At 73.7% G+C, this 56130-nt stretch carries 50 protein-coding genes and 1 pseudogene (1 of these 51 cut by a window edge); 30 read left to right on the top strand and 21 right to left on the bottom strand.

What is annotated here, in order from left to right:
- Window positions 1–95, bottom strand: partial view of a hypothetical protein gene (locus tag ACIQKA_RS02900; RefSeq protein WP_383155455.1) — the beginning only. The gene continues 547 nt to the left of window position 1, outside the view; the window shows 95 of its 642 coding nt (coding positions 1–95); it begins with the start codon at window positions 93–95; the stop codon falls past the left edge of the window.
- 709 nt (window positions 96–804) lie between these two features.
- Here ACIQKA_RS02900 and ACIQKA_RS02905 point away from each other — a divergent pair.
- The 13 genes and pseudogenes from ACIQKA_RS02905 (at window position 805) to ACIQKA_RS02965 (ending at window position 13242) form a co-directional block, all read left to right on the top strand.
- Window positions 805–1818 (top strand): ABC transporter ATP-binding protein, encoded by a 1014-nt coding sequence (locus tag ACIQKA_RS02905; RefSeq protein ID WP_383155453.1) that lies wholly within the window; start codon window positions 805–807, stop codon window positions 1816–1818.
- 11 nt (window positions 1819–1829) lie between these two features.
- Window positions 1830–2579 (top strand): annotated as a pseudogene (locus ACIQKA_RS02910) (MlaE family ABC transporter permease); the annotation flags it as partial.
- A gap of 5 nt (window positions 2580–2584) precedes the next feature.
- Window positions 2585–3391, top strand: a complete 807-nt coding sequence (locus ACIQKA_RS02915; protein ID WP_053645523.1) for an ABC transporter permease — start codon at window positions 2585–2587, stop codon at window positions 3389–3391.
- Between the two features lies 1 nt (window position 3392).
- A complete protein-coding gene (locus ACIQKA_RS02920) occupies window positions 3393–4646 on the top strand; it encodes an MCE family protein (RefSeq protein WP_383442822.1) in 1254 nt (417 codons plus the stop codon).
- Entirely contained in the window at window positions 4643–5698 is a 1056-nt protein-coding gene (locus ACIQKA_RS02925; RefSeq protein WP_402539763.1) for an MCE family protein, read from the top strand. The genes ACIQKA_RS02920 and ACIQKA_RS02925 overlap by 4 nt, the downstream gene beginning before the upstream one ends.
- Window positions 5695–6741, top strand: coding sequence for an MCE family protein (locus tag ACIQKA_RS02930; RefSeq protein ID WP_402539764.1), 1047 nt, complete (start codon window positions 5695–5697; stop codon window positions 6739–6741). Before ACIQKA_RS02925 ends, ACIQKA_RS02930 begins: the two co-directional genes overlap by 4 nt.
- Entirely contained in the window at window positions 6741–7766 is a 1026-nt protein-coding gene (locus ACIQKA_RS02935; protein ID WP_402539766.1) for an MCE family protein, read from the top strand. Before ACIQKA_RS02930 ends, ACIQKA_RS02935 begins: the two co-directional genes overlap by 1 nt.
- A complete protein-coding gene (locus ACIQKA_RS02940; RefSeq protein WP_391093883.1) occupies window positions 7763–9037 on the top strand; it encodes an MlaD family protein in 1275 nt (424 codons plus the stop codon). The genes ACIQKA_RS02935 and ACIQKA_RS02940 overlap by 4 nt, the downstream gene beginning before the upstream one ends.
- Entirely contained in the window at window positions 9034–10311 is a 1278-nt protein-coding gene (locus ACIQKA_RS02945; protein ID WP_383435666.1) for an MCE family protein, read from the top strand. The genes ACIQKA_RS02940 and ACIQKA_RS02945 overlap by 4 nt, the downstream gene beginning before the upstream one ends.
- Complete coding sequence (locus tag ACIQKA_RS02950; protein WP_391093882.1) at window positions 10308–10838, top strand: hypothetical protein; 531 nt, start codon at window positions 10308–10310, stop codon at window positions 10836–10838. The genes ACIQKA_RS02945 and ACIQKA_RS02950 overlap by 4 nt, the downstream gene beginning before the upstream one ends.
- Window positions 10839–11110: 272 nt before the next feature.
- Window positions 11111–11770 (top strand): hypothetical protein, encoded by a 660-nt coding sequence (locus ACIQKA_RS02955; RefSeq protein WP_402540240.1) that lies wholly within the window; start codon window positions 11111–11113, stop codon window positions 11768–11770.
- Window positions 11771–11814: 44 nt separating this feature from the next.
- On the top strand, window positions 11815–12357 hold the full coding sequence (locus ACIQKA_RS02960; protein ID WP_391093880.1) for a nuclear transport factor 2 family protein: 543 nt from the start codon (window positions 11815–11817) through the stop codon (window positions 12355–12357).
- A gap of 48 nt (window positions 12358–12405) precedes the next feature.
- A complete protein-coding gene (locus ACIQKA_RS02965) occupies window positions 12406–13242 on the top strand; it encodes a hypothetical protein (protein WP_383442840.1) in 837 nt (278 codons plus the stop codon).
- Between the two features lie 25 nt (window positions 13243–13267).
- Here ACIQKA_RS02965 and ACIQKA_RS02970 read toward each other — a convergent pair whose 3' ends face one another.
- Together ACIQKA_RS02970 and ACIQKA_RS02975 are read right to left on the bottom strand one after the other, a co-directional pair.
- Window positions 13268–14050, bottom strand: coding sequence for a putative protein N(5)-glutamine methyltransferase (locus ACIQKA_RS02970; protein ID WP_402539769.1), 783 nt, complete (start codon window positions 14048–14050; stop codon window positions 13268–13270).
- Window positions 14043–14525, bottom strand: a complete 483-nt coding sequence (locus ACIQKA_RS02975; RefSeq protein ID WP_383155429.1) for a glutathione peroxidase — start codon at window positions 14523–14525, stop codon at window positions 14043–14045. Before ACIQKA_RS02975 ends, ACIQKA_RS02970 begins: the two co-directional genes overlap by 8 nt.
- A 42-nt stretch (window positions 14526–14567) precedes the next feature.
- On the opposite strand from ACIQKA_RS02975, the gene ACIQKA_RS02980 reads away from it, so the two are divergent.
- Together ACIQKA_RS02980 and ACIQKA_RS02985 are read left to right on the top strand one after the other, a co-directional pair.
- Window positions 14568–14828, top strand: coding sequence for a DUF6011 domain-containing protein (locus ACIQKA_RS02980; RefSeq protein ID WP_383155427.1), 261 nt, complete (start codon window positions 14568–14570; stop codon window positions 14826–14828).
- A 101-nt stretch (window positions 14829–14929) separates the two neighbouring features.
- Window positions 14930–16000: an RNA ligase (ATP) gene (locus tag ACIQKA_RS02985; RefSeq protein WP_402539770.1), complete on the top strand. Its 1071-nt coding sequence runs from the start codon at window positions 14930–14932 to the stop codon at window positions 15998–16000.
- Window positions 16001–16021: 21 nt separating this feature from the next.
- On the opposite strand, the gene ACIQKA_RS02990 is transcribed toward ACIQKA_RS02985, so the two are convergent.
- Both ACIQKA_RS02990 and ACIQKA_RS02995 read right to left on the bottom strand, forming a co-directional pair.
- Entirely contained in the window at window positions 16022–16885 is an 864-nt protein-coding gene (locus ACIQKA_RS02990; protein ID WP_383155422.1) for an acyl-CoA thioesterase, read from the bottom strand.
- A gap of 13 nt (window positions 16886–16898) precedes the next feature.
- Entirely contained in the window at window positions 16899–19412 is a 2514-nt protein-coding gene (locus ACIQKA_RS02995; protein WP_383442849.1) for a DEAD/DEAH box helicase, read from the bottom strand.
- Window positions 19413–19543: 131 nt separating this feature from the next.
- On the opposite strand from ACIQKA_RS02995, the gene ACIQKA_RS03000 reads away from it, so the two are divergent.
- A complete protein-coding gene (locus ACIQKA_RS03000) occupies window positions 19544–20335 on the top strand; it encodes a metal-dependent hydrolase (protein WP_383155418.1) in 792 nt (263 codons plus the stop codon).
- Between the two features lie 69 nt (window positions 20336–20404).
- On the opposite strand, the gene ACIQKA_RS03005 is transcribed toward ACIQKA_RS03000, so the two are convergent.
- Both ACIQKA_RS03005 and ACIQKA_RS03010 read right to left on the bottom strand, forming a co-directional pair.
- Window positions 20405–22186, bottom strand: coding sequence for an ABC transporter transmembrane domain-containing protein (locus tag ACIQKA_RS03005; protein ID WP_391093877.1), 1782 nt, complete (start codon window positions 22184–22186; stop codon window positions 20405–20407).
- The gene (locus ACIQKA_RS03010) at window positions 22183–24009 is read right to left on the bottom strand and encodes an ABC transporter transmembrane domain-containing protein (protein ID WP_402539773.1); all 1827 of its coding nucleotides are present in this window, start codon (window positions 24007–24009) and stop codon (window positions 22183–22185) included. The genes ACIQKA_RS03005 and ACIQKA_RS03010 overlap by 4 nt, the downstream gene beginning before the upstream one ends.
- A 370-nt stretch (window positions 24010–24379) precedes the next feature.
- Between ACIQKA_RS03010 and ACIQKA_RS03015 the strand changes: the two genes are divergently transcribed.
- The 3 genes from ACIQKA_RS03015 (at window position 24380) to ACIQKA_RS03025 (ending at window position 27216) form a co-directional block, all read left to right on the top strand.
- Window positions 24380–25033 carry a DUF6928 family protein gene (locus ACIQKA_RS03015; RefSeq protein ID WP_391093875.1) on the top strand — a complete coding sequence of 218 codons (654 nt, stop codon included), beginning with the start codon at window positions 24380–24382 and terminating at the stop codon, window positions 25031–25033.
- A 240-nt stretch (window positions 25034–25273) separates the two neighbouring features.
- Window positions 25274–26749: a restriction endonuclease fold toxin-2 domain-containing protein gene (locus tag ACIQKA_RS03020; protein ID WP_402539774.1), complete on the top strand. Its 1476-nt coding sequence runs from the start codon at window positions 25274–25276 to the stop codon at window positions 26747–26749.
- Between the two features lie 14 nt (window positions 26750–26763).
- Window positions 26764–27216 carry a hypothetical protein gene (locus ACIQKA_RS03025; protein WP_383442863.1) on the top strand — a complete coding sequence of 151 codons (453 nt, stop codon included), beginning with the start codon at window positions 26764–26766 and terminating at the stop codon, window positions 27214–27216.
- Between the two features lie 173 nt (window positions 27217–27389).
- Here ACIQKA_RS03025 and ACIQKA_RS03030 read toward each other — a convergent pair whose 3' ends face one another.
- The 3 genes from ACIQKA_RS03030 to ACIQKA_RS03040 form a co-directional block, all read right to left on the bottom strand.
- Window positions 27390–28775, bottom strand: coding sequence for a Gfo/Idh/MocA family protein (locus ACIQKA_RS03030; RefSeq protein ID WP_402539777.1), 1386 nt, complete (start codon window positions 28773–28775; stop codon window positions 27390–27392).
- Window positions 28776–28911: 136 nt separating this feature from the next.
- Window positions 28912–31836, bottom strand: coding sequence for an FAD-binding and (Fe-S)-binding domain-containing protein (locus ACIQKA_RS03035; RefSeq protein ID WP_390106953.1), 2925 nt, complete (start codon window positions 31834–31836; stop codon window positions 28912–28914).
- Window positions 31837–31875: 39 nt separating this feature from the next.
- Window positions 31876–32400 (bottom strand): MarR family winged helix-turn-helix transcriptional regulator, encoded by a 525-nt coding sequence (locus ACIQKA_RS03040; protein ID WP_402539778.1) that lies wholly within the window; start codon window positions 32398–32400, stop codon window positions 31876–31878.
- Between the two features lie 89 nt (window positions 32401–32489).
- Here ACIQKA_RS03040 and ACIQKA_RS03045 point away from each other — a divergent pair, with 89 nt between their 5' ends.
- Window positions 32490–34325, top strand: coding sequence for an ABC transporter ATP-binding protein (locus ACIQKA_RS03045; protein WP_383442914.1), 1836 nt, complete (start codon window positions 32490–32492; stop codon window positions 34323–34325).
- A 92-nt stretch (window positions 34326–34417) separates the two neighbouring features.
- On the top strand, window positions 34418–35278 hold the full coding sequence (mltG, locus tag ACIQKA_RS03050; RefSeq protein WP_386365850.1) for an endolytic transglycosylase MltG: 861 nt from the start codon (window positions 34418–34420) through the stop codon (window positions 35276–35278).
- Window positions 35279–35367: 89 nt separating this feature from the next.
- Here mltG and ACIQKA_RS03055 read toward each other — a convergent pair whose 3' ends face one another.
- From ACIQKA_RS03055 to ACIQKA_RS03080, 6 genes are all read right to left on the bottom strand, one after another.
- Complete coding sequence (locus ACIQKA_RS03055) at window positions 35368–36534, bottom strand: NAD(P)-binding domain-containing protein (RefSeq protein WP_390106950.1); 1167 nt, start codon at window positions 36532–36534, stop codon at window positions 35368–35370.
- Between the two features lie 84 nt (window positions 36535–36618).
- Window positions 36619–37830, bottom strand: a complete 1212-nt coding sequence (locus ACIQKA_RS03060; RefSeq protein ID WP_383157230.1) for an LLM class flavin-dependent oxidoreductase — start codon at window positions 37828–37830, stop codon at window positions 36619–36621.
- On the bottom strand, window positions 37830–38861 hold the full coding sequence (locus tag ACIQKA_RS03065) for an ABC transporter substrate-binding protein (protein WP_383438431.1): 1032 nt from the start codon (window positions 38859–38861) through the stop codon (window positions 37830–37832). Before ACIQKA_RS03065 ends, ACIQKA_RS03060 begins: the two co-directional genes overlap by 1 nt.
- Window positions 38862–38907: 46 nt before the next feature.
- Complete coding sequence (locus ACIQKA_RS03070; RefSeq protein WP_383157225.1) at window positions 38908–39639, bottom strand: ABC transporter ATP-binding protein; 732 nt, start codon at window positions 39637–39639, stop codon at window positions 38908–38910.
- Window positions 39612–40487, bottom strand: a complete 876-nt coding sequence (locus ACIQKA_RS03075; RefSeq protein ID WP_391093868.1) for an ABC transporter permease subunit — start codon at window positions 40485–40487, stop codon at window positions 39612–39614. The genes ACIQKA_RS03070 and ACIQKA_RS03075 overlap by 28 nt, the downstream gene beginning before the upstream one ends.
- Window positions 40488–40606: 119 nt before the next feature.
- A complete protein-coding gene (locus ACIQKA_RS03080) occupies window positions 40607–40690 on the bottom strand; it encodes a putative leader peptide (protein WP_352027631.1) in 84 nt (27 codons plus the stop codon).
- A 267-nt stretch (window positions 40691–40957) separates the two neighbouring features.
- Here ACIQKA_RS03080 and ACIQKA_RS03085 point away from each other — a divergent pair, with 267 nt between their 5' ends.
- From ACIQKA_RS03085 to ACIQKA_RS03095, 3 genes are all read left to right on the top strand, one after another.
- The gene (locus ACIQKA_RS03085) at window positions 40958–42097 is read left to right on the top strand and encodes a hypothetical protein (protein WP_402539783.1); all 1140 of its coding nucleotides are present in this window, start codon (window positions 40958–40960) and stop codon (window positions 42095–42097) included.
- Window positions 42098–42305: 208 nt separating this feature from the next.
- Window positions 42306–42848 carry an FABP family protein gene (locus tag ACIQKA_RS03090; RefSeq protein ID WP_402539785.1) on the top strand — a complete coding sequence of 181 codons (543 nt, stop codon included), beginning with the start codon at window positions 42306–42308 and terminating at the stop codon, window positions 42846–42848.
- 49 nt (window positions 42849–42897) lie between these two features.
- Window positions 42898–44979, top strand: a complete 2082-nt coding sequence (locus tag ACIQKA_RS03095; RefSeq protein WP_391093866.1) for a prolyl oligopeptidase family serine peptidase — start codon at window positions 42898–42900, stop codon at window positions 44977–44979.
- On the opposite strand, the gene ACIQKA_RS03100 is transcribed toward ACIQKA_RS03095, so the two are convergent.
- Entirely contained in the window at window positions 44927–45913 is a 987-nt protein-coding gene (locus tag ACIQKA_RS03100; protein WP_390106941.1) for a LuxR family transcriptional regulator, read from the bottom strand. The two genes, ACIQKA_RS03095 and ACIQKA_RS03100, sit on opposite strands and share 53 nt — an antisense overlap.
- 162 nt (window positions 45914–46075) lie before the next feature.
- Between ACIQKA_RS03100 and ACIQKA_RS03105 the strand changes: the two genes are divergently transcribed.
- From ACIQKA_RS03105 to ACIQKA_RS03125, 5 genes are all read left to right on the top strand, one after another.
- Window positions 46076–47488 carry an aminopeptidase P family protein gene (locus tag ACIQKA_RS03105; protein ID WP_383438447.1) on the top strand — a complete coding sequence of 471 codons (1413 nt, stop codon included), beginning with the start codon at window positions 46076–46078 and terminating at the stop codon, window positions 47486–47488.
- A gap of 137 nt (window positions 47489–47625) precedes the next feature.
- A complete protein-coding gene (locus tag ACIQKA_RS03110) occupies window positions 47626–48036 on the top strand; it encodes a nuclear transport factor 2 family protein (RefSeq protein WP_383438391.1) in 411 nt (136 codons plus the stop codon).
- Between the two features lie 204 nt (window positions 48037–48240).
- On the top strand, window positions 48241–48621 hold the full coding sequence (locus ACIQKA_RS03115) for an STAS domain-containing protein (RefSeq protein ID WP_383157206.1): 381 nt from the start codon (window positions 48241–48243) through the stop codon (window positions 48619–48621).
- Window positions 48622–48641: 20 nt separating this feature from the next.
- Window positions 48642–49157 (top strand): PadR family transcriptional regulator, encoded by a 516-nt coding sequence (locus ACIQKA_RS03120; RefSeq protein WP_402539788.1) that lies wholly within the window; start codon window positions 48642–48644, stop codon window positions 49155–49157.
- Between the two features lie 194 nt (window positions 49158–49351).
- The gene (locus ACIQKA_RS03125; RefSeq protein WP_402539789.1) at window positions 49352–49996 is read left to right on the top strand and encodes a cysteine hydrolase family protein; all 645 of its coding nucleotides are present in this window, start codon (window positions 49352–49354) and stop codon (window positions 49994–49996) included.
- Window positions 49997–50138: 142 nt separating this feature from the next.
- Here ACIQKA_RS03125 and ACIQKA_RS03130 read toward each other — a convergent pair whose 3' ends face one another.
- Window positions 50139–51878, bottom strand: coding sequence for a serine/threonine-protein kinase (locus ACIQKA_RS03130; protein WP_402540241.1), 1740 nt, complete (start codon window positions 51876–51878; stop codon window positions 50139–50141).
- 426 nt (window positions 51879–52304) lie between these two features.
- Between ACIQKA_RS03130 and ACIQKA_RS03135 the strand changes: the two genes are divergently transcribed.
- On the top strand, window positions 52305–54392 hold the full coding sequence (locus tag ACIQKA_RS03135) for a SpoIIE family protein phosphatase (RefSeq protein ID WP_402539791.1): 2088 nt from the start codon (window positions 52305–52307) through the stop codon (window positions 54390–54392).
- 74 nt (window positions 54393–54466) lie between these two features.
- Here ACIQKA_RS03135 and ACIQKA_RS03140 read toward each other — a convergent pair whose 3' ends face one another.
- The 3 genes from ACIQKA_RS03140 to ACIQKA_RS03150 form a co-directional block, all read right to left on the bottom strand.
- Window positions 54467–54853, bottom strand: a complete 387-nt coding sequence (locus tag ACIQKA_RS03140; protein ID WP_383157196.1) for a molybdopterin-binding protein — start codon at window positions 54851–54853, stop codon at window positions 54467–54469.
- Window positions 54854–54938: 85 nt separating this feature from the next.
- A complete protein-coding gene (locus tag ACIQKA_RS03145; RefSeq protein WP_391093864.1) occupies window positions 54939–55418 on the bottom strand; it encodes an Lrp/AsnC ligand binding domain-containing protein in 480 nt (159 codons plus the stop codon).
- A gap of 68 nt (window positions 55419–55486) precedes the next feature.
- The gene (locus tag ACIQKA_RS03150) at window positions 55487–55858 is read right to left on the bottom strand and encodes a hypothetical protein (protein WP_383157191.1); all 372 of its coding nucleotides are present in this window, start codon (window positions 55856–55858) and stop codon (window positions 55487–55489) included.
- Between the last annotated feature and the right edge of the window lie 272 nt (window positions 55859–56130).

Below are 56130 nucleotides of genomic sequence, written 5' to 3' on the forward strand. Positions count from 1 at the left end.
GTCGAGGGCACCGCGGTGGCCGGGGAGATCGCGAGGGCGAGGGCGGCGGAGGCGCCACCGGCGACGACGGCGAGCTTTCTGATGGGCTTCTTCATGGCTCTGGGACTCTCCTTGGGGATTGACCAGCAGAAGGGTGGCCGCATGGAGGGGGACGAGCGGCCGGCGGCCTGCTGTTCCCTGGCCGCGAAACCTGACGTTACTTGCGGGAAACTTAGCTGAACAATGGCGAAGTCCATGATTCTTTTAAGTCGCCCCATTGCCTGTCAAGTGGGTGAGCGATAACGGGAATCGGCTTGGTCCCTGGGTGCGCAATGTCGACAATTATGATCGATCGTCCGGAGGGGCGGAACGAGCCGCGACGGCAAGGGTCCGAGTGGCCCCGGGAGGCCTGAATTCGCTCTTCCCGATGACAAGTCGGAGAGCGCGACTGTTTCCGCGATGACAAATATCCGGCCGTTCTTGCCCGTCTTCCGAAAACTCGGAACCCGGTATTGCCCCGGGAGGTTACTCGGCCGTAACGTTCCCCGGGCGGCGCTCAGTCGCAGGTCGGCGCAGCCCCGTGGGCCGACCGGATCACCGCACCGGAGCCGAACTCCACCGCCGGAGACCCGCCCTCCGGGCCCTGGGGAGAAGCGACGCCCGCTGTATCTCGGCGGAGACAAAGACCGCTCCGGGGTTTGTCTCCGCGGTGACAAGAACGGCAATGGATCAAGGATCGCGGCGACGCGCCTATTGTCCCGGTGATCCGCGCCGACTTAACGTGCGCCCGCAGCGCACGCCCGACTCGCGCCTGCTGGAGGTGGTATGGGAATCGAAGTAGCCGTTGAGGGTCTGACCATGTCCTTCGGCAAGCAGAACATCTGGCAGGACGTGACGCTGACATTGCCGGCCGGAGAGGTGAGCGTGATGCTCGGCCCTTCCGGAACCGGCAAGACGGTCTTCCTGAAATCGCTCATCGGACTGCTGAAACCCCAGCGGGGCCGTGTCCTCATCAACGGGGTCGACATGGTCAGCAGCCCCGAACGCGACATCTACGAGACCCGCAAGCTCTTCGGCCTCATGTTCCAGGACGGGGCCCTCTTCGGCTCCATGACCCTCTTCGACAACATCGCCTTCCCGCTGCGCGAGCACACCCGCAAGCGGGAGTCGGAGATCCGCCGCATCGTCATGGAGCGGATCGAACTCGTCGGCCTCCTCGGCGCCGAGGGGAAGCTGCCGGGCGAGATCAGCGGCGGCATGCGCAAGCGCGCCGGCCTCGCCCGCGCCCTCGTCCTCGACCCGCAGATCGTGCTGTGCGACGAACCGGACTCCGGGCTCGACCCCGTCCGCACCGCCTACCTCTCCCAGCTCCTCATCGACCTCAACGCGCGGATCGACGCGACGATGCTCATCGTCACCCACAACCTGGACATCGCCGCCACCGTCCCCGACAACATGGGGATGTTCTTCCGCGGCAACCTCGTCACCTTCGGCCCCCGCGAAGTCCTCCTCACCAGCGACGAACCGGTCGTCACCCAGTTCCTCGCCGGCCGCCGCGAAGGCCCCATCGGCATGTCCGAGGAGAAGGACGCCGCCACCCTCGCCGCCGAGGCGGACGGTGCCGGAGGCGTACGGGCGGACGCGCCCCGCGTCATCGTCCCGCAGCTCGAACCCTCGCCCGGCCTGCCGCCCCGCGCGGCCGTCGCACGCCGCCGCGAACGGGTCCTCGGCATGCTCGACCGGCTGCCGCCCGCCGCCCGCACCGCCATCCAGGACACCTACGCGCGGACCGCCGGGGCGCCCACCCCGCGCGTGCCGGCCGCCGGGAGCGGCGCGTGATCACCGGCGCGCTGCGGCAGACCGGCCGCCTCTTCGCCCTCGCCGCCGAGGTGAGCCGGGCCGTCTTCCGGCGCCCCTTCCAGTTCCGGGAGTTCATCGAGCAGTTCTGGTTCGTCGCGAGCGTCACCATCCTGCCGGCCGCGCTCGTCTCGATCCCGTTCGGCGCCGTGATCGCCCTCCAGGTCGGCTCGCTCACCCAGCAGCTCGGCGCCCAGTCCTTCACCGGCGGCGCCAGCGTCCTCGCCGTCATCCAGCAGGCCAGCCCGCTCATCGTCGCCCTCCTGATCGCCGGCGCCGGCGGCTCCGCCATCTGCGCCGACCTCGGCTCCCGCAAGATCCGGGAGGAACTCGACGCCATGGAGGTCATGGGCGTCTCGCCCGTGCAGCGCCTGGTCGTCCCGCGCGTCCTCGCCACCATGGCGGTCGCCGTGCTCCTCAACGGCATGGTCTCCGTCGTCGGCACCCTGGGCGGTTACTTCTTCAACATCATCCTCCAGGGCGGCACCCCCGGCGCCTATCTCTCCAGCTTCTCCGCCCTCGCCCAGCTGCCCGACCTCTACATCAGCGAACTCAAGGCCCTGATCTTCGGGTTCATCGCGGGCATCGTCGCCTCCTACCGGGGACTCAACCCCCGCGGCGGCCCCAAGGGCGTGGGCGACGCCGTCAACCAGTCCGTCGTCATCACCTTCCTGCTGCTGTTCTTCGTGAACATGGTGCTGACGGGCATCTACCTGCAGATCGTCCCGCCGAAGGGAGGCTGAGGCCGATGGCCTCCCCGTTCGTCTGGCTCGACCGCTCCGGCGACCAGCTCCTGTTCTACGTCAGGGCGCTGCTCTGGATCCCGCGGACCCTGCGCCGCTACCTCAAGGAGGTGCAACGGCTGCTGGCCGAGGTCGCCTTCGGCTCCGGCGGCCTCGGCGTCATCGGCGGCACCATCGGCGTGATGGTCGCGATGACCCTCTTCACCGGCACCGTCGTCGGCCTCCAGGGCCACGCGGCCCTCGAACAGATCGGCACCGCCGCCTTCACCGGCTTCGTCTCCGCCTACTTCAACACCCGGGAGATCGCCCCGCTCGTCGCCGGCCTCGCCCTCTCCGCGACCGTCGGCGCCGGCTTCACCGCCCAGCTGGGCGCCATGCGCATCAACGAGGAGGTCGACGCTCTCGAAGGCATGGGCATCCGCTCCATGCCGTACCTGGTCACCACCCGGATCATCGCCGGCGTCGTCGCCATCGTCCCGCTCTACGCGATCGGCCTGCTCTCCTCCTACCTGGCCTCCCGCTACGTCACGGTCCTCTTCAACGGCCAGTCGGCGGGGACCTACGACCACTACTTCAACCTCTTCCTGTCACCGACGGACGTCCTCCTGTCGGTGCTCAAAGTGCTGATCTTCAGCGTGATGGTGATCATCGCCCACTGCTACTACGGCTTCCGCGCCTCCGGCGGCCCCGCCGGCGTCGGCATCGCCGTCGGCCGCTCCGTGCGCAACGCCATCGTGCTGATCAGCGTCACCGACTTCTTCCTGTCGCTGGCCCTCTGGGGCGCGACCACGACCGTGAAGGTGGCGGGGTGAGATGAGCGATCCACGAGGCGAGACCCTGCGCCGCCGGTCCGCCGGCGTCGTCTTCCTGCTGGTGCCCGCCCTGCTCGCCTGGCTGGCGGTCGCCGTCTACGAGAAGCGCTTCACCGACTCCGACCCGGTCGTCGTCGAGACCGGCAGCATCGGCAACGAGATGCACCTCGGCGCCGAGGTCAAGCTGCGCGGCGTCGTCGTCGGCGAGGTCCGCGCCATCGACACCACCGGCACCGGAGCCCGGCTCACCCTCGCCATGCGGCCCGGGACCCTGGACCACGTCCCCTCCGACGTACGCGCCCAGATGCTGCCCACCACGCTGTTCGGCGAGCGGTTCGTCGCCCTCGTACCGCCCGGGAACCCCTCGGCGAAGCCGCTCGGCCCCGGAGCCGTCATCCCCGAGGACCGCTCGGACAACGCCGTCGAACTCCAGCAGGTCCTCGACAACGTCCTGCCGCTGCTGACCGCCGTCCAGCCGCAGAAGCTCTCGGCGACCCTCTCGGCCGTCTCCCAGGCCCTGGAGGGGCGCGGCGACCAGCTCGGCGACACCCTCGGCCGGCTCGACGCCCACCTGCGCGAGTTCAACCCCCACCTGCCCGCCCTCAACCGCGACCTGAAAGAACTCGTGAAGGTCAGCCACCTCTACGCGGACGCCGCCCCGGACATCGTCACCGCGCTCACCGACTTCACCACCACCAGCGGCACCCTCGCCGAGAAGGAGGCCGAACTGGCCGGCACCTCCGGCGCCACCACCCGGACGGCCCAGGACCTGACCGCCTTCCTGCGCCAGAACAAGGACAACATCATCCGGCTCAGCGCCACGAGCAGGCCCACCCTGGAGCTGCTCGCCGAGTACTCCCCGTCCTTCCCCTGCACCCTGCGCACCCTCGCCCAGTTCGTGCCCGCCATGGACAAGGCGCTCGGCAAGGGCACCAACCGGCCGGGACTCCACGTGAACGTCACCAACGTGCCCGCGCGCGGCGCCTACGTCCCCGGCCGCGACGCCCCCTCCTACGGCTCCGGCGGCGGCCCGCGCTGCCACCCCGTGCCCTACCTCGGCGTCCCGGCCGCGCCCGCCGCCCGGGCCTCCGCCGCCGCCGACCAGGACCTCGGCCCCGCCAACTCCCCGCAGGAGAACGACCTCGTCAACGAACTCCTCGCCCCCGCCGCGAAGAAGCGGCCCGGCGACCTGCCGGACTGGAGCAGCCTCCTCGCCGGACCGGCCTTCCGCGGAGCGGAGGTGACCCTCCGATGACGAAGCCCCCCGCCCACACGCGACGGCGCGGTCTGACCGGGACGGTCCTGAAGTCCCTGGTGTTCGTCCTCGTCACGGCCCTCGCCACCACCATCCTCGGCCTCAGCATCGCCAACACCGGCGTCGGCTCCGCCACCCGCTCGTACAAGGCGCTTTTCACCGACGTCACCGGCCTCTCCGAGGGCGACTCCGTCCGCATCGCCGGGGTGAAGGTGGGCGAGGTGACCGGCGTGCGCGTCGTCGAACGCCGCACCGCCCAGGTCACCTTCACGGTCCGCGAGGACCGCTCCCTGCCCCGCTCCGCGACCGCCGCCGTGAAGTACCTCAACATGGTCGGACAGCGGTACGTCTCCCTCGACCGCGGCAGCGGGGACCTCGCCGGCACCCTCCAGGACGGCGACACCATCCCCCTGGAGCGCACCACGCCCGCGCTCGACCTCACCCTGCTGTTCAACGGCTTCAAGCCGCTGTTCGAGGGCCTCTCGCCCGCCGACGTCAACGACCTCGCCGGCTCCCTCGTCCAGGTCCTCCAGGGCGAGAGCGGAACCGTCGACAGCCTCCTGCGCCACATCGGCTCCCTCACGAAGACCGTCGCCGCCAAGGACAAGGTCATCGGCCAGGTCGTCACCCACCTCAACACCGTCCTGACCACCCTCAACACCCGCGAGGCCGGCTTCAACGAGCTCGTCGTCACCCTCCAGAAGCTCGTCACCGGCTTCAACGCCGACCGCAAGCCCCTCGGCCAGGCCGTCCAGGCCATCGGCGACCTCACCACCACGACCGCCGGACTGTTCCAGGAGGGCCGCGCGCCCCTCAAGCAGGACATCCGCGAACTGGGCCGGCTCTCCGGGAACCTCGGCGAGAACACGCCCCGCATCGAGTCCTTCCTCGCCAACACCCCCGCCAAGCTGACCGCCCTGGCCCGCCTCTCCTCGTACGGGTCGTGGTTCAACCTCTACCTCTGCGAGGCGCGCGTGAGCGGCGTGGGAACCTCCGACGGCTCCAAGCCCCCGACCGGCGTCGCCGTCACCGAATCGAGGTGCCGCGGATGAGCCCCCGCCCCCGGTTCAAGCCGGTCAAGGAACGCAGCCCCGTGGCCGTCGCGGTCGTCGGGCTCCTGCTCCTCGCCCTCCTCGCCGCCCTGGCCTACAACGTGGAACGGCTCCCCCTCGTCGGCGGCGACACCGCCTACAGCGCCGACTTCACCGAGGCCGCCGGACTCGACGAGGGCGACGAGGTGCGCATCGCCGGCGTCAAGGTCGGCAAGGTCACCGCAGTCGCCCTCGACGGACCCAAGGTAAAGGTGACGTTCGAGGTCGGCGACGCCTGGGTCGGCGACCGGTCGACCGCCGCCATCGCCATCAAGACCCTCCTCGGGGAGAAGTACCTGGCGCTCGACCCGCTGGGCTCCGCCCCGCAGGACCCCGGCACCCGCATCCCGCAGTCCCGCACCACCTCCCCGTACGACGTGACACAGGCCTTCCAGGACCTCAGCGGCACCGTCGACGCCCTCGACACCGAGAAGCTCGCGGAGAGCTTCGAGACCATCTCCGACACCTTCGAGAACTCCCCGCCGCACGTCCGCAACGCCGCCACCGGCCTGTCCGAGCTGTCCCGGTCGGTCTCCAAGCGCGACACCGAACTCGCCCGGCTCCTGGAGAACAGCAAGAAGTTCACCAAGACCCTGGAGGACAAGAAGTCCAGCTTCGAGACGCTCATCGAGGACGGCGGCTCCCTGCTCGGGGAGCTCAAGAAGCGCCGCGACGCCATCCGCGCCCTGCTCAGGGGCAGCAGGGAACTGGGCACCCAGCTCGGCGGCCTCGTCGGCGACAACGACCGGCAGCTCGGCCCGACCCTCAAGGCCCTCGGCCGCGTCACCGCCGTCCTGGAGAAGAACAGCGGCCAGCTCGACAAGACCCTCGCGCTCGTCGGCCCGTACTACCGGCTCGTCGGCAACACCCTCGGCAACGGGCGCTGGTTCGACAGCTACCTGTGCGGCGTGGTCCCCCGGAGCTACCTGCCCGAAGCCTCGCAGCCCACGACCGGATGCCTGCCGCCGAAACAGACGGCGACGGCCAAGGGGAGCGGTGAATGATGACCAGGCCCAGAACGCCCCTCGCCGCCGGAGTCGCCCTCGTGGTGCTCGCCGCCTGCGGATTCGTCGCCGTACGCGTCCTCGAACCCGACGGCACCCGCATCATCGCCTACTTCGACCGGGCCGTCGGCGTCTACGCCGGATCCGACCTGCGCGTCCTCGGCGTGCGGGTCGGGGAGGTCGAGTCCGTCGAACCGCAGGGCACCCGCGTCCGCGTCCGGCTCCGCCTCGACGAGGGCGTCCGCGTCCCCGCCGACGTCCGGGCCGCCGTCGTCGCCCCGAGCATCGTCGCCGACCGCTACGTCCAGCTCGCCCCCGCCTACAGCACCGGCCCCGCCCTTGCCGACGGCGCCGAACTGCCGGCCTCCCGCAACCGCGTCCCCGTCGAGATCGACCAGCTCTACGCGTCGATCACCGACCTGAGCGAGGCGCTCGGCCCGAACGGTGCCAACTCCTCCGGCGCCCTGTCCGAGCTCCTGAACACCGGCGCGAAGAACCTCAAGGGCAACGGCGCCTCCATCGGCACCTCCATCGAGGAGTTCGGCAAGGCCGCCAAGACCCTCGACGGCAGCAGCGAGCAGCTGTTCACCAGCCTCGCCCAGCTCCAGACCTTCACCACCATGCTCAAGGACAAGGACGGCGACGTCCGCACCGCGCAGGAGCGCCTGGACGAGGTCGTCGGCCACTTCGCCGACAACAAGGACGACCTCACCGGCGCCCTCAAGGAGCTCGGCAAGGCCCTCGCCCAGGTCAAGACCTTCATCAAGGACAACCGCGGCGAGCTGAAGAAGAACGTCGACCGGCTCGTGCCCCTCACCCAGACCCTCGTCGACCAGCGCGCCTCCCTCGCCGAGGCCCTCGACGTCGGCCCGCTCGCCGCCGGCAACCTCGTCAACACCTACAACCCGGCCACCCGCACCCTCGACGGCCGCGCCAACCTCAACGAGATCAGCCTGGGCGGACCGCTGCTCCCGCTGCCGGTGGCCGGCGGCTCCGCGACGGGCACCGGGAAGGGGGAGCGATGAGCCGCGGCACCTCGCCCTCGGGGAAGCTCCTCGGCGCCGGAGCCGTCGCCACCGTCGCCCTCGGCCTGGGCATCGCCGTCGTCCTCGGCGCGGTCCCCGCGAACCCGCTCCGGTTCGACGGCATCGAGGACCTCCCGCTGCCCGGCGGCGCCGACCTCGGCCCCCGCCCCTACACGGTCACCGCCGAACTCCAGGACGTACTGAGCCTCGTGCCGCAGTCCGCGGTCAAGGTCGACGACGTGGCCGTCGGCCGCGTCACCGCCATCGAGCTGGTGCCCGGCAGCTGGACCGCCCGGGTCACCCTGAAGATCAACGGCGACGTCCGGCTGCCCGCCGACGCCGGCGCCCGCCTGGAGCAGTCCAGCCTCCTGGGCGAGAAGTACGTCCAGCTCGTCGCGCCGGACCGGAGCGGCGCGGAGCGGGGCGGCGCGCGGCAGGCGGCCGCACGGCAGGACGACGGCGGGCGGCTCGTCGACGGCAGCGTCATCCCGCTGGCGCGCACCAGCCGGAACACGGAGGTCGAGGAGGTCTTCGGCGCCCTGTCCCTGCTGCTCAACGGCGGCGGCGTCAACCAGCTCAAGACCATCACCCGGGAGCTCAACGCGGCGCTCGGCGGACGCGAGCCCGAGGTCCGCTCGATGCTGAGGCGGGTGAACACCCTGGTCACCGACCTGGACGCGCACCGCGGCGACATCACCCGCGCCCTCGACGGGATCAACCGGCTCTCCGCCACCCTCGCCGGCCGCAAGAAGGACGTCGACACCGTCCTCACCGGTCTCTCGCCCGGCCTCAAGACGCTGGAGAACCAGCGGGGCTCCCTGCTCACCATGCTGCGCGCCCTGGACACCCTGTCCGGCGTCGCCGTCTCCACCGTCAACGCCAGCAAGAAGGACATGGTCGCCGACCTGAGGGCTCTCGCGCCGACCCTGAAGGCGCTCGCGGACGCCGGTGCCGACCTGCCCGAATCGCTCCAGGTCCTGCTGACGTACCCCTTCACCGACGAGGTGATGCGGGGCATCAAGGGCGACTACCTCAACGCCTATCTGCACCTCGCCGCCGCCCCCGGCACCGAGGTGATCCCGCCCCTGATCCCCAAGACGGAGCCCACCCCCACCCCGTCGTCCCCGGAGACGACCGACCCGGAACCCGAACCCGAGCCCGAACCGGAGCCCGAGCCGGGTGCCCGCCAGGGGCAGGGCGCCGGACCGACCCTGCCGCTGCCCCCGGTCCGCACGGGCGGCACCCCGACGCACGGAGGCGAGAACCGGTGATCACCCGCACCGTACGGCTGAAGAACCTCGCGTTCCTCGTCATCGCCGTCCTCGTCCTCGGTTTCGTCGGCGTCCGCTACGCGGACCTCGGCCGCCACGTCGGCGTCGCCGACCACTACACCGTCAAGGTCCACCTCGCCCGTACGGGAGGCCTGTTCACCCACTCCGACGTCACCTACCGGGGCGTCTCCGTCGGCCGCGTCGGCGACATCGGCCTCACCGCCGAAGGGGTCGTCGCCGACCTGCGCATCAAGAAGTCGGCCCCCCGGATCCCCGCCGACGCGCGGGCCGTGGTCGCCGGACTCTCCGCCGTCGGCGAGCAGTACATCGACCTGCGTCCCGAGAGCGACGGCGGCCCCTACCTCGCCGACGGCGCCCGCATCGAACAGGACGACACCCAGGTGCCGGCCCCGGTCACCGACGTGCTCGCGAGCATGAACGACCTCACCTCCTCCGTGCCCCTGGAGTCCCTGCGCACGGTCGTCGACGAGTTCGGCAAGGCCTTCGAGGGACACGGCGACGACCTCCAGGCCCTCCTCGACAACGGCAGCGCGTTCGTCCAGGCCGCCGACCGGGCCCTGCCGTCCACCACCCGACTCATCGAGGACGGCGAGGTCGTCCTGCGCACCCAGGCCGACGAGAGCCGCGCCATCCGGGGCTTCGCCACCGGCGCGCGCGACCTCGCCGCCGCCCTCAAGGGCTCCGACGCCGACCTGCGGCGCGTCCTGACCGTCACCCCCGACGCGGCCGGCCAGGTCAGCGGCCTCCTGCGGGACCTCGACCCGAGCCTGGGCGTCGTCCTCGCCAACCTCCTGACCACCTCGGAGGTCGCCGTCACCCGGCAGCGCGGCATCGAGGAACTCCTCGTGAAGTACCCGGCGGCCGTCTCGGCCGGAGCCACCGTCGTCGACGGCGGAAAGGTCAACTTCGGCATGGCCGTCACCTTCTTCAAACCGCTGCCCTGCACCTCCGGGTACGGCGGCACTCGCTACCGCAACGGCCTCGACCTGGGCACCGCGCCCGCCCTCAACACCGGCGCGGCCTGCACGGGTTCCGCGGCGGCCGGGGTCAACGTGCGCGGCTCGGCGAACGCCCCGAAGGGCGGCCCCGTGCCCGCCCCCGCCAAGCCGGGCTCCCTGCCCTCGGGCAGCGCGGCCGGTACGGCGGACCCGCGGAAGCAGGCCCTGCCGGGCGCGCTCGCGCTGCCCGGCCAGGGCGCCGGGCCGACGGACATGGCCGGGCTCCTCGGCCTGGGCACCGGGAGCGCGCGATGAGGCGGGCGAGGATCCTCGGCACCGGCGCCCTCGTCGTCGCCCTCGGCTTCTGCGGGACCGGCGCGTGGACCTACGCGCAGGCCCGCTCCGACGAGGGCCTCTCCTTCGGCCGCGAGCGGGACGCGGCGCTCACCGAGGGCCGGCAGCGCCTCACGGTCCTGAACACGCTGGACGCCTCGACCCGCGAGCGCGCCGAAGCGGGCGTACGGGCCTGGCGCGAGGCCTCCACCGGCCCGCTCCGCACCGAACTGGGCCGCACCGCGCCCGCGGTGGGCGCCTCGGCGCGGGCCGAGGTCACCGAGGCCGCGCTCACCGCGCTCGACACGCGCGCCGGTACGGCGAAGCTCATCGCGACCGTGCGCGTCGACGTCACCCCGCGCGGGGGCACCGCCCCGACCGCCGACCGCAAGCGCCTGGAAGCCGTCCTGAACCGCACCGGCGAGAACACGTGGAAGGTCGCGGCCCTGAGCGCGGTCCCCGTCGCCGGCGCGGAGGAGAACGAGAAGAAGGAGGGCGGGGACGAGTGACGCGACTGCTGCGCGGAACGGTCCGGGGCACCCCGGAGGGCACGGGGGAAGCGCCCCGGGACGCCTCGCCGGGCCCGGAGCCGGAGGGGACGACGACCGGGCCGGCCGGGGACACGGACGGGAGGGCTCAAGACCCCGGCGCGACGGCGGCCGGGGCGCCCCCGGACGCCGCCGCCCCGACGGACGCACCCGCCGAAGAGGGCCCGGACGCCCGGGACTCAGGGACGGGCGCCCAGGACTCGGAGGACTCAGGGACGGACACCCAGGACACCCTGGACTCAGGGACGGACGCCCAGGACGCGGAGGACTCGAGGTCGGGCGTTCACGACGCCCGGGACTCAGGGACGGACGCCCAGGACGACGGCGGCAGCGGCCCGGGCGCCGCCACCGGGGACGCCCGCGACGAGGGCGGCACCGCCACCGGCCGGTTCACCCCCCGGCTGCGGCGGATCGCCCTCCTCGCGACCGTCCTCGCCCTCCTCCTCGGCGGGAGCGCGTTCTTCTACGGGGCCCACCAGCTCCGGTCGACCCCGTCGGCCCGCAACCACGCGCTCACCGACACCGCCGCCACCACCCGCGTCGGCGGCGACGTCGGCGAAGGCCTCGCCCGGGTCTTCTCCTACGCGCCCGCCCGGCCGGACGCCGCCGAACGCTCGGCCGGAACCGTCCTCGGCGGACGCGCCGCCCGCCAGTACGCCGACCTGTTCGCACAGGTCCGCGCGGGCCTGGTCGAGCAGCGCGTCACCCTCACCACCCAGGCCGTCCGCACCGGGGTGATCGAGCTCAAGGGGAACACCGCGCGCCTCCTCGTGTTCCTCGACCAGACCTCGCGGCGGGGCGAGGCGCCCGCCACGTCCGCGGCAGCCCAGCTCACCGTCACCGCGGAGTTCCGGGACGACCGGTGGCTGATCGTCAACATCAAGGCCCGCTGAGCGTGAGCACGCGCCCACGCACGAGCGGGAGACGGGAGAACCCCATGACACGCGCGGTCCGCACCCCGGCGGGCACCCGCCCGGCCCTGGCCGTGGCCCTCGTCCTCACCCTGGTCGCGGGCGCCTTCGCGGCCTGGGCGGGCCGGGACTGGTACGCCGCGGCCCACGACGACTCCGCCGCGTACGCCGTGCAGCGCGACCGGGCGCTCGCGGCGGGGGAGCAGGCCGTGCAGAACCTCAACACGCTCGACCACCGGCGCGTGGACCAGGGCCTCGACCTCTGGGAGTCCTCCACGACCGGCGAGCTGCACAAGCAACTCGTCGACGGCCGGGCCGAGTTCGCCGGGCAGGTGAAGGCCGCGAAGACGGTGACCACGGCCCGGGTGCTGTCCGGCGCCGTCACGGAACTCGACGACCGCGCGGGACGGGCCCGGCTGCTCGTCGCCCTCCGCATCACCGTCACGACGCCCGACAGCAAGAGCACGGACAAGGACAGCCGCATGCTGGGCGAACTCACCAGGACCGACGGCCGGTGGAAGCTCAGTGCTCTGGGGCAGGCCCCCGTGGGCGGCACGGCGGCCGGCTGACCGGACCGCCCCCGCGAGAGCCGCCCGCACCCGAAAGGACGACGCACGATGCCCACGCCCCGCCACCACCTCAACCGCCAGCGCCGCCGCCAGGCGCTCGCCGCCGCGCCCGAGGGCACGGCCCCCCGCCCCCGCGCCTCCGTGGGCCTCCTGACCGGGCCCGCCACCGAGCCCCGGCGGCGGACGGCGGCGCAGCCCGTACCGGAGAAGGACGGAACACGGGAGGAGGACGGAACACCGGAGAAGTCCGTACGGGAGAAGTCCGCGGGAGGGCGGACCGGGGCATCGGAGGGGGCCGGGGAGCCGGGGCGGAAGGCAGCCGGGGACAGGACCCGGTCACGCCGGCTCGTCCCCCTCGTGGTCCTCTGCGCGCTGACCCTCCTCCTCGGCGGCTTCGCCGGATGGGCGCACAGCCGGGCGGGAGAGCTCCGCGACGACCCCGCGCGCGGCAACACCGCCCTCACCGACCTCGCCCGCACCAGCGAGATCAAGGGACAGACCGCCGCGGCCGTCGCCGCGCTCTTCTCCTACGACCACGCCGACACGGCCCCCTTCGAGAAGGCCGGGAAGACCCTCCTGACCGGGAAGGCCGTCGAACAGCACCGGACGCTGCTCGGCGGGGTCCTCGCCCGGGCGGCCGAGCAGAAGACGGTGATCACCACGGCGGTCACCGACAGCGCGGTCGAGCGGATCGACGGCGAACGCGCCCGGGTCCTGGTCTACGCCGACCAGAGCAGCGTGAGCACGGCCGGGACCGCCAAGACGGGCGGCAAGCAGCCGAAGGCACAGGACCAGGGGGTCTACGCGGGCGCCATGTTCGCCGTGGACGTCGTCCACCGGGACGGCCGCTGGCTCGTCGAGAACATCGACACCTTCGGCCGCTGAGCGGCCACTGCGCCGCTCGTGGTCGTCACCCCGCCCGCGCGGCGACGAGCACCGTCGCGTGCAGCTCCTCGCACGTGGCGAGCCGCGCCTCCAGGCCGTGCGCGGAGACTGCCTCCACCGCCCGGCCGGCCTGCCGCTCGCTCGTCTCCACCAGCAGGTGCCCGCCCGGCGCCAGCCACTCCGGCGCCCCGGCGGCGACCCGCCGCAGCACGTCGAGGCCGTCCGGGCCGCCGTCCAGCGCGACGAGCGGCTCGTGCTCGCGGGCCTCGGGCGGCAGCAGGCCGATGTCCCCGCTGGGCACGTACGGCACGTTGGCGACCAGGACCTCGACCCGGCCCCGCAGCTCCGGCGGCAGCGGTGCGAACAGGTCCCCCTCGTACACCCGGCCGCCGCGGGGCCCGACGTTCCGCCGGGCGCAGTCCACCGCCGCCGGCTCGACGTCCGAGGCGTGCACCTCCGCGCCCTCGACCCGGTCGAGCAGCACCGCGGCGGCCGCGCCCGAGCCGCAGCACAGGTCGACGCAGAGCGCGCCGGGCGCGGCGAGGGCCACGGCCCGCTCGACCAGGAAACCGGTCCGCCGCCGGGGTACGAACACCCCGGGCCCGACGGCGATCCGCAGCCCGGCGAACTCCGCCCAGCCCACGACGTGCTCCAGCGGGAGGCCGGAGGCCCGCCGCTCGACCATCAGATCGAGCTCGGCGGGCCCGGGAGCCGCCGCGAGCAGCATCGCGGCCTCCTCCTCGGCGAAGACGCACCCGGCGGCCCGCAGCCGCTCGACCACCCCCGCGCCGCGCGCCGGGTCAGACAAGCTGCGCCTCGATGGCCGCCACGACCTCGGGGGCGTCCGGCTCGGTGCGCGGACGGAAGCGGGTGACCCGCCCGTCCCGGCCGATCAGGAACTTCTCGAAGTTCCACTGCACGTCACCGGCCTCGCCCCCGGCGTCCGCGACCTTCACCAGCTCCGCGTAGAGCGGGTGGCGGTCCGGGCCGTTGACGTCCGTCTTCTCCAGGAGCGGGAAGGACACCCCGTACGTCGTCGAGCAGAACGTCCGAATCTCCTCCGCGCTGCCCGGCTCCTGGCCCGCGAACTGGTTGCAGGGCACGCCGAGCACGGTGAGGCCGCGCTCCCCGTACTCCTTCTGGAGCCGCTCCAGGCCCGCGTACTGCGGGGTCAGACCGCACTTGGAGGCGACGTTCACCACCAGGACCGCGCGGTCCCGGTAGTCGGCCAGCGAGACCGGCTCGCCGGTCAGGGTCTTCAGCGGGATGTCGTACAGGCTCATGGCCGCTCCTCGTGCGCACGGGGGATGGGGTTTGATCTGACCATGGGTGAAGAACCACTGGCAATCGCGATCGATTCCACCACGGAGGGGGCGCCCCGCCGGATCCGGTGCCGGCTCTGCGGCCGTCCCCTGAAGGGCGCGGACTCGCGCCGCACCGGCCTCGGCCCGACCTGCGACGCCAAACTCCACCCGCCGGGCCCGGAGATCCGCACCCGCCGCCACGAGGTGGAGCAGGACGCCCTGCCGGGCCTGGACCCGCCGGGAGACGGAGACGGAGGCGGGGGCGGAGACGGGGGCGCGTGACGCTACCAGCCGTGAAAACCGGTGGGCCAGCGGTTTCCCGGCCCGGCAGGGTGGCCGCGATGAGAACGGCACCCGAGCCACCGGAACCGGAGTCCTGAACCGTGTCGACCCTGCGCGTCACCGCCGAAGTCCTGACCGTCCACCCGCATCCCGACGCCGACGCCCTGGAACTGGCCCAGGTGGGCCTCTACCGGGCCGTCGTCGCCAAGGGCGCCTACACGACCGGCGACGCCGCCGTCTACATCCCCGAGCAGGCGGTGCTGCCCGCCGCGCTCATCGAGGAACTGGGACTGACCGGGCGCCTCGCCGGGGGCGACGCGAACCGGGTCAAGGCGGTGCGGCTGCGCGGGGAGCTGTCCCAGGGGCTCGTCTGCCGGCCCGCCGCCCTCGCCGGCACCGACCTCGTACGGGCCGCCGCCGAGGGCACCGACTTCGCGGAGCGGCTCGACATCGTCAAGTGGGTGCCGCCGATACCGACGCACATGAGCGGGGACGTGGAGAGCGCCCCCGGCCTGCTGCCCTGGGTCGACGTCGAGAACCTCCAGCGCCACCCGGACGTCTTCGAACCCGGCGAGCCCGTCGTCCTCACGGAGAAGCTCCACGGCACGGCCTGCCTGCTGACGTACGGGGCGGAGGACGGGCGCGTCCAGGTCTCCTCCAAGGGCTTCGGCGCCAAGGGCCTCGCGCTCAGGGAGGACCCGCGCAACCTGTACTGGCGCGCCGTCCACGGCCACGGCCTGGCCGCCGTCGCCGAGCGCCTGGCGAAACGCCTCGGCGCCCGCCGCGTCGGCCTCTTCGGCGAGGTGTACGGCTCCGGGGTCCAGGACCTGGCGTACGGCACCGACGCCCGGAGCGGGGCCGTCGGGTACGCGCTGTTCGACGTGTCCGCCGAGATCGACGGACAGGTCCGCTGGCTGGACCCGGCCGAGGTCCTGGAGCCCGGCGAGGTCCCGCTCGTCCCGCGCCTGTACTCCGGCCCGTACGACCTGGACACCGTCCTCGCCCACGCGAGCGGCCGGGAGACCGTCTCCGGCCGGGAGGCGCACCTGCGGGAGGGCGTCGTCGTGCGGCCCGCGACCGAGCGGTACAGCCCGGTCCTGGGCGGCCGGGCCATCGCCAAGGCGGTCAGCCCGGCCTACCTCACCCGCAAGGGCGGCACCGAGTTCGAGTGAGCCCCCGGCCCCCCGGGGCCGTCACAGCTTGCGGAACAGGCCCTCCTGGACCACCGACACCAGGAGCCTGCCCTCGCGGTCGTAGATCCGGCCCCGCGCGAGCCCCCGGCCGCCCGTGGCGATCGGGGACTCCTGGTCGTACAGGAACCACTCGTCGGCCCGGAACGGCCGGTGGAACCACATCGCGTGGTCGAGCGACGCCATGTCGAAGCCGCGCGGGCCCCAGAGGGGCTCGATCGGGATCCGGACCGCGTCGAGGAGGGTCATGTCCGAGGCGTACGTCAGGGCGCAGGTGTGGACCAGCGGGTCGTCGCCCAGCGGCCCCACGGCCCGCATCCACACCGCGCTGCGCGGATCGGCCCCCTCGACCTCCTCCCTCGTCCACCGCAGCCGGTCCACGTACCGGATGTCGAAGGGCTGCCGGCGGGCCATCCGCTCCAGGGCCTCCGGCAGCTCACCGAGGTGGTCGCGGATCTCGTCCACCAGCCTCGGCAGGCCCTCCGGGTCCGTCAGGTGCCGGGGCGGCAGCTGGTGCTCGAACCCGGCCTCCTCCGGCCGGTGGAAGGAGGCCGTCAGATTGAAGATCGTCCGCCCCTCCTGCACCGCCGTCACCCGGCGGGTCGTGAACGAGCGCCCGTCGCGCACCCGCTCCACCTGGTACACGATCGGCACCCCGGGACGGCCCGGCCGCAGGAAGTAGGCGTGCAGCGAGTGCACCGGCCGGTCGTCCTCCACGGTCCGGCCGGCCGCCACCAGGGCCTGCCCTGCCACCTGCCCGCCGAAGACCCGCTGGAGCGACTCCTGCGGGCTGCGGCCCCGGAAGATGTCGACCTCGATCCGCTCCAGGTCGAGCAGGTCCACCAGTCTCTCGGCGGGATTGGTCACCACGGAACTCCTCCTACAGCTGTCCGACGGACGTCACGCGGACGACCGCGCGCCCCTCCTCGTCGGAGGCCGCGAGATCCACCTCCGCACTGATGCCCCAGTCATGGTCGCCGTTGGGGTCGGCGAAGGTCTGGCGGACCCGCCACAGCCCGTGGGCGGCGTCCTCCTCGATGTTCAGCAGCTTCGGGCCGCGCGCGTCCGGGCCCGTGCCGAGATCGTCGTACTCGTCCCAGTACGCGTCCATCGCCCCGCCCCACGCGTCCGCGTCCCAGCCGGACTCCGCGTCCAGCTCGCCGAGCGCGTCCACGTTGTCCAGGGCGGCCAGCTCCACCCGGCGGAACAGGGCGTTGCGCACCAGGACCCGGAAGGCGCGGGCGTTGGCCGTGACCGGCTTGACCTGGTCGGCCTTCTCCTGGGCCTCCTCGGCCGTCTGGACCTCCGGGTTCGCCAGCTGCTCCCACTCGTCGAGGAGCGAGGAGTCCACCTGGCGCACCATCTCGCCCAGCCAGGCGATCAGGTCCTCCAGGTCCTCGGTCTTCAGGTCGTCCGGGATGGTGTGGTCCAGCGCCTTGTACGCGCTCGCCAGGTAGCGCAGGACGATGCCCTCGGTCCGCGCCAGCTCGTACCAGGAGGTGAACTCGGTGAAGGTCAGGGCCCGTTCGTACATGTCGCGGACGACCGACTTCGGCGACACCGGGTGGTCGCCCACCCACGGGTGCGAGGTCCGGTAGACGCCGTACGCGTGCCAGAGCAGCTCCTCCAGCGGCTTCGGGTACGAGATCTCCTGGAGCCGCTCCATCCGCTCCTCGTACTCGACGCCGTCCGCCTTCATCCTCCCGACCGCCTCGCCGCGCGCCTTGTTCTGCATGGCGGCGAGGATCTGGCGCGGGTCGTCGAGCGTCGACTCCACGACGGACACCATGTCCAGCGCGTACGAGGGGGATTCGGGGTCGAGCAGGTCGAACGCGGCGAGCGCGAACGTCGACAGCGGCTGGTTGAGCGCGAAGTCCTGCTGGAGGTCGACCGTCAGACGGATCGTCCGCCCCTCGGCGTCCGGCTCGTCGAGCTGCTCCACCACGCCGCCGTCGAGCAGCGAGCGGTAGATCGCGATGGCCCGGCGGATGTGCCGCAGCTGCGCCTTGCGCGGCTCGTGGTTGTCCTCCAAGAGCTTGCGCATCGCCTCGAAGGCGTTGCCCGGCCGGGCGATCACCGAGAGCAGCATGATGTTGGTGACCTTGAAGCGCGAGGTCAGCGGCTCCGGCTCGGCCGCGATCAGCTTCTCAAAGGTCGTGTCGCTCCAGGCGACGAAGCCCTCCGGGGCCTTCTTGCGGACCACCTTGCGGCGCTTCTTCGGGTCGTCGCCCGCCTTCGCGAGCGCCTTCTCGTTCTCGATGACGTGCTCGGGGGCCTGTGCCACGACCAGACCGGCCGTGTCGAAGCCCGCCCGGCCCGCCCGGCCCGCGATCTGGTGGAACTCACGGGCGCGCAGCGTCCGCACCCGGTTGCCGTCGTACTTGGTGAGGGCCGTGAAGAGCACCGTGCGGATCGGCACGTTCACGCCCACGCCGAGCGTGTCCGTCCCGCAGATCACCTTCAGCAGACCGGCCTGCGCCAGCTTCTCCACCAGGCGCCGGTACTTCGGCAGCATGCCGGCGTGGTGCACGCCGATGCCGTGGCGCACGAACCGCGAGAGGTTCTGGCCGAACTTGGTGGTGAAGCGGAAGTTGCCGATCAACTCGGCGATCCTGTCCTTCTCCTCGCGCGTGCACATGTTGATGCTCATCAGCGACTGCGCGCGCTCGACCGCCTGCGCCTGCGTGAAGTGCACGATGTAGACGGGCGCCTGCCTGGTCTCCAGGAGCTCCGTCAGGGTGTCCGTGATGGGGGTGAGCCGGTACTCGTACGAGAGCGGCACCGGCCGGGTCGCCGAGCGGACCACCGAGGTCGGCCGGCCCGTGCGCCGGGTCAGGTCCTTCTCGAACATCGACACGTCGCCGAGCGTCGCCGACATCAGCACGAACTGCGCCTGGGGGAGTTCGAGCAGCGGGATCTGCCAGGCCCAGCCGCGGTCCTGCTCGGCGTAGAAGTGGAACTCGTCCATGACGACCTGGCCGATGTCGGCGTACGTGCCGTCCCGCAGCGCGATCGAGGCCAGGACCTCCGCGGTGCAGCAGATCACCGGCGCGTCCGCGTTCACGGAGGCGTCGCCGGTCAGCATGCCGACGTTCTCGGTGCCGAAGAGCTTGCACAGGTCGAAGAACTTCTCCGACACCAGCGCCTTGATCGGCGCGGTGTAGAAGGTCACCTGGTCGTTCGCGAGCGCGGTGAAGTGCGCCCCCGCCGCGACCAGCGACTTTCCCGATCCGGTCGGGGTGGACAGAATGACGTTCGCCCCGGAGACGACCTCGATCAGCGCCTCTTCCTGGGCCGGGTAGAGCGTGATGCCCCGATCCTCGGCCCAGGAGGAGAAGGCCTCGAAGAGGGCGTCGGGGTCGGCGGTCGGCGGGAGCTGGTCGATAAGGGTCACGCCCCCATCTTGCCTGGATTCCGTCCGGAGGAGGGAACCGGCCACCGGCGGTGTTGATCACGAGCGGTAGGCTCGTCCGTCGACCGGACGCCAACCGAGCGCCGGCAGGGGAGAAACGGGGCGGGCCAACCATGATGGGACCGGCGCACTCGCTGTCCGGAGCGGCGGCCTGGCTGGGGGTCGGGGCCCTCGCGGCGGCCTACGACCGCCCGATGCCCTGGCCGGTGCTCGTCGTCGGCGCGCTCATCTGCGCGGGCGCTGCCCTCGCGCCCGACCTCGACCACAAGTCCGCGACCATATCGCGCTCCTTCGGACCCCTCTCCAAGATCCTCTGCGGGATCATCGACAAGCTGTCGTACGCCGTCTACCAGGCCACCCGCTCCAAGGCCGACCCCCGGCGGACCGGAGGGCACCGGACCCTCACCCACACCTGGCTCTGGGCCGCCCTGATGGGCGTCGGGGCCTCCGCGGCGGCGGTCGGCGGCGGCCGGTGGGCGGTCCTCGCCCTCCTCTTCGTCCACGTCGTCCTGGCCGTGGAAGGCCTCCTGTGGAAGGCCGCCCGCGCCTCCAGCGACGTCCTGGTCTGGCTGCTCGGCGCGGCCGGCGCCTGGATCATGGCGGACATCCTCGAAGACCCCGGCAACGGCGCCGACTGGTTCTTCACCGGCCCCGGCCAGGAGTACCTGTGGCTCGGCCTGCCGATCGTCCTCGGCGCCCTCGTCCACGACATCGGCGACGCCCTGACGGTCTCGGGCTGCCCGGTCCTCTGGCCCATACCCGTCGGCCGCAAGTTCTGGTACCCGGTCGGCCCGCCCAAGTTCATGCGGTTCCGGGCCGGCAGCTGGGTCGAGCTGAAGGTCCTCACCCCCGCCTTCATGCTCCTGGGCGGCGTCGGCGCGGTCTTCGCGCTCGGCCTGCTGTAGCCCGTGGCGCACGCGCGAGGGCCCGCACCGGATCCCCGGTGCGGGCCCTCTCCCGTGCGTACGGCCCGGTCACCCGTGCCAGGACCGCCACAGCGCCGCGTACGCCCCGTCCGCCGCGACCAGCTCCTCGTGGCTGCCCAGCTCGCTGATCCGGCCGGACTCGACCACCGCGATCAGGTCGGCGTCGTGCGCGGTGTGCAGCCGGTGCGCGATCGCCACGACCGTGCGCCCGTCGAGGACCCGGCCGAGGGACCGCTCCAGGTGGCGGGCGGCCCGGGGGTCGAGCAGGGAGGTCGCCTCGTCCAGGACGAGGGTGTGCGGGTCCGCCAGGACGAGCCGGGCCAGGGCGATCTGCTGGGCCTGCGCCGGGGTCGGTGCCCGGCCGCCCGAGCCGACCTCGGTGTCCAGGCCCTCGTCGAGGCCGCGGGCCCAGTCCTCCGCGTCCACGGCCGCGAGCGCCGCCCACAGCTCGGCGTCGTCGGCCCCGGCCCGGGCGAGCAGCAGGTTGTCCCGGAGGGAGCCCACGAAGACGTGGTGCTCCTGGTTGACCAGGGCCACGTGCTCGCGGACCCGCTCGGCGGGCATCCGCGCCAGCTCGGCCGCGCCGAGGGTGACCGACCCGGTCCGCGGGGCGTAGACGCCCGCGAGCAGCCGCCCGAGGGTGGACTTGCCCGCGCCGGACGGGCCGACCAGGGCGATCCGGGTGCCCGGCGCCACCTTCAGGGACACCTCGTGCAGCACGTCGACGCCCTCCCGGTAGCCGAACCGCACCCCGTCCGCCCGCACCGTCCGGCCCTCGGGCCGCACCTTCTCGTCGCCCGCCTCCGGCTCGATGTCCCGGACGCCGACGAGCCGGGCCAGGGAGACCTGCGCGACCTGGAGCTCGTCGTACCAGCGCAGGACGATCCCGATCGGTTCCACCAGCATCTGCGCGAGCAGCGCGCCCGTGGTCAGCTGCCCCACGTCCATCCAGCCCCGCAGCACGAACGTCCCGCCGAGCAGCAGCACGACGCCCAGCACCAGCACGTGGGTGAGGCCGACGACGGGGAAGAGCACCGAGCGCAGGAAGAGCGTGTACCTCTCCCATCCGACCCACTCCGAGATCCGGCGGTCCGACAGGGCGATCCGGCGCCCGCCGAGGCGGTGCGCCTCGACCGTGCGGCCCGCGTCGACGGTCTCCGCGAGCGCGGCGGCCACCGCCGCGTACCCCGCGGCCTCCGAGCGGTACGCCGAGGGCGCCCGCCGGAAGTACCAGCGGCAGCCCACGACGAGGAGCGGCGCCGCCAGGAGCGGGGCGAGCGCGAGCGGCGGGGCCGTCACCACCAGGCCGCCGAGCAGCAGCCCCGCCCACACCACGCCGATGGCGAGCTGGGGCACGGCCTCGCGCATGGCGTTGGCGAGCCGGTCGACGTCCGTGGTGATCCGCGAGAGCAGGTCCCCGGTCCCGGCCCGTTCGAGCACGCCCGGCGGCAGGCCCACCGACCGGACCAGGAAGTCCTCGCGCAGGTCCGCGAGCATCTCCTCGCCCAGCATCGCCCCGCGCAGCCGGACGAGCCGCACGAACACGGCCTGGACGAGCAGCGCGCCCGCGAACAGCGCGACCGTCCGCTCCAGGTGCAGGTCGCGGGCCCCGGCCGCCAGGCCGTCCACCACCGAGCCCAGCAGGTACGGGCCGACCATCGAGGCGATGACGGCGACCGCGTTCACCCCGACGAGCAGGGCGAACGCCCGGCGGTGACGGCGGAGCAGCGCGCGCACGTAGGTGCGGACGGTCGCCGCCGCGGCGACGGGCAGCGTCGTCGCCGTCGTCGGGGCCCCCGGGTCGTACTCCGGCGGAGCCAGGCCGATCATGCCGATTCCCCTTCCAGTGCTTCGAGTGCGACCGTCCCCGGTTCGCGCACGGCGCCCACCGCGAGCTCGCCGTCCGTCTCGCGGGTGACGACCGCGCGGTAGCGGGGCTCCCGGGCGAGCAGTTCGCGGTGGGTGCCGACGGCGACCGCCTGGCCCCCGTGGACCAGGACCACCCGGTCGGCGCGGTCCAGGAGCAGCGGCGAGGAGGCGAGGACGACGGTGGTCGCGCCCGCGCGCAGCCCGGCGATCCCGGCGGCCACCCGCGCCTCGGTGTGCGCGTCGACCGCCGAGGTCGGCTCGTCCAGGACGAGCACCTCCGGGTCGGCCACCAGGGACCGGGCGAGCGCGAGGCGCTGGCGCTGGCCGCCGGAGAGCGACCGGCCGCGCTCGGTGATCCGGGTGCGCATCGGGTCGCCGCCGGTGTACACGGAGGCCTGGGCCAGCGCGTCGAGGACGTCCTCGCAGCGGGCGGCGGCCAGCGCGTCCTCGGCCCGCACCGCGCCCGAGGCGGGCACGTCGAGCAGTTCGCGCAGGGTGCCGGAGAGCAGCACCGGGTCCTTGTCCTGCACGAGGACGGCGGTACGGGCGGTCTCCAGCGGCAGTTCGTCGAGCGGGACCCCGCCGAGCAGCACCGAGGCGTGGGCCAGCCCCCCGGCCGGCTGTTCGGCCGGGTGGCCGCCGAGCCGGTCCGCGAGCCGTCCGGCCGCGTCCGGGTCGCCGCAGACGACGGCGGTGAACAGCCCGGCCGGGGCGCGCACCCCGGTCAGCGGGTCGTACAGGTCGCCGGTCGCCCGGCGCTCCCCGTCCCCGGCCGCCGTGGTGGTCGACGTGCGGGTCAGCGCGAGGACCCTGGCGGCCCGCTTCGCGGAGGGCCGGGAGAAGGAGTAGGCCATCGCGATCTCCTCGAAGGTGCGCAGCGGATGGTGGGCGAGTGCCACGGCGCCGTAGACGGTGACCAGTTCGCCGACCGTGATCCGTCCGTCGAGCGCGAGCCGGGCGCCGTGCACCACCACCGCGATGAGCAGCAGACCGGGCAGCACGACCTGGACCGCGGAGATCAGGGCCCACATGCGCGCGCTGTGCACGGCCGCCCGGCGGACCTCCTGGGAGGCGGCGCGGTAGCGGCCCAGGAACAGCTCCTCGCCGCCGATGCCGCGCAGGACGCGCAGCCCGGCGACGGTGTCGGAGGCCAGCTCCGTGGCCCGGCCCGCCTTCTCGCGCTGGGCGTCCGCCCGGCGGGTCGCGCGGGGGAGCAGCGGCAGCACGGCCAGGGCGAGGACGGGGACGCCGACGGCCACCACGACGCCCAGGGCGGGCTGGTGGAGGAGGAGGCCCGCGCAGATGGCCACGAGCACGGCGGCGCTCGCCGCGAACCGCGACAGGGCCTCGACGAACCAGCCGATCTTCTCGACGTCGCCGGTGGAGACGGCGACGACCTCGCCGGCGGCGACCCGCCGGGTCAGGACGGAGCCCAGCTCGGCGGTCTTGCGGGCGAGGAGCTGCTGCACCCGGGCGGCGGCGGTGATCCAGTTGGTGACGGCGGTGCGGTGCAGCATCACGTCGCCCGTCGCGATCGCGACCCCCAGGGCGAGGAGCAGCACCCCGGCGAGCGCGAGCCGTCCGCCGTCGCGGTCCACGACCGCCTGGACGGCGAGGCCGATGACGAACGGCAGGCCGGCGATGCCCAGGTAGTGCAGCAGCCCCCAGAGCAGGGACTTCACCTGCCCACCGAGCTGTCGGAGACCGAGCCAGACGAGGAACCGCGTGCCCGAACGCACATCGGGGACCCCTGGATCGGCGTAGGGAAGATCTCGAATCTGCATGGCGTCCCAGGGGCTCCGGGTAGGGCGGGGGAGACGCGCGTCGGGGGTGCGACGGCGCCGGAAACCGTGCAAGGTTCGCTTTTTCCCCGGGGACCGGCAATCGATTTTCCACCTGGAGGGAACGGATCCGGCCATGGTCGTGACCGGACGGTGCCGCCACCGCACGGGACGCCGTGCCCGGACACGACCGTGCCCGGCCCCTCACTTATGGGGGGCAGGCCTGCGGCCAAGTGCTTGGAAGATACTTGGTGGGTGGAGGAGTGGGGTGGCTCTGACCTGCGCGGATGCGCCCGGTAGCCGTGTGCCGCCGAAAACTTCGGGCGTTTTCGGGACGGCTGGACTGTCAGTGGCTGGGACTAGCGTGCGGCGCATGGGAGCGAAGACGGCGCTACTGGCGTACGCGGACGGAGATGTGGCCTCGGTACTGAAGGCGGCCGGTGAGCCGACAGCAGAGGACACGGCGGTACTGATCGCCCGAGTCTTTCCGGGCTGCCGTGCGGAGCCGACGGAGGGTGAGGTCCTGGGAGAGGCGACGTACCCGGCGAACGGCCTCACGTACGCGGCGAGTTTCCAGGGCGTGGACGTGGTCTGCGACCGGCGTCTGATGCTCGACCGCCCGTCTGAGCTGCCGACGCACCTCCTGGAAGCGGCCGCGGGACGCCGCGTGATCCTGCACGCGATGCACAGCGTCTCGGACTGGCTCGCCTTCGCGGTCTGGGAAGACGGCCATCTGGTCCGCTCGCTGAGCCTCTCCCCGGACGGCGGCATCGCGGAGAACATCGGCGACCCCTTCCCCTTCGAGACGCCGTACTGGGCGGGTGACCGTCCCGCGGAGTTCGACCCGGAGTGGGACGAGGAGCCCTACGCCCTGCCCTTCCACCCCCTGGAACTGGGCAATGAAGCCCTGCGCGCCTTCTTCGGCTTCCTCCTGGAAGGCCGGCTCTTGCCCGAGGACGTCGACCCGGACGAGGTCCCACTGCTCGGTTTCCGCCTCTTCGCCGACAGCAATGAGCCGAGCGGCTGACACTGCCCAGACGATGGCATCCGCCTGAGATAGATTGACGGTTCACGTCTGCAAGGGGGTGCGACGGTGACCGGTCTTGCTCCGGACGTCAAGTTCATCGCGGAGGGAATGATCCGCGGGTCCATGGGGCTTCTCGACACGATGCGGGGAGCACGTGACACGGCCATTGCCGTCGGCCACGAACTGGCGCGGCAACACGGGATGGCAGGGGACGACGAAGCCGGGCGAGCCTTTGCCAAGGTGTACGTCTCGGCAGCCTCCGCGACGCTCGACAAGATGGGCTTCAGCTCGTACGTCCTTGGTGAGACGAGCAAGGGCCTGATGCGTAACGCCCGCGAGTTCATGGCCGAGGAAAGCCGTCTGGTCTCCGCCTTCCTGGGCCGGCAGGTCGACCTCACCGCAGGGATGGGCGACCCCGGCGCAGACTGCACCGAGAACTACCTCGGGCTGGGCCAGGAGCTCCCCGAAGTGGTGGGGGAGACCGCCCGGTACGAGCAGTACGCCCCCAGCGGCGGCAGCGACCGCTTCCGTGGCTCGCCGGAGAAGATCCGGGACGTCGCTGGCTCCTGGCGTCACGCCGGAGCGCTCATGCAGCGCTTCCTGGAAGACGCGCAGACGTACGCCCTCACCGCGAGCAAGGCACACTCCGGCGAGGCCGCCGACGCTTTCCAGACGTACGTCAAGTACAGCGTCGGCCTCACCTGTCCGCCGGTGAAGGCGGAGGAGGGCGAGCCGCTGGTGACGAACCTCGTCGCCGCCTGCACGCAGATAGCCAAGGCGTGCGACCGGTACGCCGAGCACGTGGAGGCCGCCAAGGGAAAGATCGCCGAGCGCAAGATGGACCTCTTCGCGGTCGACATGCCCTGGGACCAGCCGATGTTCGGGGGCAACGGATACGACGGCGGACTGCTCGATGCCGTGCTCGGGGACTCCTGGATCCGGGACCTCGGCTCCGTGGGCCACGCACTGGACTCGTCCGCCGCACGTATCAAGCTCCCCGCAGCCGATCCGCCGGCGGCGCCCGCCGTCCCGGGACTCCCGTTCCTGCCGCCGCTCATCCCCGCGCCGGTGCCCGCACCTGTTCCGGTCGTCCTCGCGTCGTACACCGGGCAGGTGCCGGCCCTGGCTCCGATGATCAACCCCGTCGACCCGGGCATCTCCTTCGCCGACCCGATTCCGCCGGTCCCTGGGACGACCCGTCTGCTCACCGTGGCAGAGCAGCAGCAGTTCCGCTCGTGGGTGAGTACCCTCCGGCCCGGCGGCCTGGCCGGCGGCGGCGGCCCTGCGGCCCCGGACAACGCCTACCAGCTCCGCGTGGCCGGCTACCCCGAGCGGGAAGTGCCGTTGCTCGGGAGCAAGCGCGGACTGATGGTGGACGGCATACGCCCCCTCGACGGCCATCTCGTCGAGGCGAAGCACGTTCGGGACCCGGACTGCACGAAGAAGAGCTTCCGCACCCTCGACCGGGTCGAGGAGACACTGGCGAAGCCCGTGAAGATCAACAACCAGGGGAAGATCGCGTGGGACCCCGTCGTCGACTCCATGTACGCGGGTGACGAGAAGGAACTCGTCCGATACAAGCAGGCCATGGCCAACCCGGCGAACAACGAGATCCGGGGCTTGGAGATCGTGACGAACGGGCGGGACAACGCCGTCTACTGGCAGTCCATGATGGCGATGACGGGCACGCCCGGCTCGACGCGGTACGTCCCCTGAGAACGAGGAAGACCATGGCCACGGAACGAAACATCCGGACGAACTTCGCCTTCTACCCTCCCGAGGGGAACGGCGGAGCCTGGCACGCCACGCTGCTCTCCCTGGAGCGGGCCCTGCGCGAGGCGTTCCCCGACCCCACCATCGGGCACCGGAGGTCCGGCGTCCACGAGATGACCGTGCTGGACTTCGAGATCGAGCTGGCACCGGACGTGTGGGTGGACGGCACCGCGGCCATCACCGAGCCCGACTACGCCTACATCACCCTCACCGACGTGACGGCGGACGAAGCCGGCGCCTTCGCCGTCTGGCTGCGCGACTCCTTCGCTCCGGCGCCCGACCTCGTGCGCTTCGCCAGCAGCCTCGCCATGGCGAACGGCGAGGACACCCCCGCACCGCTGCCGGTCGAAGGGGGCCGCGAAGACATCGGTGACCTGCTGCGCCGGCACCTCGACGCATTCGACCACTGAGCTTTCCCCACCTCGGGTCGAGGCGTGGTGAAGGACGAGAACGGCCTTCACCACGCCGGTGATCCGATCGGCCGACGGCAGGGCTGCTGCGGATGAGGCCGCGGGCGGCGAGGGCCTCAGAAGGTACCCGCTCCACCGGGCCCCCGCTCACCGGAGCCGGGCACGGAAACCCCTCAGCCCGGTCTCACCGAGTCCACTCCCGACCGTGCCCGCTGCCACTCCCCCCGGGTGAAGTCCGGGATCTCCTGCGGTGCCCCGCCCGCCCTGATCGAGGCGTGGCTCAGCGGTAGCGGAGCCGTCCAGACGGCGGCGTCGTACACGTCGAAGTCCGGGACGAGTCCTTTCTGGAGGCACTGGACCAGGCGGTACACCATGAGGTAGTCCATGCCGCCGTGCGCGCCCGGCGGGTTGGCGTGCTCCTTCCACAGCCAGTGGTCGAACGCGGCGGCGTAGGCCGAGAAGTCGCCCCACTGGTCGTCCCGGTGGTCCGGCTCCAGGTAGATCCGGGGCGGGTAGTCCTCGAAGACGCCCCGGGTGCCGCCCAGGCTGTTGACCCTGCTGTACGGGTGCGGGGTGGAGACGTCGTGTTCGAGGCGGATCACCCGCCCCCTGGCCGTCCGGACGAGGCTGATCGTCCGGTCGCTCCCGACGTACGTCTCCTTCCAGCTCGGGTCGCCGGACGGCACGTGCTCCCGCCGGTACTCGGCGAGGCCGAGCGCCGGGGTGCCGAGGCTGCTGATGCTCACCGCCCGGTCGCCCCGGTTGACGTCCATGTAGTTCGCGACCGGACCGAAGCCGTGGTTGGGGTAGAGGTCGCCGCGCAGCCGGGTGTGCCACAGCCGGCGCCAGGGCCCCTCGTAGTACGTCGGCGAGAACAGCAGGGCGCGCAGGTCGTGGTTGTACGCCCCCGCCCCGTGCAGCAGTTCGCCGAACTTCCCCGCGTGCGCCATCCGCAGCACCCGCATCTCGTTCCGGCCGTAGCAGCAGTTCTCCAGCTGCATGCAGTGCCGGCGGGTCCGTTCCGAGAGGTCGACCAGCTCCCACAGCTCGTCCATCTCCATGGCGACCGGGCACTCCACGCCGACGTGCTTGCCGTTCAGCATCGCGGCCCGGGCGATCGCGAAGTGGCTCTCCCAGGGGGTGGCCACGTACACGAGGTCGAGGTCCGTGCGGGCGCAGAGGTTCTCGTAGTCCTCCTCGCCGTTGGCGTACAGGGCGGGGGCGGGCCGGCCGGCGGCGACGACCTGCGCGGCGGCCCGCTCGGCCTTCGCGCGCACCGGGTCGCAGACGGCGACGACCCGCACCCAGGGGTGGGCGAGGAAGTGTCCGATCATGGCGGCGCCCCGGTTGCCGAAGCCCACGATCCCCACCCGGACCGCGGAGCGGGCCTCGAAGGGGACACCGGCCATGGTGGCGCCCCGGCGTGCCGGTGCGGCGGCGGGGGCCGCGTGGGCCGCCCCGGTGCCGACGGCGGCGAGACCGAGCCCCGCTCCGGCCGCTCCGGCGGTGGTCCTGAGGACCTCGCGGCGGCTCGGGGCGTGCGGCGTCTGCTCGTTCACGGAACCTCCCGGAGCCGGAGTCGGACAGTCGGACTGTACGTTCCGGCTCCGGCCCGGTGCCGTACCGCCCGTCGCGCCTCACCCGAACGTACGAAGGTCTCCACCGCCCGGCACCCCCGGGGGTGCCGGCGGGCGGTCAGGGGCGCGTGGCGCGTTCCAGGGCGATCAGCACCGACTCGTAGGTCCGGCCCGTCGCCCGGTCCATCCCGATCTCGCACGTCCGGTTGGCCGAGAGGTGCGCGTCGAACGGCCGGGCCGTGACCTCGGCCGCCTCCCGGGCCGTCGCCGACGCCGTCAGCTCCGGATGCAGCATGCCCCGGTCGCCGGCGAAGGCGCAGCAGCCCGCGTCGGCGGGCACGACGACCTCGTCCGCGCAGGCTCCGGCCAGCTCGGTCAGCCGGTCCTCGTCGCCCAGGTGCCGCATCGAGCACGTGGGGTGGACCACGGCGGAGCCGACCCGGCGGCGCACGTCGAGCCGGGGGAGCAGCTCGTCCGCCGCCCAGACGAGGGAGTCCACCACGGTCAGTCCGGCGTGCAGCTCCCGGTTGTCCTCCGTCAGGTACGGCACCACCTCGTGCGCGATGCCGAGCGTGCACGAGGAGGCGTCCACCACGAGCGGCAGCCTCCCGCCCGCCGTCCATCCCCAGGCCGCCTCGACGATCCGGTTCGCCATCACCTCGTTGCCCCGCTCGTACCCCTTGGAGTGCCAGATCGTCGCGCAGCAGGTGCCGGCCGCGTCGTCCGGGATCCACACCGGTCGTCCGGCCCGCGCCGACACGGCGACGACGGCTTCGGGGAGCGAGGGCCCGGGGTCGCCGTCCGGACCGCCGAAGATCCGGTTCACACAGGCCGGGTAGTAGACGGCGACCGCCGCCGGGCGGTGGGTGCGGGGCAGCCGGCGCGGTGCCGCGCCGGGGATCTCCGGCAGCCACTCCGGTACGAGGTCGGGGCGGACCGCCCTGCGGACGAGGCCGGTCACCGACTCCGCGACCCGGTCGCCGATCCGGTCGGCGGCGGCCACCGCGAGCCGCGCCGAGGCCTCCACGGCCCGGAAGTTCCGCGCGGTCAGGGCGGCGATCCGCTCCTCGCCCGGCGAGTGCCGCTCGTGCCGGAACTCCTTCATCAGGGCGCCCGTGTCGATGCCGACCGGGCAGGCGAGCGCGCACGTGGAGTCGCCGGCGCAGGTGTCGACGGCGTCGTAGCCGTACTCCTCCAGGAGCCGGGCCTCGACCGGCGAGCCGTCGTCCTGCCGCAGCATCTCCCGGCGCAGCACGATCCGCTGGCGCGGAGTGGTCGTCAGGTCGTGGCTGGGGCAGGTCGGTTCGCAGAAGCCGCACTCGATGCAGGGGTCGGCGATCCGCTCCACGGTCGGGATCGTCTTCAGGCCGCGCAGGTGGGCCTGCGGGTCGCGGTCCAGGACGACCCTCGGGGCCAGCACCCCGGCCGGGTCGAAGGCCTCCTTGATCCGCCACATCAGCTCGGTCGCCCGTGTCCCCCATTCCAGCTCCAGGAAGGGCGCGATGTTGCGGCCGGTGGCGTGCTCGGCCTTCAGGGAGCCGTCGAAGCGCTCCACGGTCAGCTTGCAGAACTCGTCCATGAAGGCCGCGTACCGCTCGACGTCGGAGGGGTCGGCGGCGTCGAAGGCGAGCAGGAAGTGGAGGTTGCCGTGGGCCGCGTGACCGGCCACGGCCGCGTCGAAGCCGTGCCGCTCCTGGAGGTCGAGCAGCGCGCCGCAGGCCTCCGCGAGCCGGGCCGGCGGCACCGCGAAGTCCTCGGTGATCAGGGTCGTGCCGGAGGGGCGCGAGCCGCCGACCGCCGTCACGAACGCCCTGCGGGCCTTCCAGTAGCCGCCGATCCGCTTCGGGTCGCGGGTGAAGGCGTTCTCCACGGACGCCACCGGGGCGACGAGGCCGAGCCCGGCGAGCACCTCGTCCGCCGCCCGCTCACAGGCGTCGAGGGCCGCCGCGTCCGGGGCCCGGAACTCCACCAGGAGGGCCGTCGTCCCCTTCGGCAGCTCCGCCCAGTCGGCGGGCACGCCCGCCACGCTGACCGAGGCCCGCAGCGTGTTGCCGTCCATGAGCTCGACGGCGATGGCCCCGGCGTCGTTGAACAGCGGCACGGCCTCGGCGGCGGCCGGGAGCGAGGGGAAGAAGAGCAGGGCCGTGGAGACCTCGCGGTCCAGCGGCAGGGTGTCGAAGACGACCTCGGAGAGGAAGCCGAGGGTGCCCTGGGAGCCCACCATGAGGCCCCGCAGGATCTGGACGGGCGTGTCCCCGTCGAGGAAGGAGTCGAGCCGGTAGCCGTTGGTGTTCTTGAGGGTGTACTTGGCCCGGATGCGGGCGGTCAGCTCGGCGTCGGCCTCGATCTCGGCCTTCAGCGCGAGCAGCTCCGCGCAGAGCGCCGGCTCGGCCCGCGCCAGTTCCCCGTCGGCGTCCGGGGCGGCGGTGTCGACCACGGTGCCGCTCGGCAGGACGGCGGTGAGCGAGGCGACCGTCCGGTAGGAGTTGCGGGTCGTCCCGGCCGTCATGCCCGAGGCGTTGTTGGCGACGACCCCGCCGATCGTGCAGGCGATCGCGCTGGCGGGGTCGGGGCCGAGGACCCGCCCGTGCGGGGCGAGCGCCGCGTTGGCCCGCACGACGGTGGTGCCGGGCCGGATCCGGGCGCGGGCGCCGCCGTCCAGGACCTCGACGCCGGCCCAGTGGCGGCGCACGTCCACCAGGACGTCCTCGCCCTGGGCCTGCCCGTTGAGGCTGGTCCCGGCGGCCCGGAAGACGACCTCGCGGCCCTTGCCGTGCGCGTACGACAGGACGGCGGAGACGTCGTCGAGGTCCTCGGCGACCACGACGACCTGCGGGACGAAGCGGTAGGGGCTCGCGTCCGAGGCGTAGCGGACCAGGTCGGAGATCCTGCCGAGCACCTTCCCGGGGCCGAGGATCCCGGTCAGCTCCTCGCGCAGCCGACGCGAGGTGCCCTTGGCGTGCAGCGACGGGACCCGGTCCGGGGCCGGGGTCCGCTCCCGGCCGGGACGGAGGGCCTGCGGGTCCGGTTCCAGCAGCGGCATGTCACGGCTCCCCTTCGGCGCGATCCCGGCCCCGAGGGGTCAGCAGCCGCCCTCCGGGCCGGGGTCGACCAGGGCGGTCAGCAGGCCTCCGAGCACCTCGCGCTGTTCGGCGGTCAATGGAGCAAGGATGTCCTCTGCGGCGGCCCGCCGCGCGTTGCGCAGCTCCCGCAGCGTGGCGCGGCCCGCGTCGGTGAGCTCGATCCGGATCACGCGGCGGTTGACCGGATCGGGCGCCCTGCGCACCCGTCCGGCCGTCTCCAGGCCGTCGACGAGGCTGGTCACCGCCCTGGGGACCACCTCCAGACGGGCCGCGAGGTCGGCCATCCGGGGCGGGTCCCCGAAGGCCGCGACCGTGCGCAGGAGCCGGGACTGCGCGGGGGTGATGCCGACCGGCTCCAGATGGCGCTTCTGGATGCGGTGCAGCCGGCGGGTGAGCCGGAGCAGCTGCTCGGCGAGGAGCCCGTCGGCGTCGGAGGCGCCCGTACCGCCCGCGCGGCCCGTACCGCCCGCCTCGCTCGTGTGGCCGGGGGCGTCCGGATCGCTCGTACGGTCGGTAGTGCTCATGACGGGAACAATATCAGGACGCCGTTCATTGTGAGCATAGGTAACAGTGACCTATGCTCTGATCGACACCGAATCCCCCGAAGGAGCCCATGCGCCCCCACGACCGGTCCGAATGGACACCCCCGCCCCGCGACCCCGGAGAACCGCAGGAGCCCGCCCAGGTGCGGCGCATCCTGCGGCTCTTCCGCCCCTACCGCGCGCGCCTGGCGCTCGTCGGCCTCCTGGTCGGCGCCGCCTCGCTCGTCTCGGTCGCCTCGCCGTTCCTGCTCAGGGAGATCCTGGACGTCGCGATCCCCCAGGGCCGCACCGGGCTGCTCAGCCTGCTCGCCCTCGGGATGATCGTCACCGCCGTCCTGACCGGCGTCTTCGGCGTCCTCCAGACCCTCATCTCGACCACCGTCGGCCAGCGCGTCATGCACGACCTGCGCACCGCGGTCTACGAGCGGCTCCAGCGGATGCCGCTCGCCTTCTTCACGCGCACGCGCACCGGCGAGGTCCAGTCCCGCATCGCCAACGACATCGGCGGCATGCAGGCCACCGTGACCTCCACGGCCACCTCCCTGGTCTCCAACCTCACCGCCGTCGTCGCGACCGTCGTCGCCATGCTCGCCCTCGACTGGCGGCTCACCCTCGTCTCGCTGCTCCTGCTGCCGGTCTTCGTCTGGATCAGCCGCCGCGTCGGCCGTGAGCGCAAGCGGATCACCACCCAGCGCCAGAAGCAGATGGCCGCCATGGCCGCGACCGTCACCGAGTCCCTCTCGGTCAGCGGCATCCTGCTCGGCCGCACCATGGGCCGCTCCGACTCGCTGACCAGGTCCTTCGCCGAGGAGTCCGAGCGCCTGGTCGACCTGGAGGTCCGCTCCTCCATGGCCGGTCGCTGGCGGATGTCCGTCATCGGCATCGTCATGGCCGCCATGCCCGCCCTGATCTACTGGACCGCCGGCCTGGCCGTCGGCTCCGGCGGCACCGCGATCTCCCTCGGCACGCTCGTCGCCTTCGTCTCGCTCCAGCAGGGCCTCTTCCGGCCCGCCGTCAGCCTGCTCTCCACCGGCGTGCAGATGCAGACCTCCCTCGCGCTCTTCCAGCGCATCTTCGAGTACCTCGACCTGCCCGTCGACATCACCGAGCCCGCCGACCCGGTCCGGCTGCCGAGGATCCGCGGCGAGGTCGCCTTCGAGAAGGTCGGGTTCCGGTACGACCCCGGGGCCCCGGGCCGCCCGACCCTGGACGCCGTCGACCTGACCGTCCCCGCCGGCGGCAGCCTGGCCGTCGTCGGCCCGACCGGCTCCGGCAAGTCCACCCTCAGCTACCTGGTGCCCCGGCTGTACGACGTCACCGACGGGCGCGTCACCCTCGACGGCGTCGACGTGCGCGACCTGGACTTCGACACCCTCGCCCGCGCGGTCGGCGTCGTCTCGCAGGAGACCTACCTCTTCCACGCCTCCGTCGCCGACAACCTCCGCTTCGCCAAGCCGGACGCCACCGACGAGGAGATCGAGGCAGCCGCCCGCGCCGCCCAGATCCACGACCACATCGCCTCGCTCCCGGACGGCTACGACACCCTGGTCGGCGAGCGCGGGTACCGCTTCTCGGGCGGCGAGAAGCAGCGCCTCGCCATCGCCCGCACCATCCTGCGCGACCCGCCGGTGCTGATCCTCGACGAGGCGACCAGCGCCCTGGACACGCACACCGAGCACGCCGTGCAGCAGGCCGTCGACACCCTGTCGGCCGGCCGCACCACGATCACCATCGCCCACCGGCTCTCCACCGTCCGCGACGCCGACCGGATCGTCGTCCTGGAGGAGGGGCGGATCGCGGAGCAGGGGACGCACGAGGAGCTGCTCGCGCGGGACGGGCGGTACGCGGCCCTGGTCCGCCGCGACGGCGCCACGACCTCCGAGGCGGCCGCCGCCCGGACCGCGTGAGCGGTCCGGGCGGCGGCGGCCCGGCCTCCGTACGGGGGCCGTCGCGTGCGGGGTTCCCCGGATTCCCGTACGGGCCGGGTTAGCGTGCGCCCATGACGTACCGGCCGACACCGTACGCACCCCCGCACCGTTCCCGACCCCGTCTCACCCGCCGCGGACGGCTGGTGCTCCTCCTCGGAGCGGCGCTCGCCGTGGCCGCCGCGGTCACCGCCACCCTGCTGCTCGTCCGCGACGGCGGCCCGGCCGCCGACCGGCCCCGCCCCCTGCTGGTCCCGGAGGGCCGGCGCTCGGCCCAGGTCTACACGTCCGTCGACCGGGCGCTCGGACTGCCCGAGGGGGCCGCGCGGAAGGCCGCGACCGCGCCCGGCACCGCGCTCCGGCTGCCCGCCGAGGCCCGCGGCAATCCCGAGGGCTACCTCTTCCCCGCCACCTATCCGGTCCTTCCGGCCACCACGCCGGAGGAGCTGCTGCGCTTCATGGTGGCCACGGCCGGAAAGCGGTTCGGCACCGCGAAGGTCACCGAGGGCGCCAGGGCCCACGGGATGAGCGCGTACGAGGCGGTGATCGCGGCCAGCATCGTCCAGGCCGAGGCCGACAACCCGGACGACATGGCCAAGGTCGCCCGGGTCGTCCACAACCGGCTCGCCCGGGGCATGGCCCTCCAGATGGACTCGACCCTCAACTACGCCCTCGGCCGCAGCACCGTGGACACCACGCGCGAGGACACCCGCTCCACGAGCCCGTACAACACCTACGCGCGCAAGGGGCTGCCGCCGACCCCCATCGGCAATCCGGGGGACCAGGCCCTGGACGCGGTGATCAGCCCGGCGGACGGGGACTGGCTCTACTTCGTCACGGTCGCCCCGGGCGACACCCGCTTCACCGCCGACTACGCCTCCCACCAGGTGAACGTGGCCGAGTTCAACGCGGGCCGGAGGGCGGCGACGCCCTGAGACGGCGCGGGGGCGGGCCGGTACGACGGGTCGGTCCGGACGGGCCGATCCGGCGGGCCGGTTCAGCGGGGGCGGTTCGGCGGACCGGTTCAGCGGGCCGGCTCGGCGGTCCGGTTCGCGGGAACGACGGACCGCCCGCCGTCGTGGCCTCGGGCCCGGTCCTCTTCCCGCTCCCCGGCCCGTGCGCGCCGCAGGAGCCGTCCGATGTCGGAGACGGCCGCGCGACCGGCCCGGTTGGCGCCGATCGTCGAGGCCGAGGGGCCGTAGCCCACGAGGTGGACGCGCTCGTCCCGCACCGCGCGCGTGCCCTCCACCCGGATGCCGCCCCCCGGCTCCCGCAGCCGCAGCGGGGCCAGGTGGTCGATCGCCGCCCGGAAGCCGGTCGCCCACAGGATCACGTCCACGTCGACGCTCCGGCCGTCGTCCCAGGCCACCCCGGTCGGGGTGATCCGGTCGAACATCGGCAGCCGGTCCAGGACCCCGCTCGCGCGCGCCTCCCGGATCGCGTCGTTGAGCGGGAGGCCGGTGACCGAGACGACGCTCTGCGGGGGCAGCCCCCGCCGCACCCGCTCCTCGACCAGCGCGACGGCGGCCCGCCCCTCCGCCTCGCCGAACGGGCCCTCGCGGAAGACGGGCTCGCGCCGGGTCGTCCAGAACGTGTCGGCGGCGACCCCGGCGATCTCCATCAGGTGCTGGGTCCCGGAGGCCCCGCCGCCCACCACGAGCACCCGCTGGCCCGCGAACTCCTCCGGGCCCGGGTATCCGGCGGTGTGCAGCTGACGGCCCCGGAAGGTCTCCTGGCCCGGGTAGCGCGGCCAGAAGGGGCGGTCCCAGGTGCCGGTGGCGTTGATCAGGGCCCGGGGCGCGTAGACGGCCTCCGAGGTCTCCACCCGGAGCCGCCCGCCCCCGCCCTCCCGGACGGCGGTGACGTCCACGGGCCGGTGGACCCGCAGGTCGAAGGTCCGCTCGTACGCGTCGAAGTAGCCGCCGATCACCTCGGAGGAGGGGCGCGCGGGGTCCGCGCCGGTCAGCTCCATCCCGGGCAGCGCGTGCATCCCGTGGACCTTGCCGTACGTGAGGGAGGGCCACCGGAACTGCCAGGCGCCGCCCGGGCGCGGGGCGTGGTCGAGGACGACGAAGTCCCGGTCCGGCTCCAGGCCGGCGCGCCGCAGGTGGAAGGCGGCGGAGAGGCCCGCCTGCCCGGCGCCGATGACGACGACGTCGAGCGGACGGGCCTCCCCTGCCGCTCCTCCCACCGTTTCGTCCCTCACGAAATCGTTCACGCTTCTACCAACCGGGGCGGGGGCGCGGATCTTCCCGCGCCCCCACCCCACCGGTTCCTACCGCCCGCCGGGCACGAGCAGCGGGGCGCCGCCCGGCGCCGAGGCCGGGCGCCCGTTGGCCGCCGGGACGCCCAGGAGCGGGGAGGCCGGGGGAGAGGGGAGCAGTCCGCGCGCGGCCAGCTCCGGCGTGACGCCCTCGCCGAACCAGTACGCCTCCTCCAGGTGCGGGTAGCCCGACAGCACGAAGTGCTCCACCCCGAGGTCGTGGTACTCCTCGATCCGGTCCGCGACGTCGGCGTGGCTGCCGACGAGCGCGGTCCCGGCCCCGCCCCGCACCAGACCCACGCCCGCCCACAGGTTCGGCGAGATCTCCAGGCGGTCGCGGTCCAGCGAACCGCCCCGGTGCAGCGCCAGCATCCGCTGCTGGCCGACCGACTCGCTGCGGCCCAGGAGCTCCTGCGCGGCGGCGACCGTCTCGGCGTCGAGGTCGGAGAGCAGCCGGTCGGCGGTCGCCCAGGCCTCGCGGGCCGAGTCGCGCGAGATCGTGTGCAGCCGGATGCCGAACCGGACCGTCCGGCCGCGCTCCTCCGCGAGCCGCCGGATCCAGTCGATCTTCTCCTTCACCTGCCACGGCGGCTCGCCCCACGTCAGGTACACGTCCGCATGCTCGGCCGCCACCGGACCGGCGGCCTCGGACGAGCCGCCGAAGAAGATCTCGGGCAGCGGGTCCGGCGGGAGGGCCGTGAGCCCGCCCTCGACGTGGAAGTGCTCGCCCTCGAAGTCGTACGGCCGCCCGCCCCACACGCCCCGCACCACCGAGAGGAACTCGGCCGTGCGCGCGTACCGCCGGTCGTGGTCGAGGTGGTCGCCGAAGCGGCGCTGCTCGGCCGAGTCGCCGCCGGTCACCACGTTGAGCAGGAGCCTGCCCCGGGTGATCCGCTGGTACGTGGACGCCATCTGGGCCGCCAGGACCGGCGAGATCACCCCCGGCCGGAAGGCCACCAGGAACTTGAGGCGTTCGGTGTGCTGGGCGAGCGCGACCGTGGTCAGCCAGGCGTCCTCGCACCACGTGCCGGTCGGGGTCAGCACCGCCTCGAAGCCGAGCTGCTCGGCCGCCTTGGCGATCTGGACCAGGTAGTCGACGTCGGGCGCGCGCACCCCGGAGACGGTCCGGTTCCGGGTGATCCCGCCGTCCGTGTACGCGTGCCGGTCGACCAGGGTCCGGCCGTCGCCGCCGGTCGGCAGGAACCAGTGCAGATGGACGCTCATCAGGAGGCCTTTCCGTAGCTGCGCGCCGCGGTGGTCGACGGCGGCAGGTCCTTGTTGAAACGGGTGTCCACGTAGTCCGCGAAGCGGAACTTCTTCGGGATCAACTTGAGTTCGGCGAAGGCGTCGGCGATCCGCTGCTCGGAGGCGACGGCCGCCTCGTCGAGGGCGACCGGGATGCGGGTGCCGTTGCTGCGCTTGACCGCGGCGAGCGCCACCTCGTACGGCAGTCCGGTCTCCTTCGCCCAGACCTTCGCCCACTCCTCCGGGTGCTCGAACACCCAGTCCTGGGCGCGGCGCAGCCGCTCGACGAAGTCCCCGATCGCCTTGGCCTTCTCCTTGTCGGCGAGGGCGGAGGGGGAGGCGACCTGGAAGCCGAGGCCGTTGACGACCCCGCGTCCGTCGGTCAGGACCCGGCCCTTCCCGCCGAGCAGGACCTGCGAGGTGTACGGGTCCCAGACGGCCCAGGCGTCCACCTTGCCGGTGGTGAACGCGGCCAGGGCGTCGGCCGGCTGGAGCAGGGTGACCCGGACGTCGGACAGCTTCAGGCCGGCCTTCGCGAGGGAGGCGACGAGCTGGAAGTGGGCGGAGCTGCCCTGCGCGACGGCGACCTTCTTCCCCTTCAGGTCGCGCGCGGTGCGCAGCGGCGAGTCCTTCGGGACGAGGATCGCCTCGCCCGCCGAGTCGCCGTGGGTCGCGGCGATCACGGTGATCTTCGAACCGGCCCCGGCGGCGAAGACGGGCGGGGTGTTGCCGACGGAGCCGATGTCGACGGCCTTCGCGTTCACCGCCTCCAGGAGGGGTGGTCCCGAGGTGAACGTCGACCAGGTGACGCGGTACGGCAGGTCGTCGAGTTCGCCGGCGGCGCGCAGCAGGGCCTCGGAGCCGCCCTTCTGGTCGCCGACGTTCAGGACGAGGGAGCCCTTGCCGTCGGAGTTCGAGGCCTCGCCGGCCGCGGAGGCGCCGGAGCAGGCGGAGGCGAGGAGCGCCAGCGGCACGAGCAGGGCGGCGAGGGACGGGCGGAACGACTTCACGGATCTCTCCTCGGAGGTGTGCGGGGGGCGGGGGCGCGTACGGGGTTCAGGCCGCCTTCTCGACGGACTCGCCCTCCAGGACGCCGAGTTCGGCGAGCAGCCGGGTGCGGAGCGCGGCGAGAGCGGGATCGCCGGGGGAGCGGGGCCGGTCGAGGCCGACGGCGGTGTCGTACGCGATGACCCCGTCCCGCATCACCAGGGCGCGGTCCGCGAGCAGCAGCGCCTCGTCCACGTCGTGCGTGACGAGCAGGACCGTGCAGCCCCGCCGCTGCCACAGCTCGGCCACCAGGCGCTGCGCCTTGATCCGGGTGAGCGCGTCGAGCGCGCCGAACGGCTCGTCGAGCAGCAGCAGGTCCGGGTCCCGCACCAACGCCCTGGCGAGGGAGGCGCGCTGGGCCTCGCCGCCGGACAGTGTCTTCGGCCAGGCCCCCGAACGGTCGCCGAGGCCCACCTCGGACAGGGCCTTCTCCGCGACCTCCCGGTCCGGCCTCCCCGGAAGGCCGAGCAGCACGTTGCGCCAGACCTTCTTCCAGGGCATGAGGCGCGGCGCCTGGAAGGCGACGGCGCGGCGGCGCGGGACGAGGACGGTGCCGGAGATCTCCCGGTCCAGTCCGGCCAGGACGCGCAGCAGCGTGGACTTGCCGCAGCCGCTGTGTCCGAGGAGCGCGGTGAACTGCCCGGCGTGGAGGGTCAGGTCGAGCCCGTCGACCACGGGGCGCCCGTCGAAGGAGCGGGTGAGCCCCTGGACGGTCACTGCCCGGTGAAGGTCGGTCGCCATTGCAGCAGCAGCCTTTCGAGAGTGCGGACGAGGGCGTCGGCGAGCAGGCCGAGGAAGGCGTAGACGACCAGGCAGACGACGATCACGTCCGTGCGGAAGAACTCGCGGGCCTGGTTCATGAGGAAGCCGATCCCGGCGTCCGCGTTGATGGACTCGCCGAAGACGAGCGCGAGCCAGGCGGTGGCGAGGGAGTAGCGCAGACCGGTCATGGCGCCGGGCAGCGCGCCCGGCAGGACGACGTGCCGGACCAGGCCCCACCGGCCGAGCCCCAGGGACTCGCCGGCCTCGACGAGCTGGGCGTCGACGCCCCGGATCCCGGCGTACACGTTGAGGTAGAGGTGGAAGGCGACGCCGAGGGCGATGAGCGCCACCTTCGGCGCCTCCCCGATGCCCAGCCAGATGATGAACAGCGGGATCAGCCCGACCCAGGGCACCGTCCGCAGCATCTGCACGGGGGCGTCGACCAGGTCCTCGCCGAGCCGCGAGAGCCCGGAGACCAGGGCGAGCGCGATCCCCACCGCGCCGCCGAGCAGCAGCCCCACGGCGACGCGCCGCAGCGAGACCCCCATCGCGTTCGGCAGCGTGCCGTCGACGATCAGCTCGCCGCCCGCCCGGGCGATGGTCCCCGGCGAGGCGAGCACGTCCGGCGGCAGCACCCCCGTCGAGCTCGACAGTTGCCAGAGGAGGAGCAGCAGCGCCGGCCCGACGGCCCGGCGCAGCCAGCGGGGGACGGAGGGGCCGCGGCCGGCTCCCCGTGCGGGGGTGAGGGACTCGACGCCGGAACCGGGCAGAACCGATATGTCGGGCGCCGAAGGGGCTGGGGGCGGTGGGGCATGGTCGACCGTCATGACGGACTCCGGGAGGGAGGAGGCGGCGAAGGGGTACGCCTCAGCGCCCGCGGGCGCGGAACGGGCGCGCGCGCACGGCGATCAGGGCGTCAGGAGGGGGGAGGAGCGGTGAAAGGGCGTCAGCGGCCGCGGCGACACGCGGCGGAGGCCACCCGCAGCAGGTCGATGTGACCGCGCGTGGTGAGCAGGGCTGTACGCAACATGGCGCGAACGTAGCGGCCGTCACGGGGCGGGTCAACGGTGTCTCGGAGGGTGGACGTGCCGTCCCGGGGACCGGAACGGAGGGGCGTCCGTGTCCGGAGCGTGATCCCCGCCCCCTAGTCTCCCTTGCGACCGGCGGACCCACGGGCCACCGGTGACTTCCGGGGAACACCGGCGACCTCACGGGGCGTCGGGGACTTCCGCGGGACGCCGGCGGCCCCACGGCGCACCGGCGCCCACCACGACGCACGCTCGACGGGGGACCACACATGACGTACCGGCGCGCGGCGATACCGGCGCTGATCGGCGGCCTGATCCTCGCCGCCCTCCTCTGGTGGGCGGGCGCGAGCACCCATGCGCTGCACCTGCCCGGCACCGGAGGCACGCTCGGCAGCGGGACGGCCGCCGAACTCGAACGCTGGCTGGCCCCCTGGGCGTACGACCCGCCGACCGCCTTCCGCCTCGGCGCGGAGACCTCCGGCGGTGTCGGGGACACCGCCACGAGCGACGGCGCCCGCTACCGCGCGCTGTACGGGACCGGGCTCCAGATCCGCTTCGGCGCCCTCTTCGTCCTCTTCGCGCTCGGGGCCCTCCTCCTCGTCCGCAGGCTGCCGCCGGTCCGGGGCCGCGCGACGGCCGCGTTCCTCGCGGTGTGGGCCTGGGGCGTGGTGGCCGGGGCCCTGGCGGTCACCGTGTCGGCGCCGTGGCTGATCGCCGCGGCGGGACACGGCAGTCACCGCTTCCTGCCCCAGCTGGCGGGCGCGGCCTCCTCAGGGCGGCAGATCGTGATGATCACCTCGCTGCTCGCGGCGGCGGCGACCGTGTTCACGGCCCGGATCGCCGTCAAGGACCCCGAACCGCCGGCCCGCGCGGCCGTCCCGGCCCGCGCCGCGCGCCTGGCCGCCACCGCGGGGACGGCCGTGGTCGCCCTGTCCCTGGTCGTCCTCTCGTACGACAGGGTCGCCGCCCTCCTCCAGACGGCCTTCGTGGGCAGCGGCCTCCTCTCCGAACCGGGCGACCTCCTGCGCCAGTGGCTGCTGCTCGGCGGCTGGACCGGCCCGGCGGGCGTGCCGGCCGGGGAGTGGCTGCTGTACCGCGCCGTCGACGCCCTGGCGCTGGTCGTGGTCTGGTGCGTCCTGCGGTGGCTGCCCGGCCTGCTCACCCGGGCCACCGTCCCGGCGACGGCGGCGGTCACGGTCTGCGCGATCGTCCTCGGACTGCTCGTCTCCCAGCTCGTGGAGATCGCGACGAGCCCGGCGAGCCCGTACGGGAGCTTCGTGTACAAGGCCGCCGGCCTCGGCCACGGCGTCCCGGCCGCCCTCACCTGGGGCCTCCTCGCGGGCACGACCGCCGCCGTCGTCCTGCGGGTGACGGCACGGAACGGGGAGCGGGGCCCCGCCCGGCCGTAGTGCGCCGGTCCCGGCCCGCCGACGGACGGGCCCCGGGGGTTCCCCGCCGATCACGGCGCTCCCCGATCCGGCCCGACCGGCAGGGCACCCCAGGGGGCGTCCTGCCGATCGGGCCGGGCCCGCGGTGTCCAGTCCCCGATCCGTCCCGGTCGGCAGGGCACCCCCTAGGCTGCGAACCGGCACGGCCCACGATCCAGGAGCACACCCCATGACCGACCGCGACCGGCAGCACCCCTACCCCGACGCCCTCCGGCCGGACGCGGGGCCCGCCCCGCACCCCCTGCTCGCCCCGGTCCTCGGACTCCTGGGGACCTGGACCGGCCGGGGGCGCGGCGGCTACCCGTCGCTCGACGACGACTTCGCGTACGAGCAGGAGGTCGCCTTCAGCCACGACGGGCGGCTCTTCCTCCGCTACGAGGCCCGGGCCTGGCTGGTCGACGGGGACGGCGCCCCGCTGCGGCCCTCCGCGCGGGAGAGCGGCTGGTGGCGGCTCCAGCCGGAGGGGCGCGTCGAGGCGCTGATCACCCAGCCCACCGGCATCGCGGAGATCGCGGTCGGCCGCGCGGACGGCACCGCGGTCGACCTCGCCACCCACGAGGTCGCCCTCGCCCCCACCGCCAAGCAGGTGGACGCCACCCGCCGCCGCTACACCCTCGCCGACCCGGACACGCTCGACTTCGTCCACGACCTCGCCGCCGTCGGCCTGCCGCTCCAGCACCACCTGGGCGCACGGCTCCGCCGGACCGGCTGAGACCGGAGGCCCCCTTCGGTCGCGCGCGCCGGTCCCGCACAATACGGAAATGAGCGATGACGACCCGTACCTGTGGCTGGAAGAAGTCTCCGGCGACGCCGCCCTCGCGTGGGTGGCCGAGCGGAACGCCGAAACGGCGGAGGCCCTGGCCGCCGACCCCGGGTTCACCCCGCTGAAGGAGCGCCTGCGGGAGGTGCTCGACGCCTCGGACCGCATCCCGTACACCACCCGGCGCGGCGCGCACCTCTACAACTTCTGGCAGGACGCCGAGCACGTGCGCGGGGTGTGGCGGCGCACCACCCTGGAGCAGTACCGCAAGGACGAGCCCGAGTGGGAGCTCCTCCTCGACGTCGACGCGCTCGCCGCCGAGGAGGACGAGAAGTGGGTCTGGGACGGGGCGGTCGCGCGCCGGCCCGCCCACGACCGGGCCCTGGTGAGCCTCTCGCGGGACGGCGCCGACGCCTCGGTGGTCCGCGAGTTCGACCTGGAGGCGAAGGAGTTCGTCGAGGACGGCTTCCGGCTGCCGGAGGCGAAGACCCGGATCGGCTGGATCGACGCCGACACCGTCTTCGTCGGCACCGACACCGGGCCGGGCTCGCTGACCGACTCGGGCTATCCGCGCACGGTCCGCCGCTGGCGGCGCGGCACCCCGCCGGAAGAGGCGGAGACGGTCTTCGAGGCCGACAGCGCGGACGTGTCCGCCTGGGGATACCACGACGCCACGCCCGGCTTCGAACGCGACTTCGTCGGCCGCTCGCTGGACTTCTTCCGCAGCGAGACACACCTCCTGGAGCCCGGCGGGACGCTCGTGCGGATCGACGTGCCCGAGGACGCCGAGGCCTACGCGCACCGCCGGCACCTGATCGTCGCCCTCAAGTCCGCGTGGCTCGGGCGCCCGAGCGGCTCCCTCCTCGCCTTCGACTTCGACGCCTTCCTCGCGGGCGACCGCGCCCACGAGGTCCTGTTCGCGCCCGACGAGCGGACCGCCCTCGCCGGGCACACCTGGACCCGCCACCACCTGGTCCTCCAGACGATGCGCGACGTCGGCACCCGCGTCGAGGTCCTCACCCCGACCGACGAGGGCCCCTGGGACCGCTCGCCCCTCGTCGGCGTCCCGCCCCTCTCCGACGTCGGCGTCACCGGCACCGACCCGGACCGCACCGACGAGTACTTCCTCGACGTGTCCGGCTTCCTCCAGCCCTCCACCCTCCGCCGCGGCGTGATCGGCGGCGACAGCGAGGTCCTCAAGCAGGCACCGGAACGCTTCGACACGACCGGCCTGACCGTCGCGCAGCACTTCGCGACCTCCCGGGACGGCACGCGCGTGCCGTACTTCGTCATCGGACCCGACCACTCCGCCACCGGCCCCGGGCCCACCCTGCTCTACGGCTACGGCGGCTTCGAGGTCTCCCTCACCCCCTCCTACGGCGCCGTACGGGGCCGGGCCTGGCTGGAGCGCGGCGGCACCCACGTCGTCGCCAACATCCGGGGCGGCGGCGAGTACGGACCCGACTGGCACCAGGCCGCGCTCCGCGCCGGACGGCCGCGCGCCTTCGAGGACTTCGCGGCCGTCGCCGAGGACCTGGTCGCCCGGGGCGTCACCACCCCGGACCGGCTCGGCGCGGTGGGCGGCAGCAACGGCGGCCTGCTCATGGGCGCGATGCTCACCCGGTACCCCGAGCTGTTCGGCGCGATCGTCGCGCAGGTGCCGCTCCTCGACATGACCCGCTTCCACAAGCTCCTGGCGGGCGCGTCCTGGATCGCCGAGTACGGCGACCCGGACGACGAGGCCGACCTGCCGCACCTGCGGGACCTCTCCCCGTACCACCGCCTGGAGGCGGACCGGCCCTACCCGCCCGTCCTCCTGATGACCTCGACCCGCGACGACCGCGTCCACCCCGGCCACGCCCGCAAGACGGCGGCCCGGCTCCGGGAGCTCGGCCACCCCGTCCTCTTCCACGAGAACACCGGCGGCGGCCACGCGGGCGCCGGGGACAACGAGCAGGCCGCCCACAACAGCGCCCTCCTGCACACCTTCCTGTGGAAGAACCTCGCACCGGCCTCCGGGCCCGGTGACGTCACAGCCACCCCGAGCGCTGTGCCTGGAGCGCCATCTGGAACCGGCTCGTAGCACCGAGCCGGGCCATCAGGACCTGGATCCGGCGGAAGAGCGTGCGGCGGCTGACCCCGAGCTCCCGGGCGACGACGTCGTCGCCCGCCCCGGCCGCGAGGAGCCGGAGCAGCCGGCGGTCGGCGGGCAGCAGCCCCGCCGGCCGCACCGAGCGGCCGTGCAGGGGCAGCGCGCTCCGCCAGGTCTGCTCGAAGAGCGCCACGAGCGCCGAGAGCAGGCCGCACGGCTGCACGACCAGCATGCTGTTGTGGACGTCGGCCTCCCTGATGGAGAGCGAGACCAGCGCGTACGCCTCGTCGATGATCAGCAGCTTCACCGGCACCGACGGCAGCACCCGCGCCTGCTCGCCCGCCTCCACGCACGGCTCGATCGCCTCCTCCAGCTGCCCCGGGTGCTCCAGGGACGCCTGCGAGTAGACGACCTGCTGCGTCACCCCGCGCGCCAGGGTCGCGAGCGCGTCGTCGGTGGCGCTCGGCAGCGGGAAGTACGGGGGCGAGTCGAGCTGCCGGATCCGCTCCCGCGCGCTGGCCCAGGCCTGCCGCATCCGCGGGCCGACCGCCTCCCCGGTCACCACCTCCACCAGGTCGTCGTGGTACGCCGCGAGCCGCTGCCGCCGGAACGCCTCGAACGCCCCGCCGACCGTGATCCGGGACTCGTCCAGCTCGGCCGCCCGGTGCCGGCCGAGGATCTCCAGACCCGCCGCCGGGGGCACCGGCGCCACCGGGTCCCCGCCGTCCGCGACGGCGCTCGCCAGTCCCGCGTCGACCAGCTCGCCGTACGCCGCCGCGAGCCCGTCGCCCGCCAGGCCGGCCGCCGCGCCGATCGCGCCCAGCGGCGCGGGCCCGAGCTCCAGGAGGCGCGGGTAGAGCCGCCGGGCGCCCTCCCCGACCCCCAGCAGCCGGAGCGCCTCACCGAGCCTCGCGTCGTTCGCCATGACCGCATTATCGGCGCCCGCCGCACCTCCGGGTGGCCGATCCGTGCCACTGGCGGACCCCGGCCACCGGCGGGCGCCGGGCGCAGTACCGTCCGGGGGCCGCCGACGCCCGGCGGCCGTGCCCCCCGAAGAACCGGGAAGAACCGGAAGAAGGAGCAGGACGTGGCGAAGGGTCGCAAGAACGGTCTCTACGAAGGCGTCTCCGAGGAGCTCTCCGCCCTGATGAGGACGGGGTGGGCGGACACCGAACGGCACGGGCTCGAACCCGACGAGCAGGCCCCGTACGCGGCCCGCCGCCGCGCCGCGCTCTCCGCGCTCTTCCCCGGCGAGCGCCTGGTCGTCCCCTCGGGGAACCTCAAGTACCGCTCCAACGACGACGTCTACCCGTTCCGCCCGTACTCGGGCTACGTGCACCTCACCGGCGACCGGGCCCGCGACGGCGCCCTCGTCCTCGAACCGCGCGCCGGCGGCGGTCACGACGCGTACTGCTACCAGCTGCCCCGCGACAGCCGGGAGGACGACGAGTTCTGGATCGGCTACACGGCCGAGCTGTGGACGGGCCGCCGCCCCTCCCTCGCCGAGTCCGGCGCGGTCCTCGGGCTGCCCTGCCGCGACGTCCGCACCGCCGCCGACGACCTGGCCGCCGGCTCCGGCGTCCCGACCCGGATCGTCCGGGGGATCGACCCGGCCCTCGAAGCGGCCGTCACCACCGACGAGGAGCGCGACGAGGAGCTGGAGGAGGCACTGAGCGGCCTCCGGCTCGTCAAGGACGCCTGGGAGGTCGGCGAGCTGCGCAAGGCGGTCGACTCCACCGTGCGCGGCTTCACCGACTGCGTCGCGGAGCTCTCCCGCGCGGTCGCCTCCTCCGAGCGCTGGATCGAGGGCACCTTCTTCCGCCGGGCCCGCCTGGAGGGCAACTCCGTCGGCTACGGCTCGATCTGCGCCGCCGGCGAGCACGCCACGATCATGCACTGGACGGACAACGACGGACCGGTGCGCCCCGGTGACCTGCTCCTCCTCGACGCCGGTGTGGAGACCCGCACCCTCTACACCGCCGACGTCACCCGCACCCTCCCGATCAGCGGCACCTTCACGCCCGTCCAGCGCCGGGTGTACGACGCCGTGCACGAGGCGCAGGAGGCCGGGATGGCGGCGGTGAAGCCGGGCGTCCCCTACCGGGCCTTCCACGAGGCGGCGCAGCGCAGCCTGACGGCCCGCCTCGTGGAGTGGGGGTTCGTGGAGGGGCCGGTGGACCGCGCGTACGCCCTCGGCCTCCAGCGCCGCTTCACCATGGCCGGCACCGGCCACATGCTCGGCCTGGACGTCCACGACTGCGCGCGGGCCCGCACGGAGGAGTACGTCGACGCCGTTCTCGCGCCGGGCATGGTCCTGACCGTCGAGCCGGGCCTGTACTTCCAGCCCGACGACCTGACCGTGCCGGAGGAGTACCGGGGCATCGGCGTCCGCATCGAGGACGACCTGCTCGTCACCGAGGACGGCCACGAGAACCTGTCGGCGGGCCTGCCGCGCTCGGCGGACGAGGTCGAGGCGTGGATGGCGAGGACGGCGGGCTGACGGCACGGCGGGACCGGACGGCGGGAGCCCGGGGAGGGCTCCCGCCGTCCGGCGCGGGGGCGGCCCCTGGACGGGGCGGGGGCCGTACGGTTAGCTACTTCTGCACCTACTCAACTAGTTGCCTATGGAGTCGCACCGTGCACCCGTTCCGCACCGCCGTGGAGAACCGCGACCTCGACGCCGTCGAGGCCCTGCTCGCCGAGGACGTCGTCTTCACCAGCCCCGTCGCCTTCAAGCCGTATCCCGGCAAGGCGATCACCGCCGCGATCCTGCGCGGGGTCCTCCGGGTCTTCTCCGACTTCCGGTACGTCCGCGAGATCGAGGGCGCGGACGGCCGCGACCACGCCCTCGTCTTCACCGCGAAGGTCGGGGACAAGGAGGTCGACGGCTGCGACTTCCTCCACTTCGACGAGGAGGGCAGGATCGACGAGTTCACCGTCATGGTCCGCCCCCTCTCCGCCGCCCAGGCGCTCGCCGCCGCCATGGGCGCCGAGTTCGGCCGCATCCAGGAGGAGGCCGCCGCGGCCCTCGCGGCGGACGGGCGGTGAGCGGACCCGGACGGTCAGCGGACCCGGGCGGGGAACGGAGCCGGGTGCCGTGCGCACGCGCGAACGGGGCGCGCCGGGGCCGACACGGGAAAACAGAGCTGATATTCACCGATTCGGGTGATTGCGTGACAGGCGAAACGTCCCCTCCGGGTAAGAGGTGGTCACGCTCTGTGTGACATGCGGAACCACCCCCTGGAGAGATCGATGCAGCTGATCCCCCGTCAAGGCCGACATCTGGAAGCACGTTCGTCCGGCGGACACACCGTCGCCGTCCTCCGGGGCGAGCTCGACCTCGTCCTGGTGCGGCGCCTGCGCCCGGACCTCGACGCCCTCGCCCGGGAGTCCGACGCGCTGACCCTCGACATCCGGGGACTCACCTTCTGCGACGCCACCGGACTCGGCCTCCTCGTCCGCTGCGCCGAGCGCACGCGCGAACGGGGCGCGCGCTGGCGGCTCCTCTGCGACCAGCCGAGGATCCTCCGGCTCATCCGCCTGACCGCGCTCGGCGACCTCCTCCGCCCGGAGTCCGCCCCGGCCGGAGCGGTCTCCGGGGCCGTCCTGGCGAGGGCCCGCCGGACGGAATAGGGCCGGGGTACGGTCGCCGCATGTCTGAAGTCCGGTTGACCACGCCCTCGTACCTCGTGCTCGGCATCATCGACAAGCTGGGCGAGGCCACTCCGTACGACGTGAAGGTCGAGGCGGCGCGGACCGTGGCGCCGTTCTGGTCCATGCCCCACACGCAGGTCTACGCGCAGTGCGACCGGCTCCTGGCGGCGGGGCTCCTCTCCGAGGCGCGCCGGCCCGGCGGCCGGAACCGGCGGCTGATGAGCCTCACCGGGGAGGGCGCGGCGGCCCTGCGCGCCTGGCTCGCCGACCCGGCCTTCGTACCCGTCGAGGCCCGCGAACGCGGCATCCTCAAGCTGTGGTTCGGGGCCGGCCCGCGCGTCCACGCCCCCGTCCAGGTCGAGGAGCACCGGCGGACCCTCGACGAGTACGAGGAACTGGCCCGCGACGCGGGCGAACTGCTGACGCGCGGCCAGCGCGAGGCGCTGGAGTTCGGCATCCGCTACGAGCGGATGATGGTCGACTTCTGGCAGTGGGTCGAGAGCCGCGAGCCGTGACCCCGGCGTCCACGCCCCGGAGGCCGACTGGACGTCGGGCCCCGGCGTCTCCCTCGTCGCCCTGCTCGCCGGCCTCCTGGCGACGGGCGTCTCCGGCCGGTTGCTCCTGAACAGGGCGTCCCGCGCGGCGGACGGCTGACCGCCCGCCCGAAATCCCGTGGCGGCACGGCCCGGTGGGGCACGACGATGGCGGGATGACCGACAGCGCGCAGCCCGTGGAGACCCCGCCCGTCGACGCCCTGATCGTCGTGGACGTGCAGTCGGCGTTCGTCACCGGCGACGGTGCCGTGCCCGGCGCGGACCGGCTCGTCGACCGGACGACGGACCTGATCGCCCGCGCCCGCCGGGCCGGGGCGCTCGTCGTCCACCTCCAGAACGACGGCCCGCCCGGCTCGGAGGACGAACCCCACACCCCCGGCTGGGAGCTGCACCACCGCGTGGAGCCGGGCCCGCTGGAACGGGTGATCCGCAAGCCCGAGGACGACGGCTTCCTGAGGACGCCGCTGGGCGACGTCCTCACCGGCGCGGGGGTCCGGGCGGTCGCCGTCTGCGGAGTGATGTCGGAGATGTGCGTGCAGGCCACGGCCCGTACGGCCCTGGCGCGCGGCTACCGGGTCGTCGTCCCCCACGACGCCCACGCCACCCAGGACGTCCCGGCGGCACCGGGCATCGCCGGGACGATCCCGGCCGCGACGGTCTCCCGGGTGGCGGCCTACGCCCTCGGGAGCGACGCGGAGGTCACCGTACCGGCGGCCGGGGTCGCGTTCACGGCTCCCGGGAGGGCGCTCCCGGTCCCCGGGCGGGCCCGACCGCCCGGCGCCGCCGCTCCCGGACCGTGACCTCCCTCCGTGAGGGACCGACCGTCGTCCACGCGCTCGCGGGCGGCGACGTGGCCCGGCTGACGCAGGCCGCCCGGCGGTGCCCGGTGCGGGCCGGGCCGGCCTCCCGTCCGCCGGCCCGCCCGGCACACACCGGACGCCGTCAGCTTTCGATGGGGTGGACGGCGGTCACCCGGCCCTTCGCGTCGGCCGCCAGATAGGCGGACCCGTACGCGTCGGAGAGGTAGACGCTCATCCCGGCGGCGGTGTTCGTGAGGGTCGAGGCGGGGCTGACGACCAGGTAGCGGTGGGTCGGCTCCTTCACCCCCAGCTCCTCGTCGGCCCGCTTCAGGAGCGCCGGCAGGGCGTCCCACGCGAAGGTGTCCAGGTCGACCGGGACCGAGCCGGGGAAGGCGGTGCCGCCGGGGCCCTGCCGGACGGCCACGTCACCGCCCCGGTACATGTACTGGTCGTACCGCTTCGTGCTGCCCTCGACCATCGCCTCGGCCATCGCGTACTCCGGGTACACGACGAACCTGCTGACCTTCGCGTTGCCCGAGGCCTCCTTGACGGCGGCGACGGCGGTACGGACCCCGTCCGGCGTCAGCAGGTCGAGCTTCCCGGCGGTCGCCTCCGTCGCGGGCTCCTTCGGGGGCGTCGTCGTGGACGCCGTCGACCCCGAGGGCTGCGCGCCCGCACCCCGGTGCGAGGGGGCGGCGGCGGTCGGCCTGCCGTCCGGCTCGTCCGTGCCCCGGTCCCAGTTCACGACGGCGACGGGTATGCCCACCGCCAGGACCGCCGCCACGGTGGCCGCCACGACGATCCGGCGTCCGCGCCGCCCGGGAGCGCCGCCCGTCACCGGGGCGGTCGCGGGGGACCCGCCGGGGAAGCCCGCCGGAGCTCCCGCCCCGGGGAACCCGGACGCGGGACCCGTGCCCGCCGGGCCGCCCGCCCCCGGCGGCGCGAGCCGGAACGACGTCGTCCCCCCGGCGCCCGCGCTCCCCGTGCCCGGCTCCCCGAAGCCCGTGCTCCCGGCGCCCGGTCCGCCGAAGCCCGTGCCTCCGGCGTTCGGTGCCCCGAAGCCCGGTGCCCCGAAGCCCGGCACCCGGTCCCGTACCGCCCCGCCGTCCTCCGGCGTGCCCGTCGCGACGGCCGTCAGCTCCCGGTCCAGCTCCTCCGCGTCCGGGCGCGCCGCCGGGTCCCGGACGAGCAGCCGGGTCAGTACGCCGGTCAGCGCGCCGGCCCGGACCGGCGGAGGCACGTCGTCGGAGATGACCGCCGCCAGGGTCGCCAGGGTGTTCTCCCGGCGCAGCGGATGGCGGCCCTCCACCGCCACGTACAGGAGCATGGCCAGCGACCACAGGTCGGCCGCCGGACCGCTCGCGCCGCCCCGGATCCGCTCGGGCGCCATGTAGTCCGGCGAGCCGATGATCGAGCCCGAGGCGGTCAGCGCGGTGGACTCCTGGATCGCCGCGATGCCGAAGTCGGTGAGGACCGGCCGCCCGTCGGGCCGCAGCAGGACGTTGGCGGGCTTCACGTCGCGGTGCTCGATGCCCAGGGCGTGGGCGGCGCGCAGCGCCGAGAGCAGCTCGCGGCCGATCCGGGCGGCCTCGGCGGGGGTCGTCGTGCCCCGGTCGAGCCGGTCCTGGAGGGAGCCGCCGGTGACCAGCTCCATCACGAGCCACGGGTAGGTGCCCTCGCCCGCGTCCACGATGTGATGGATCGTCACCACGTTGGGGTGCTCGATCCTGGCCAGGGCGCGCGCCTCCCGCAGCACCCGCGCGCGCAGGGTCCGCGCGCCCTCGGTGTCGTACTCGGCCATCGCGGGGTCCGGCGGGCGCACCTCCTTGAGCGCCACGTCCCGGTGGAGGGCCAGGTCGCGGGCGCGCCACACCGTCCCCATGCCGCCCCCGCCCAGCCGTTCCACCAGCTCGAAACGGCCGTCGATCACTCTGTTCACGCGCGCACCCCTGTACTCGGGTCGTTCCCTGGTCCTCGGAGCGGTCACCGGCCGCCGCCCCCGCCTCGCCGTGCACGTCCGCCGACGCGGACGCCTCCGCCGTGCACGTCCGCCTCCGCCGACGCCTCGCCGTCCGTGTCCGTCCGACGACGCCTCCGCGTTCCGGCGGTTCCGGTGGCCTTCCGGTCCGCCGGACGGCCGTCCGCGTCCAGATCTTCGCCGCTCCCGGCCGTGCCTGTCACCTCCGGCCCCCGGCCCCCGGGAGGTCATCGAACGGCCGCATGCGCAGCGCCCGCCGCCGATGTCTCGGATAGGGTGATTCGGTAGGGATTGCGTCCCCTGGGGCCGACCGAGGCGTGGGGCGGTGCGTTGGAGACTCACCAGTCGTCGAGCAGGGTCCCGCAGCCGCCCCGGGCGGCCGTGGGGGACGCCGGCGTGCTCCGCGAACTGCTGCCGATCGCCCTCTGGCGGGAGGACGCCGACGGCCGCGTCGTCGAATGGTCCCTCGCCGCCCAGGACCTCCTCGGCCACCGCCCCGAGCACGTGCTCGGACGGCTCGCCACCCCGCTCCTGGTCCCCGACGCCAACCGGGAGCTCGCCGACCGCCTCACCCTCCGCGTCCAGGCGGGCGAGACCATCATGGGCACGCTGCCCGTCCGCCACCGCGACGGCCACACGGTCGCCATGGAGATGTGGATCGTGCCGGCCGCCGACCCGAAGGGGCGGACGGGGGCGATGCTCATCGCCGTGGAGACCTCCGAGGTCCTGCGGATGCGGGAGAACCTGGCGGCGATGGAGAGCCTCTTCACCCAGTCGCCCATCGGCCTCGCCCTGCTCGGCCCCGACCTGCGCTTCCTGCGCGTCAACGACGCCCTGACCCGGATGAACGGCGTCCCGGCCGCCGAGCACGTGGGCCGCCGCCTCGCCGAGGTCGTGCCCGGCGTCAACGCCGACTCGCTCGAAGTCCTCATGCGCCGGGTCCTCCGCACCGGCACCGCCGTGGTCGACGCCCGCCGGGTCGGCCGCACCCCCGCCGACCCCGACCGCGACCACATCTGGTCCTGCTCGTACGCCCCGCTCCTCGACCGCGCCGACCGCCGGCCCCTGGGGCTCATCGCCTCGCTCGTCGACATCACCGAGAGCCAGGAGGCGCACGACGAGGTCGAGCGGGCCCGCCACCGCTTCGCCCTGCTCGCGGAGGCCGGCGCCCGGATCGGCACCACCCTGGACCTCGGACGGACGGCGGAGGAGGTCGTCCGCTTCCTCGTGCCCCAGCTCGCCGACTCGGCCGACGTGCAGATGCTGGAGTCGGTCCTCGAACCGGACGACCCGGCCGCCTCGAACCGGGGCGTCCTGCGGCGGCTCGCCGCCCGCTTCCCCGAACCGGCCGCCCCCACGTCCGTGCTGCTCCCGGGGCAGACCTTCCAGATCCCGCTCGACTCCGTGTACGAGCGGGTCGTCGTCCACGGGCGGCCCACCAACCTCTACGCCTCCGACCTCCCGGCCCTCTTCGGCGACCCGCGCACCGAGGCGCTCCGCGACTACTTCGCCGTCCGCATCGGCTCGGCGCGGCTCGTCCCCCTCGTGGCCCGGGGCAAGGTCCTCGGCGCGGTCACGGTGACCAGGCTGCGGACCCGCGAGCCCTTCGACGCCCAGGACCGGGTCCTCGTCGACGAGGTCGTGGCCCGCGCCGCCCTCAACATCGACAACGCCCGCCTCTACACCACCCAGCGGGAGGCCGCCCTCACCCTCCGGCGCTCCCTCACCAACAACGCGCTCCCCGCCGTCACCGGCCTCGAACTCACCGGCCGCTACCTGCCCGCGAGCGCCCACGACGTCGGCGGCGACTGGTACGACGTCATCGCCCTGCCGGACGGCAGGACCGGGCTCGTCATCGGCGACGTCATGGGCCACGGCATCCACGCGGCGGCCGTCATGGGCCAGCTCCGCACCGCCGTGCGGACCCTGGCCCGTCACGACATCCCGCCGGCCCGGATGCTCAGCTCCCTCGACGCCGTCGTGGCGGACCTCGGCGAGGACGAGATGGCGACCTGCGTCTACGCGGTCCACGACCCGGCCACCGGCCGGTGGGTGATCGCCCGCGCGGGCCACCCGCCGCCGGCCGTCGCCACCCCGGACGGGGCCGTCGGCTTCCTCGAAGGCCCGCCGGGCACCCCGCTGGGCACGGGCGCCCACGACTTCGGCACGGAGGAGGTCGTCCTGCCCGAGGGCGGACTCCTCGCCCTCTACACGGACGGCCTGGTCGAGGCCCGCGACCGGGACCTCGACCAGGGCATGGGGCAGTTGGCCCAGGCGCTCCGGCCCCTCGACCGCCCCCTGGGCACGCTGTGCGACGAGGTCCTCGCGCGGCTCCTCGGGGGCTCCGCCCAGGACGACGTGGCGATCCTGGTCGCCCGCAGCGTCCGCGGCGCCGCCACTGTCCGCGGCGCCCGCTGATCCCGGGACCTCGCCGTTCCCGGGATCCCGCCGTGCCCCGTTCCCCGTCTCCTGCGTCCGCGGCGGACGCGGGATCAGGTCACGTCGATGTGCACGCTGGTCGACTTCACGCGGGCGGTGGCCCGCATGCCGACTTCGAGGCCCAGTTCCTCCACGGCCTCCCGGGTGAGAAGGGAGACGAGCCGGTGCGGACCGGCCTGGATGTCGACCTGGGCCGCGACGTCGCCGAGCTTGATCGCCGTGACGATGCCCGGGAAGGCGTTGCGCGCCGACGTGTACGACGCGTCCTCGTCGCCCTGCGCGATCTCCACGGAGAACGCCGCGAGGTCGTGGCCTTCGATGAGCCGCCGGCCGTTCTCGTCGCGGTGGGTGGTGACCCGGCCCGCGTCGGCCCAGCGGCGGGCCGTGTCGGGGCTGACGCCCAGCAGACGCGCGGCCTGCCCGATGGTGTAGGACTGCATGGACGGAAGAATAAGCCGCTGTTCGTCGCACATGCAACGAGAAAGGTGCTCCTTGCCTTGCAGTTGCTACCCGGGCCGAGGGGGATCAGGGAGCGCCCGGTCTCCGTCCGACCGCCTCGACCAGGGGCAGCAGCCGGTGGGCCACCCGCTCGCGCAGCGCGATCTCGGTCCGGGTGCGGACCACCCCGGGGAGCTGGATCAGCCGCTGGATGACGTCCTCCAGGTGCCCGGCGTCCCGCGCCACCACCCGGGTCAGCAGATCGCCGCCGCCGGTGATCGAGAAGGCCTCCACGATCTCCGGCACGGCCGCGAGGGCGTCCCCGACCTCGTCCAGGTGCCCCTGGGTGACCTCGACGTGCACGAAGGCGAGCACCGGGTGGCCGAGGGCGGCGGGGGAGAGGACCGGTCCGGTCGCCGTGATCACCCCGTCGCGTTCGAGGCGGTCGATCCGGGCCTGCACGGTGCCCCGCGCCACGCCCAGGATCCGCGCGTACTCGCGCACGCTCGTCCTCGGCCGCTCGATCAGCAGCCGCAGGATCCGGGTGTCGAGCTCGTCCACCGCCATGCCCCGCCGGCCTCCTTCGTCCCGCCTGCCCGCGGCCCGACTCTACGCTTCCCGCGCCTCCTCACCCCTCAGTCCTCCGCGCGGGCCGCGTGCCGGGCCCAGAGGACCAGGGGGAGCTGGAGGGGCACGCGGCCGTAGGCGACGGCCTTGGCCGCCGCGGGGCGGTGGCGCCAGTCGTGGGCCATCTTCACGTTGGCCGGGAAGACCGCGGCGAAGAAGAGGGCGGTCGCGCGGGCGCTCGCCCGGCGCGTGCTCGGCACCGCGAGGCCGGCGGCGAGCGCCAGCTCGGCGACCCCGCTGACCCGCGTCCACGTCCTCGGGCTGCCCGGCAGGGCGCGCGGCACGATCGAGTCGAACGGCCTCGGGGCGAGGAAGTGGGCGGTGCCTGCGGCGGCCATCAGACCGGCGAGAGCGAGGGCGGAGCGTGCGGGCCGGGGCATGGGGATCCTCCGAAGCGACGGTGCGGAGCCGTTACTGACGAGTAAGTAAGCAGTGAGGATAGGTCCGCGCCGGGGGAGCCGTCGAGACCCGGAGCCGATCCTTCCGCGATCCGGACCGCCCTCCGCGCCCGCCGCGACGACGGCGCTCCCGTGAGAATGGTCCGTTGGCCCACCAATGGAACGACGAAGGATCAGCGAACCATGCCAATGGCCCAGTGGATCGGCGATGAGTTGAGCCAATGGGACCGGGGATGTTTTCCTGTGTCGTATCC

The organism is Streptomyces sp. NPDC092045, assembly GCF_044756005.1.
GTDB lineage: Bacteria > Actinomycetota > Actinomycetes > Streptomycetales > Streptomycetaceae > Streptomyces.

What these genes read in the sequence shown, in the direction of transcription:
- ACIQKA_RS02905 (WP_383155453.1), top strand. Translation starts at nt 805, where the DNA reads ATGGGAATCGAAGTAGCCGTTGAGGGTCTGACCATGTCCTTCGGCAAG.
- ACIQKA_RS03015 (WP_391093875.1), top strand. Translation starts at nt 24,380, where the DNA reads ATGGGAGCGAAGACGGCGCTACTGGCGTACGCGGACGGAGATGTGGCC.
- ACIQKA_RS03085 (WP_402539783.1), top strand. Translation starts at nt 40,958, where the DNA reads ATGACGTACCGGCGCGCGGCGATACCGGCGCTGATCGGCGGCCTGATC.
- ACIQKA_RS03005 (WP_391093877.1), bottom strand. Translation starts at nt 22,186, where the DNA reads ATGATCGGCCTGGCTCCGCCGGAGTACGACCCGGGGGCCCCGACGACG.
- ACIQKA_RS02925 (WP_402539763.1), top strand. Translation starts at nt 4,643, where the DNA reads ATGACGAAGCCCCCCGCCCACACGCGACGGCGCGGTCTGACCGGGACG.
- ACIQKA_RS02950 (WP_391093882.1), top strand. Translation starts at nt 10,308, where the DNA reads ATGAGGCGGGCGAGGATCCTCGGCACCGGCGCCCTCGTCGTCGCCCTC.
- ACIQKA_RS02960 (WP_391093880.1), top strand. Translation starts at nt 11,815, where the DNA reads ATGACACGCGCGGTCCGCACCCCGGCGGGCACCCGCCCGGCCCTGGCC.
- ACIQKA_RS03150 (WP_383157191.1), bottom strand. Translation starts at nt 55,858, where the DNA reads ATGCCCCGGCCCGCACGCTCCGCCCTCGCTCTCGCCGGTCTGATGGCC.
- ACIQKA_RS03045 (WP_383442914.1), top strand. Translation starts at nt 32,490, where the DNA reads ATGCGCCCCCACGACCGGTCCGAATGGACACCCCCGCCCCGCGACCCC.
- ACIQKA_RS03025 (WP_383442863.1), top strand. Translation starts at nt 26,764, where the DNA reads ATGGCCACGGAACGAAACATCCGGACGAACTTCGCCTTCTACCCTCCC.
- ACIQKA_RS03140 (WP_383157196.1), bottom strand. Translation starts at nt 54,853, where the DNA reads ATGCAGTCCTACACCATCGGGCAGGCCGCGCGTCTGCTGGGCGTCAGC.
- ACIQKA_RS03100 (WP_390106941.1), bottom strand. Translation starts at nt 45,913, where the DNA reads ATGGCGAACGACGCGAGGCTCGGTGAGGCGCTCCGGCTGCTGGGGGTC.
- ACIQKA_RS03090 (WP_402539785.1), top strand. Translation starts at nt 42,306, where the DNA reads ATGACCGACCGCGACCGGCAGCACCCCTACCCCGACGCCCTCCGGCCG.
- ACIQKA_RS03145 (WP_391093864.1), bottom strand. Translation starts at nt 55,418, where the DNA reads ATGGCGGTGGACGAGCTCGACACCCGGATCCTGCGGCTGCTGATCGAG.
- ACIQKA_RS03130 (WP_402540241.1), bottom strand. Translation starts at nt 51,878, where the DNA reads ATGGGGACGGTGTGGCGCGCCCGCGACCTGGCCCTCCACCGGGACGTG.
- ACIQKA_RS02920 (WP_383442822.1), top strand. Translation starts at nt 3,393, where the DNA reads ATGAGCGATCCACGAGGCGAGACCCTGCGCCGCCGGTCCGCCGGCGTC.
- ACIQKA_RS03125 (WP_402539789.1), top strand. Translation starts at nt 49,352, where the DNA reads ATGACCGACAGCGCGCAGCCCGTGGAGACCCCGCCCGTCGACGCCCTG.
- ACIQKA_RS02975 (WP_383155429.1), bottom strand. Translation starts at nt 14,525, where the DNA reads ATGAGCCTGTACGACATCCCGCTGAAGACCCTGACCGGCGAGCCGGTC.
- ACIQKA_RS02965 (WP_383442840.1), top strand. Translation starts at nt 12,406, where the DNA reads ATGCCCACGCCCCGCCACCACCTCAACCGCCAGCGCCGCCGCCAGGCG.
- ACIQKA_RS03095 (WP_391093866.1), top strand. Translation starts at nt 42,898, where the DNA reads ATGAGCGATGACGACCCGTACCTGTGGCTGGAAGAAGTCTCCGGCGAC.
- ACIQKA_RS03060 (WP_383157230.1), bottom strand. Translation starts at nt 37,830, where the DNA reads ATGAGCGTCCATCTGCACTGGTTCCTGCCGACCGGCGGCGACGGCCGG.
- ACIQKA_RS02915 (WP_053645523.1), top strand. Translation starts at nt 2,585, where the DNA reads ATGGCCTCCCCGTTCGTCTGGCTCGACCGCTCCGGCGACCAGCTCCTG.
- ACIQKA_RS03000 (WP_383155418.1), top strand. Translation starts at nt 19,544, where the DNA reads ATGATGGGACCGGCGCACTCGCTGTCCGGAGCGGCGGCCTGGCTGGGG.
- ACIQKA_RS02935 (WP_402539766.1), top strand. Translation starts at nt 6,741, where the DNA reads ATGACCAGGCCCAGAACGCCCCTCGCCGCCGGAGTCGCCCTCGTGGTG.
- ACIQKA_RS03010 (WP_402539773.1), bottom strand. Translation starts at nt 24,009, where the DNA reads ATGCAGATTCGAGATCTTCCCTACGCCGATCCAGGGGTCCCCGATGTG.
- ACIQKA_RS03075 (WP_391093868.1), bottom strand. Translation starts at nt 40,487, where the DNA reads ATGACGGTCGACCATGCCCCACCGCCCCCAGCCCCTTCGGCGCCCGAC.
- ACIQKA_RS03080 (WP_352027631.1), bottom strand. Translation starts at nt 40,690, where the DNA reads ATGTTGCGTACAGCCCTGCTCACCACGCGCGGTCACATCGACCTGCTG.
- ACIQKA_RS03070 (WP_383157225.1), bottom strand. Translation starts at nt 39,639, where the DNA reads ATGGCGACCGACCTTCACCGGGCAGTGACCGTCCAGGGGCTCACCCGC.
- ACIQKA_RS03035 (WP_390106953.1), bottom strand. Translation starts at nt 31,836, where the DNA reads ATGCCGCTGCTGGAACCGGACCCGCAGGCCCTCCGTCCCGGCCGGGAG.
- ACIQKA_RS02980 (WP_383155427.1), top strand. Translation starts at nt 14,568, where the DNA reads ATGGGTGAAGAACCACTGGCAATCGCGATCGATTCCACCACGGAGGGG.
- ACIQKA_RS03115 (WP_383157206.1), top strand. Translation starts at nt 48,241, where the DNA reads ATGCAGCTGATCCCCCGTCAAGGCCGACATCTGGAAGCACGTTCGTCC.
- ACIQKA_RS02940 (WP_391093883.1), top strand. Translation starts at nt 7,763, where the DNA reads ATGAGCCGCGGCACCTCGCCCTCGGGGAAGCTCCTCGGCGCCGGAGCC.
- ACIQKA_RS03120 (WP_402539788.1), top strand. Translation starts at nt 48,642, where the DNA reads ATGTCTGAAGTCCGGTTGACCACGCCCTCGTACCTCGTGCTCGGCATC.
- ACIQKA_RS03040 (WP_402539778.1), bottom strand. Translation starts at nt 32,400, where the DNA reads ATGAGCACTACCGACCGTACGAGCGATCCGGACGCCCCCGGCCACACG.
- mltG (WP_386365850.1), top strand. Translation starts at nt 34,418, where the DNA reads ATGACGTACCGGCCGACACCGTACGCACCCCCGCACCGTTCCCGACCC.
- ACIQKA_RS02930 (WP_402539764.1), top strand. Translation starts at nt 5,695, where the DNA reads ATGAGCCCCCGCCCCCGGTTCAAGCCGGTCAAGGAACGCAGCCCCGTG.